The sequence below is a fragment of the Burkholderia sp. MSMB2157WGS genome (assembly GCF_001532755.1).
In the GTDB taxonomy this organism is placed as follows: Bacteria; Pseudomonadota; Gammaproteobacteria; order Burkholderiales; family Burkholderiaceae; genus Burkholderia.
Map to the genome: position 1 here is coordinate 1 of NZ_LPJG01000053.1, position 57671 is coordinate 57671.

Here is a 57671-nt window from a genome sequence, read left to right on the forward strand (position 1 = left end):
GGCGGCTGGGGCGCGACGCAGCGCAACGGCGCGCCGTTGCAGCGCGCGGCGGCCGCCGCGATGTGCGGCTGCGCGAACGCATGCACCGTTCACCAGCATGCGCACGCGAGCGCATGGGCAAGCGCGTTGCCGACGTCGGACGCGAAGGGCTTCTGGGGCGCGTTCGGCTGTTCGTGCTGGGCGGTCTGACATGGCGACGCATACCGCGTGCGGCTCCGCGGCACGGGTCCGCACGCGGGTGTCACAACCGTGGGTGCGGCCGAGTTCTAGAACATGACACGCATCGCGCGCTTCATGGCCCTTGACGCATTTTTCGACCATCCGGGACCGATCGGTGGGTTCATCCTCGTCACCGTGCCCGACGATGGACGAGACCCCGCTCGCAGCGGTCCCGCCATGCGGTGATGTTGAGACGACCGTGCCGAAGCGATGCGTCTGCTCCGTCTGCCGCCGCGCGCGTCCGCTTGCGGTGCACGTTGCCGCGCGCGATGCGCGTGTTTCCCGCCTGTCGTCCGGGCCGCTCGAGCGAGTAGCCCGCATCCCGCTGAATCCGAATCCGCGCGCGGCGCCAGGCCGCGCGCGTCACCATCAAGGAGAAAACCGATGAGTTCACTGAATCTGCGCAACCTGCTGCGCATGACCGCCGCGTCGTCGGCCGTGCTCGCCGCGCTGCTGGCCGGTGCGCCGGCGCTCGCCGACGAAACCCACCTCGACGACATCGCGTCGCCGGCCGCCGCGGCGCGCTTCCTCGCAGTCGCGGTCGGCCCGCAGTACGACACGACGCACGTGTGCGTCGCACCCGAAGACTTCGACCGCTTCACGGACAGCTTCGTCGCGACGTTCGGCGGCAAGAAGTCGAAGCAGGGCGTGTTCCAGGTCACGCCGACGCCGAGCCAGACGATGTCGCAGCTCGTGCTGACGCCGGTCGGCACGATCTCGGTGTTCGGCTTCAAGACGCCGATTCCGTATCCGTTCTGCGAGGAACGCACCGGCTATCTCGTCACCGACATGGACGTCGCGGTGAAGTCGGCGCGCGCGCATGGTGCGGACATCGTCGTGACGACGTTCCCCGATCCGATCGGCCGCGATGCGATCGTCCGCTGGCCGGGCGGCGTGAACATGCAGCTGTACTGGCACACGCAGGCGCCGAACTACGACCCGCTGCAGACGGTGCCGGAGAACCGCGTGTACGTATCGCCGGAAAGCGCGAGCAAGCTCGCACGCAACTTCGCCGCGTTCTCGCATGGCAAGATCGTGTCGGACGTGCGCCATGCGCCGGGCATCGAGATCGGCCGGCCGAACGATACCTACCGCCGCATTCGCATCGAATCGGGCTTCGGCAAGATGACCGTGCTCGCGACCGACGGTCACCTGCCGTATCCGTTCGGGCGCGAGATGACGGGCTATGAAGTCGCCGATCTCGCCGCGACGCTGAAGCAGGCCGAAGCCGCGGGCGTGACGGTGCTCGTGCCGCCGTTCAAGTCGGACGGCCGCGACGCGGCGCTCGTGCAGTTCCCGGGCGGCTACGTCGCCGAAATCCACGCGCGGTCGAAATGACGGTGCGCCGGCCGATGAAGCGATCGTGGCGCGGCGCGCTGCCGTGCGTCATGCTGGCGGGCAGCGCCGCGTTGCACGCGGGGTCGGCCGTCGGCGCCGATGCCGACGCCAATGGAGCGGCGGCCGGCGCGGCCGCGTCGCCGGCCGCTGCCGCGGCGTCGTGCAACGCGAAACGTCCGACGGTGTCGTTCAACCGCTGGCAGGAGGACTGGTCGGCGCTCGCGAATCCGTGCGTGCCGCGCAAGCCGTTCGACGCGCTGAAATACATGCGGCTCGGCGACGACCCGTCGACCTACCTGTCGCTCGGCGCGAACCTGCGCGAGCGCTTCGAACTGAACGACGCGCCGCTGTTCGGCCTCGGCGCCGCGCACGACGACAACTACGTGATCCAGCGCGCGAACGTGCATGCGGACCTGCGCTATCGCGGGCATCTGCAGGCGTTCGTGCAGTTCGTCGATGCGCGGCCGTTCGGCAAGGACACGGTCGGCCCGGTCGACAAGGATCAGCTCGACCTCGAGCAGGCATTCGTCGCGTACGTCGATCAGCTGGGGCCCGGTACGTTCAAGACGCGGATCGGCCGGCAGGAGATGGCGTTCGACTTGCAGCGTTTCGTGTCGGTGCGCGACGGCCCGAACGTGCGGCAGGCATACGACGGACTGTGGACCGATTACGAAATCGGCAAATGGCGCTTGATCGGCTATGTGACGCGCCCGGTGCAGTATCGCAATGCGGCCGTGTTCGACGACGTGTCGAACCGGCACCTGCGATTCGACGGCGTGCGCGTCGAGCGCAACGGAACCGGGCCCGGCGATCTGTCCGCGTACTGGTCGCGCTATACGCGCGACAGCGCGCGCTATCCGGATGCATCCGGCACCGAGCGGCGCGACGTGTTCGACATGCGCTACGCGGGCAAGACCGGCGGGGTCGACTGGGACGTCGAGGCGATGCTGCAGACCGGCCACGTCGGGCAGGACACGGTCGGCGCATGGGCGTTCGGCGCGCTGGGCGGCTACACGTTCGCGAAGACGGCCGGCACGCCGCGCATCGGCATCCAGGTCGACGGCGCATCGGGCGACGCGCATCCGGGCGACCGGCGGGTCGGCACGTTCAACCCGCTGTTTCCGAACGGCTATTACTTCACGCTCGCCGGCTACACCGGATACAGCAACTTGATCCACGTGAAGCCGTCGCTGACGTTCAAGCCGGCCAGCTCGGTGACGGTGCTCACCGCCGTCGGCTTCCAGTGGCGGCAGACGACCGCCGACGCGATCTACGGGCAGGGGATGTCGGCGGTGCCGGGCACGGCCGGCAAGGGCGGCGCGTGGACCGGGATGTACGCGCAGGCGCGGGTCGACTGGCTCGTGAACGCGAACGTCGCGCTCGCGCTCGAAGCCGTGCACTTCCAGCTCGGCTCGTCGATTCGTGCGCTCGGCGCGCGCAACGCCGACTATCTCGGGATGGAAGCGAAGTTCGGCTGGTGACGCGTCACGCGGCGCGGCGCGTGTCAGGGCTGCGCGCGGGCGAGCGATGCGACGAAATCGACGAACGCGGTCACGCGCTTCGAGCCGCGCTGGTTCGGCAGGTACAGCGCGGTGATCACCGCGCGTGCCGAGCCGGGCGTCACGTCGTACCGATCGAACAGCCGCTGCGGGCGGCCTGCTTCGACATCCGCACCGACCAGCCGGTCGGGCAGCAGCGCGACGCCGGCGCCGTCGAGCGCGGCTGCGCTCGCGCGCCGTGTCTTCAGGACAATTCAGGCGCCGCTCAGGATTTTCGCCGCGGCGCCCGATAAGCTGCGCGGCATCGCGTGTCGTGCGGGTCGTTCGGTTCATGGCCGGGCGCGCGCACGGTTCGTCGCGGAGATCGCATGAAGACCCTGTTCCGGCACGCGTGCGTTGCGCATGCGGCCCGTTTGCTGATCGTGGCCGGATGCGCGGGCCTGTCGACGCCGGCGGCGTTTGCGCAGGCCGGCGTGCAGTCCGACGCCCACGCCGACGCGCAACCCGAAGCGCAATCCACGCCGGCCCCCGCCGCCGGCCCACAGCCTCCCGGCTTCTATCGGCAGAAGATCGGCGACTTCACGGTGATCGCGCTGTCCGACGGCACGCATCCGTTTCCGGTCGACACGGTGTTTCGCGACGTCTCGAAGGACGAGATCCGGCGCGACCTCGACCGCGCCTTCCTGGAGCCGCCCGTGCAGGGATCGATCAATGCGTTCCTGGTCGATACCGGATCGAAGCGGATCCTCGTCGATGCGGGCGCCGGCACGCTGTACGGCGACTGCTGCGGCAAGCTGCTCGACGATCTGCGCGCGGCCGGCTATGCCCCCGAACGGATCGACGAAGTGCTGCTCACGCATCTGCACAAGGACCATGTCGGCGGCATTGCGTCGAACGGTGCGATGACGTTTCCCAATGCCGTCGTGCGAGTCAATGCCGTCGAAGCCGCGTATTGGCTCGATCCCGCCAACAAGGCGCAGGCGCCGGCGTTCCTCGCGTCGTTCTTCGATGCGGCCGCCGCGGCGGTCGCGCCTTACGTCGCGGCCGGCCGCTTCAGGACGTTTCGCGGCGAAGCGACGCTCGCGCCCGGCATTCGCGCGGTGCCGATGCCCGGCCATACGCCGGGCCACACGGCTTATCTGATCGAGAGCGGCCACGCGGGCCTGCTCGCGTGGGGCGACATCGTGCACGTGGCGGCGATCCAGTTGCGCGACGTCGACGCGACGGTCCAGTACGACAGCGATGCCGGCGCCGCCCGCCGCACGCGGCGGGCCACGCTGAAGCGCGTCGCCGATCGACGCTATCTCGTCGGTGCCGCGCATATCGCGTTTCCCGGGCTCGGGCACTTGCGCCGGGACGGCGCGCAATACGACTGGGTGCCGGTCAACTACGACGCGACGCCGGTGCGGTGACGGCCCGGCGTGCGTGCATGCCGGTCAGCGCGACCGGGCGCGCCGCCACGCGCCGGGCGGATGGCCGACGATCCGCGCGAATACCCGGTTCAGATGGCTCTGGTCGGCGAAGCCGCACGCGACCGCGATGTCGGCCAGCGTCATGTCGGACGTCTCGATCAGCTCGCGCGCGCGCGTCACGCGTTGCTCCAGCAGCCACTGGTGCGGCGTGCGGCCCGTGGTGCGCGAGAACGCGCGGATGAAATAGCCGCGCGACAGGTCGCATTCGTTCGCCACTTCCTCGATCGACACGCCGAGGTCCGCCTTTTCCATCAACAGCTCCTGGGCGCGCGCCACCTTCGCGGGGGACAGCACGCCCTTGCGCTCGAGCTCGTGCGTGCGCGCGTTGCCGTAGCGCCGCACGAGATGCGTGCCCATCGCGAGCCCGACCTGTTCGATGAACAGCGCGTTCAACGGGCCGGGCGCGTCGAGGCTGTCGGCTACCGCGTGCGCGAGATGGCCGAGTACCGGGTCGCGTACGTCGGGGCGGCACGCGAGGCCGCCGACCGGTTGGCCGCCGTGCTCGGGGCCGACGCGTTCGAGATACGCATGCGGCAGCTCGACCAGCACGAAGTCGAAGTTGCCGTACAGGTCCGCGTGGAAATGCCGGGAAAAATCGCGAATGTAGATCGAGTGATGCTGGAACCGGCGTTCGCTCGCGCCGGCGCGCCCATAGAGCGTGCGGCGGTGGCCGCCGCCCAGCGACACGCCGACCAGGAAGCCGCGGTCGCACGGCGGCATCTCGATGCGCTCGACGTGCGCTTCGCGCATGCATTTGCGGTGGAGCTTCAGGCCGCCGGACGTCGTTTCGACATCCTTTGCCAGCAGGCTCGACACGCAGCCGAGCGTATCTTTCGGCCGCCGCGGAGACGATGCCACCGGCGCGGCGATGACGGAGTCTGACATGGAATTCCCCAGCAAGGGACTCGGAGCGTGAAATGACGAGTCCAGTTTAGATGCGCACGCGAACGTTCAAAATGAATTTGCATAAACGTCCGCTGGCAATCGTTACAAATTGCTTTCAACGCGTGTGCGCGTCGCGTGCGCAGCCCGGCTCGACGCCTGCGCGGGCGGCCCGGCAGAGTATAGCGCCCCACTTTTACACGCAAGCGATCGTGCCGGTCGCGCCCGCCCGGCATCCGCGGACAGAGCGCATTTTCTTTCAAGATTTTCAGCGGCCACCCGTCTACACTCGGTCCGGAATTCGACATTTTCCGTCCGGCGCAAGGGTGCGCCGGACGCGGACTTCCCGCCGGGTGAACTGCCGCGTTCATCGGGCGGTCATCCCGAGGGACCGGAGGCGGCCATGATTCAGATCGGAACTTTGTCGGTGGATTTCGAGCAACGCGACATTCGTCGTCACGGCGCGTCGCTGCGCATCGGCGGGCGCGCGCTCGACATTCTCGAAGTCCTGCACCGCGCGAGCGGTTCGGTCGTGTCGAAGGACGACATCATGGACGCGGTCTGGCCGGGCCTGATCGTCGAGGAAAACCGGCTCCAGGTGCATGTGGCGACGCTGCGCAAGGCGCTCGGCGCGAGCCGCGATCTGATCAAGACGGTGCCCGGGCGCGGCTACCTGCTGGTGGCGAGCGCGTCGCCCGGCCCGGACCCCGTGTCGGCCGCCGAAGCGCCGGCCATCGACGTCCCGCCCGATGCCGCGGTGTCGTCGCCGATCGCGCCGCTCGTCGGGCGCGACGCCGAACTCGCGCAGATCGTCGACATGCTCGAATGCACGCCGGTCGTCACGCTCGTCGGCGCGGGCGGGATCGGCAAGACGAGTCTTGCCGTGCGCGTCGCGCACCGCGTGCGCAGCCGCTCGCGCGAGCGCGTGCTGTTCGTGGAGCTGGCGCGCGCGTCGACGCGCGACGACATGCTGATCGCGCTCGCCGCCGAGCTCGGCCTCGATATGCCGGGCGTGCCCGCCATCGACCGTATCGTCGACGCGTTCGCGACGTCGCGCTGCCTGCTCGTGCTCGACAACGCGGAGCACATCGTCGATCTGGTGGCGAGCCTCGTCGAAACGCTGACGTCGAGCGCCGGCTCGCTGCGCGTGCTCGTGACGAGTCGCGAGCCGCTGCACATCTCGGCCGAAGCGGTGCTGCGCATGAGCCCGCTCGCGGTGCCCGACGGCGACGCGTCCGCCGACGAAATCGTCCGCTGTTCGGCCGTCGAGCTGTTCCTGGAGCGCGTGCGCGCGGCCGCGCCGGATTGCACGGTCGACGAAGCCGGCATGCGGCTGATCGGCGACATCTGCCGGCGCCTCGACGGGCTGCCGCTTGCCATCGAACTGGCCGCGGCGCGCGTGGCGACGCTCGGGCTCGCGGTCGTCGCGTCGCGTCTCGACGACCGGCTGAACCTGCTGACGGGCGGGCTGCGCTCGGCGCTGCCGCGTCATCAGACGCTGCGCGCGACGTTCGACTGGAGCTACGTGCTGCTCGATCGGGCCGCGCGGGCGCTGTTTCGCCGGATGGGGTGCTTCATCGGGCCGTTTTCGTTCGATGCCGCGCACGCGGTCGCCGCCGAGCCCGGCACGTCGGCCGCGGACATGATCGCGGTGCTCGGCGAGCTGGTGGCGAAATCGCTCGTGACCGTCGAGTTCCATGGTGCCTATGCGCGCTACCGGCTGACCGAATCGACGCGCGCGTACGCGGTCGAAAAACTGCACGACGAAGGCGAATTCGAGCGCATCGCCGCGCGCCATGCGGAGTATGAGCGCGAGCGCGCGCCCGTGCGGCTCGTGGCGCCCTTGATGCCCGTGATGCCCGCCGACGTGCCGCCTGCCGATGCGCCCGCGTTGGCCGTGGACGAGCCGGCGGACGCCGCCGAGGCTGCCGCAGCCGTGCCCGAGCCCGACCGGCTGGCGCGCGCGCTGCTGGAGCCGTCGCGGATGCGCGCGTGCACGGCGCGCGCGAGAGCGGTGCTCGACGCACTCGACACGGACGCGGCAGACCCGGTCGACGCCGCGCGCGAGATGCGGCTGCGGGCGGCCTGCGCGTCGGCGCTGCTGCATACCGACGGCGACGCGCTGGCCGCGGCCGCGATGTGGGATCGCACGCTCGGTCTCGCCGCGCACATCGGCGACGACGCGTTCGACGCACGCGCGCTGGTCGGGCTGTGGAACACGATGCTGACGCTGTCGGACATTCACGAATCGCTGCGCTATGCGACGCGCTTCGAGCGGGCGGCCGAGCGGCGCGGCGATCGGTCGCAGCGGTTGCTGGCCAACACGATGGTCGCGACGTCGCTGCATTACTTCGGCGAGCATGCGCAGGCGCGCGAGCGGCTGGAAGCGGCGACGGCCGAGCTCGCCGACGCAGGCGAATCGCCGTGCGCGCAGGCCGCGCTGGGCGTCGACATGGCGACGCTGGGCCGCACGATGCTGATCCGTCTTCTGTGGATGCAAGGCGAGCCCGAGCACGCGATGCGCGTCGCCGCGCAAGCGGTCGAGCATGGGCGCCGCAGCCCGTCGCCGCTCACGCTGTGCATCGTGCTCGGCGCGGCCGCCGTGCCGATCGCGCTGCGCTACGGCGATCACGACATCACCTCCGACTATCTCGCGACGCTGCGCGCGACCGCCGACGCGCACGGTTTCGACATCTGGCGCAGTCACGCGGAATGCCTGACCGGCCAGTTCGACATCCAGGCCGGCCATCCCGGCGCCGGCCTCGCCCGGCTCGAACCCGCGCTGCGGCGCATCGAGGCGAGCGGATTCCGGCGCGTGCTCGCGCCATTGACCGTCGCGTATGCGGAGGGCCTCGTGCGGACCGGCCGCGCGGATGAGGCGCGCCTCCGGCTCGATGCGACGCTCGCGCGCTGCCGCGCGCACGGCGAGCACCTGTTCGTCCCCGAGCTGCTGCGCGTGCGGGGCGTCGCGATGCTCGAGCAGGCGCGTACCGTCGGCGCGAATCTCGCGGTGGCGTACGAGGCCGACGGGCATCGTCATCTGCAGATGGCGATCCAGACCGCGAACGCGCAGGGCGCCGCGATGTGGGCGCTGCGCGGCTCGCTCGATCTCGCCGATCATCTGATCGAGCGCGGGCACACCGCGCAGGCGTCGGCGCTGGTCGCCGGGGTCGCGCGGCACTTCGATCCGCATTCGCGCGCACACGACGTGCGTCGCTTGCTGCGCGTGCAGAACTTCGTCCGTCAGGATGCGCCGCCCGCGCCATGCCTGACCCGCGCGCGGCGCGATGCCGCCGACGCGGCCCAGCAGGCGGCATGACGATGCGCGAATCCGGTGCAACCGCGCGGTCGCGTGATCGCAGCCTGCGTGCCGACGTGCGCGGTGCGGCCGCGTTCCCGGCCGCGGCGAGAAGCAGGGCGTGCCGCGCGGCGTCGCGTGCCGGCGTGCACGGGAGGCCCGACGGTGCTTAGAGCGACGGAACCCGCGCGTTCGGCGGACCTCGTCGTCTTCAACGGCAAGATCGCGACCCAGGACGAACAGCGCTCGTTCGTCCGCGCGCTCGCCGTGAAGGACGGGGCCATCGTCGCGACCGGCGACGATCGCGACGTGCTGCGCCATGCGCACGACGGCACGACCCGGATCGATCTGCACGGCCGTACCGTGATTCCGGGCCTGATCGACGCGCATCTGCAGGCGATTCGCGGCGGCATGAACTTCAACCTCGAGGTGCGCTGGGACGGCGTGTCGTCGCTGGCCGACGCGCTCGACCTGCTGAGCCGGCAGGTACGACGCACACCCGCGCCGCAATGGGCGCGCGTGGCGGGCGGCTGGACCGCACTGCAGTTCGCGGAGAAGCGCGGCCCGACCGCGGCCGAGCTCAATGCGATCGCGCCCGACACGCCGGTATTCATCCAGCATCTGGGCGACTGCGCGTGGCTGAATGCGGCCGCGCTGCGCGCGCTCGGCTACGGACGCGACACGCCCGATCCGCCCGGCGGCGAACTGCGGCGCGACCGCCATGGGCGGCCGACCGGGCTGCTGCTCGCGCATGCGGACCCGGCGGTGCTGTTCGCGGCGCTCGCTCGCGCACCCACGCTCGATGCGGCCGACCGGGTCAACTCGACGCGGCAGTTCATGCGCGCGCTGAACCGCGTCGGCGTGACGAGCGCGATCGACGCCGGCGGCGACGGCCTCGCGTACCCGGACGACTACGCGGCGGTCGCGACGCTCGCGCGGCGCGGCGAATTGACGACACGCATCGCCTATGCGCTGGGCGCGCGGCATGCCGGCCGGGAACTCGACGACTTCGCGAAATGGATCGCGCTGACGGCGCCCGGCGACGGCGACGCGTTCCTGCGCGCGAACGGCGCGGGCGAGCGGCTGCTGTTCTCGGCGGTCGATCTCGGGAATTTTCTCGAGCCGCGCGTCGACCTGCCCGCGTCGATCGAGATGGAACTGGCGGCCGTCGTCCGGCTGCTCGTGCACCACCGCTGGCCGTTCCGGCTGCATGCGACCTACGACGAATCGATCGGCCGCTTCCTCGACGTGTTCGAAGCGGTGGATCGCGACACGCCGTTCGACGGGCTGCGCTGGTGCTTCGATCGCTGCGAGACGATTTCGGATGCCAATATCGCGCGGGTCGCGGCGCTCGGCGGCGGCATCACCGTGCAGCCGCGCATGGCGTTCCTGGGCGAAGCGTTCATCGCGCGCCACGGTGCGGCGGCGGCCACGCGCGCGCCGCCGATCCGCGCGATGCTCGCGGCCGGGCTGCCGGTCGGCGCCGGCTCGGGCGCGACGGTCGCAGCGAGCTACAACCCGTTCGTCGCGCTGTACTGGATGGTGTCGGGGCGCTCCGTCGGCGGCACCGCGCTGTATCCGGCGCGCAACCGGCTCGGCCGGATGGAGGCGCTGCGCCGCTACACGGTCGGCAGCGCGTGGTTCTCCGCCGACGAGCATCGCAAGGGCGCGCTGGTGCCCGGCCGGTACGCCGACTTCGCGGTGCTGAGCGACGACTACTTCACGATCGACGCGCGGCGTATCCCGGCGTTGTCGTCGGTGCTGACGGTCGTCGACGGCAAGGTCGTGCACGCGGAGCAGGAATTTTCGCCGCTCGCGCCGCCGCCGCCGCCCGTCAGCCCCGCATGGTCGCCGGTCGCCGCAGGCGGCGTCGCCGATGCGGCGGGCGACGCGTGCGCGGATGCCGGCATCGACGCGTGCCGGGCGCACGGTCACGGACGCCGCTTCGCGCGGCCGCGCTATCCGACGGCAAGTGCGGCCGCCGAACGCTGCGAAGCCTTCGGCCGCTGCTGCGTCGCGTTTTGAGCGGCGCGTGCCGGTGCGCGCCGCACGCCGCCGTGCATTGAACGATTTTCCGCCCCGGGCACGGGGCATGAAGGAGACAGGATGAATGCTGCGCACCCGCGCGCATCGGCCACCGGCGACGAAGTGGCCGGCGTTCGCATTCCGCGCACGCCCGTTGCGGTCGAGGCAGCCGACGCGGCCCGCGCGTCGTTGCCCGCCGCGCTCGTCGATCACGCGGCGCGCGTGTTCGTGTTCGCGTCGCTCGCCGCGCGGCGTGCCGGCGACGCGTGCGACGCCGACGCACTGTACGTCGCCGCGATGTACGCGAACATGGGGCTGAGCCCCGCGTACGGCCGTTCGACCGGACGCTACGAGCTCGACGGCGCGGACGCCGCGCACGCGCTGCTGTTGCGGCATCGCCGGTCGCGGCGCATGCGCGACGACGTGTGGCAAGCGATCGCGCTGCATACGACGCCGGGCGTGGCCGTCCGCGCGTCGCCGCTCGCGCGTGCGTTGGCGTGCGCGGTGTCGACGGACCTGATGGCGACCGACTTCGACGCCTATACGCCGGACGAGCGCACGGCGCTGCTCGCGACTTACCCGCGCGGCAGCGGCTTTTGCGAAGCGTATCTCGACATGGTCGCGCGCGGCGTCGAGCACCGGCCGCAGACGACCTTCGGCACGTGGAGCGCCGACGTGCTCGAACGCGCGGATCCGGATTTCCATCGGCCGAATTTCTGCGGGCGCGTGCTGGGCGCGCGGTGGAACGACGCCTGACCGCGCCGGTCCGGCGTGCGGCGCCCGCGCGTTCGACCGGCTGCGGCGCGCGGCCGCGCCCGGCGTGCCGCGCCGTGCGGTTCAGCCGCGTTTGCCCTGCAGCGTCGGAATCTGCTCGAACAGGCCCGCGAGCCAGTCGACGAACACCTTCAGCTTGACCGGGATGTGGCGATTGGGCGGATACAGCACCGAGATCGGCTTGGGCGGCGCGTTGAAATCGGTCAGGACTTCGCGCAGCCGGCCCGACTTCAGGTAGGGCTCGACGAGGTACAGCGACGTCTTGATCAGGCCTATGCCGGCGACGCCGCACTCGATGTAGTTGTCCGCGTCGTTCACGGCCACCGTGCCGCACATCTGCACGATGCGCGGCTCGCCGTCGACCACGTAATCCCACACGCGCGGCCGCCCGGTGTCGGCCGAGATGTGGCTGACCGCCACGTGCTGCGCGAGATCGTCGACGGTCTCGGGCTCGCCGCATCGCGCGAAATACGCGGGCGACCCGCAGGTGCAGGTGGTCAGGCTGCCGATGCGCCGCGCGATCATCCCCGAATCGTCGAGCGCGCCGATGCGCACCACGCAGTCGACCCCTTCGCCGACGAGGTCGATCTGCCGGTCGGTCACGCCGAGTTCGATCATGATGCCCGGATGGGCGTCGAGAAACGCCGGCAGCGCGGGCACCACGACCTGCTTGGCCATCGCGGGCGGCAGGTTCACCTTCAGCCGGCCGCGCGGCACGTTGCGCGCCTGCGAGACCGACGCCTCCATGTCGTCGATCTCGCGCAGCACCGCGACGGAGCGTTCGTAATAAGCCTGACCGTCCTCGGTCAGCGAGATGCGGCGCGTGGTGCGGTTCAGCAGCCGGCAGCCGAGATGCTGCTCGAGTGCGCTCAGCAGCGCGGACACGCGCGGCGTGGTGAGGCCGGTCGTGTCGGACGCGCGCGTGAAGCTGCCGGTTTCGACGATGCGCGTGAACACGCGCATCGAAAGCAAGGTATCCATCGTCGGAAGTTCTCCAGCCTGTCGGCATGCGGCGCCGGTGCGTGCCGGCGCCCGTCTGGTCGGGTATCGGGTATCGCGTCGCGCGTAGCGGGTGCGGCCAGGCCGCTATGCGTCGATGCGCTTTCTCAGTGCGTCGCCGGCGAACGGCATTTCGCGCATGCGCTGGCCGGTCGCGTCGAAGATCGCGTTGGCGAGCGCGCCGGCGGTCGGCCCCATCGACGCCTCGGCTGCCCCGAGAAACGGCGCGCCGGGGCGATCGATCAGATGGACCGTCACGTTCCGCGGCACGGCCGAAAAGCGCAGGATCGGGTAGCTGCTCCAGTCGAAGCTGCGGATCCGCTCGGTGTCGTACTGCAGTGCCTCGTACAGCGTCCAGCTCGCGGCCTGCACGATGCCGCCCTCGATCTGGTTGCGGATCCCGTCCGGCGACACGATCTGGCCCGCGTCGACGGCGGCTTCCGCGTGTTCGAGCGTCACCTGGCCGGTTTCCGGCACGACCGATACCTCGACCGCGATCGCGACGTAGGCCATCAGGTTCTTGTACTTGCCGAACGCGAAGCCGACGCCGCGGTTGCGTGCGCGCGGCGGTCTCGGCCAGCCGAAGTGCTTCGCGGCGAGCCGGATCACCTGGCTCGCGCGATGGTCTGCCATGTGACGCAGCCGGAATTCGACCGGATCGACGCCGGCCGCGTGCGCGAGTTCGTCCATGAAGCTTTCGATCGCCCAGATGTTCGTGTGCGCGCCGAGCGAGCGCATCGCGGACGTCTGCAGCGGCATCGTCGGCGAGAAGTGGTTGACGATGTGCTGGTTCGGCAGCGCATACAGCGGAATCGCGTTGCGGTCGGCGCCGCCCTCGGGCTGCAGCATCGGCGTGGACGGCGCGGGCACGAACGGCGGCTCCAGCATGCGCGCGGGCAGCAGCCGGCCGGCGTTGACGATCCGCTCGTTGTGCGAGCTGCTCCACAGCGCGTAGTTCCAGTCGACGATGCGGCCGCTCGCGTCGAGCGATGCGCTGACCTCGGTCACCATCGCCGGCGTGAAGTGATCCCACGTGTGTTCCTGTTCGCGCATCCATTGCACGCGGATCGGTTTGCCGGGCATCGCGGCGGCGATCAGCGCGGCATGCGCGGCCGCGTCGTCCGCCCCGTTGTGTCCGTAACAGCCCGACCCTTCGGTGTGAATGCAGCGGATGCTCGCCTTCGGCATCGACAGCATCTCCGCGAGCGCGTCGCGCAGCGGGTAGACGCCCTGCGAGTGGGTCCAGACCGTCATCGTCCCGTTCTCGAGATGCGCGACCGAACACGACGGCCCGATCGACCCGTGCAGCAGGTAGTTCTTCAGGAACGTCGCGTTCAGCGTCTTCACGGACGGCGCGGCGGCCGCGTGCGTGTTCGCGATCTCGATGCGCTGCGTCGCGATCCGCTTCAGATCCGCGTGCACGGTGCCGCGCTCGGGCAGCTTGCGGCCCGGCGACCACTGGCAGCCGGCGGCGAGCGCGCGCTGCGCGACCACCGCCTGCCATTCGCCCTGCGCGACCACCGCGAGCATGCTGCCGTTGCGCACGATCCGCACGACGCCCGGCAGCTTCAGGATCGCGGCTTCGTCGAACGACAGCAGCTTCGCGTCGTACACCGGCGGCATCACGACGCGCGCGTGCAGCATGCCGGGCAACTGCATGTCCTGCACGTAGCTGACGCCGCCCGTGACCTTGTTCGGGATGTCGACGCGCGGCAGCGACGTGCCGATCACGGCGAACGTCGCCGGGTTCTTCAGCGGCGACGTGGGCGCGGCATTGCGGTGCAGGTCGACGGTGCGGATCGCGTCGCCGTAGGTCATCGTGCGGCCGTCCGGCGCCTTGATCACCGCGTCGGCGGTCGTCAGCGTGCGCGGATCGACGCCGAAGCGTTTCGCCGCGCCTTCCACCAGCAGCGCGCGCACCTGCGCGGCCGCGTTCAGCAGCGCGGAGCCGCTGTCCGCCATCGTATGGCTGCCGGCGGTCAAGCCTTCGTCGGGCGACGCGCCGGTGTCGGCGGTCAGGAACGTGATCAGCGACGGCTTCATGTCGAGTTCCTCGGCGGCCACCTGCAGCAGCGCGGTGCGCACGCCGGTGCCGAGCTCGACCTTGCCGGTGAACACGGTGACCTTGCCGTCGGGCGCGATCTTGATCCACGCGTCGAGCAGCGGATTGGTCTTCAGGCTGCCGGCGAGCGTCTGGGTGGCTTTCGCCACATGCACGGCCGCGCCTTCGTCGGCGATCACCAGTTGCGCGGCCGCACGCGAGGCAGGCGCGAGACTGAACGCGACGAACAGCGCCCCGGAGACGATGAAGTGCCGGCGGCCTTCGTCGATGTCGTCGTGGGAATTCATCACAGCCCCTTGCTGATCGTGACGGGAGCGGAGGCGGGCTCGGGAGCCGGCAGCCCCGCGACCGAGCGCACCGCCGCGAGAATCCGCATGTGCGTGCCGCAGCGGCACAGGTTCGGTTCCATGTGCGTGCGCAGTTCCTGCTCGCTCGGCTTCGGATTGCGTTCGAGCAGCGCCTGCGCGCGCATGATCATCCCGGCGATGCAGTAACCGCACTGCGCGGCCTGGTGCTCGATGAACGCGCGTTGCAGCGGGCCGGGATGCTCGGCGGTGCCGAGGCTCTCGATGGTGCGCACGCTGCGCGCACCGAGCGCGGCCACCGGCATCAGGCACGAGAAGGTCGGCTTGCCGTCGACGATCACGGTGCAGGCACCGCATTGTCCGAGGCCGCAGCCGAACTTCGCGCCGTGCAGGTGCAGGTCGTTGCGCAGCGCGTACAGCAGCGGCGTGGATGGATCGATGTCCAGCGTGTGCCGCACGCCGTTGACGGTGAGGGTGATCATCGTGCGGTGTCCTCTTTTCTGAGCTTCGCGGCCAGCGCGTCGACGCCCGACCAGGCGGGACGATCGGTATAGGTCTCGCGCACGTATGCGGCGAGATCGGCGATCTGCGCGTCGTCGTACTGGTCGATGAACGACGGCATGTAGTTCAGCGTGTCCGCGCCGTGCCAGCCGATGCCGTTGAACATCATCTGGATCGCGTTGCGCGGCGTATCGGCGTTGACCGCCGTACTGAACGCGAGCGTCGGCCGCTCGCCGATCGACTGCATCGGCGCGGCCGGCCCGTGGCACTGCGCGCACGACGCCTGGAACAGCGTCGCGCCGCGCTGCGCGGCCGGCGTCGTCGCGGCGCGCTCGACCGGATTCGCGGCCGCGGCGGCACGCGCGCCCGCTGGCTTCTGGATCGACAGGATGTACGCGGCGATCGCCTCGACGTCCTCCACCGGCACCGTCGCGAGGTCGCGCGTGACGGGCAGCATCGGCCCGGCCGCCGCACCGTGCTCGCTCGCGCGGCCGGTGCGCAGGTAGGCGACGAGCTGCGCCTGCGTCCACGGGCGGGCCGCATGGCCCAGCGTATTGAGCGGCGGCGCTTCCCAGCCGTCGACGATGCCGCCGTCGAACGCGCGGCCGCGCTGCTCGCCACCGATCGCGTTCAGCGGCGAATGGCACGACGCGCAGTGGCCGAGCCCGTCGACGAGCATCCGGCCGCGGTTCCATTGCTCGGACTGTGCGGGGTCCGGTCGATGCGCGCCTTCGCGCAGGAACAGCACGTTCCAGAACGCGACCAGCGGCCGGAAGTTCAGCGGGAATATCAGGTCGTTGGCGGGCGCCGTCGCGTGTACCGGCTCGCGCGTCATCAGGTACGCGTACGCGGCGGCGATGTCGTCGTCCGACATCCGCGTGAAATGAATGTACGGAAACGCCGGGTAAAGCGGCTGGCCGTTGCGTCCGATGCCGGTGCGCAGCGCGCGGGCGAATGCGTCGCGCGACCAGCGGCCGATCCCCGTTTCGGCGTCCGGTGTGATGTTGGTCGCGTAGATCGTGCCGAACGGCGTCGCGAGCGGCAGCCCGCCCGCGAACGGCTTGCCGTCCTTCGCGGTGTGGCACACGACGCAGTCGCCGAGCGCGACGACGCGCGCGCCGGCACGTACCAACTGCGGATCGAACGAAGCAGGGGCGGGCGGATCGATCGGCGCGATCGACGGCCGCACCATGATGCCGATCGCGACCGCGACGCCCACGATCGCGATGCCGGCCGCGCCGAACCAGAGTCGTTTGTGCTTCATGTGCGCTCCAGGCGACGCGGTGCGCCGCAAGCGATGCGATGCGCGGCAACACCGGACGATGCGGGCCGGGCGTGCGCGGCCGTCCGATGCGGCCGCGACCGTCTTGCCGCGCGGCGGTGATTGGCGACGGGGATCATGTTGTCACTCCAGGTCGATAACGGGCGCAAGCGCCGTCCTGCGCGGCAGCTCATGAACGCAGTCTACGCAGAGGCCGCGATCATTGCCTGAAGCGACGCTGAAACGTTCTGAAAGGTGTCCGGCCCTCGACCGGCCCGGTTCGGCCGGGGGGCGCCGGCGGCGTCCACCCGCCGCCCAGCGCACGCACGAGGCTCACCGTCGCGACGGCCAGCGCCTGCCGGCTGTGAATCAGCTGGCGCCGCGCGTTCAGCGCATCGCGATCGGCGTCGATCACTTCCAGGTAGCTGACGTAACCGTGCGCGTAACGGCTCAGCGACAGCCGCGCCGCGGCGTCGGTCGCGTGCGCCGCGTGGTCGTAGCGCGCGATCCGCTCCTTTTGCGCGGCGATGTCGTTGAGCGCATCCTGCACGTCGCGCAATGCGCCGATCGCGGTCGCGCGATAGTTTGCGTCGGCGATCTCGGTGCCGGCCCGTGCGGCGGCCACCGCGGCGTCGCGCTTGCCGCCGTCGAACAGCGTCAGCGCGACGTTCGCGCCGAGACCCCACAGCGAGCTGTTGCGGTCGAGAAACGACCGCAGGTCGCGGGTGGCGAAACCGCCGTCGGCGGTCAGCGTCAGCGTCGGCAGCCAGGCGGTGCGCGCGATGCCCAGTTCGAGCGATGCGGCGTCGGCGCGCCGTGCCGCCGCGAATACGTCCGGGCGTTGCGCGAGCAGCGCGGACGGCAGCCCGGCCGGCACATCCGGCACCTGCACGGGCACGGCGCCCGTGTCGACGTCGAACGCGGTCGGCGACACGCCGGTCAGCACCGCGATCGCGTCGACGAGGTTCTCGCGCAGCCGGCGGCTCTCCGCGAGATCGGCCTGCGCGGTATCGAGATCGGCCGACGCGCGCAGCCCGTCGAGATCGCTCGCCGCGCCGGCCCGCACGCGTGCGGCGATCACGTCGAGCGCGGTACGCCGCAGCCCGATCGCGCGCGTGAGGGTCACGAGATCGTCGTCGACGTAGCGCAGCGTCAGGTAATCGACGGCCACGTCGGTTGCGATCCGCAGACGCATCGCGTCGCGGTCGGCCGCCGCCTGCAGCACGTTCTGTTCGCCGACGTCGGCGTCGCCGCGCAAGCGCCCCCATAGATCGACTTCATAGCTCGCGGCCACCGGAACCGACCAGTTGTGCATCGTGCGCTTCGGCAGCGCGTTGTCGACCGTGCCGGAGACGCGCGTGCGGCTGAACGACGGATCGACGCGCACGGTCGGCGCCAGCGCGGCATCGCGCACGCCGAGCAGCGCTTGCGCCTGGTCGACCCGCGCGGCCGCCGCGCGCAGATCGAGGTTGTGCGCGAGCGCGGCGTCGACGAGGCGGCCGAGCTGCAGGTCGCCGAACCAGGCCGGCCATGCCGTGAGCGACGGCGTACGCGCATCGGTCGACGGATCGGCATGACGGAACCGGTCGGATCCGACCGGGACGGGCGCGAGCGGCTGCGGCGCGATCGAGCATGCGGCCAGCAGGCTCGCGGCGAGCACGGCGAAGGCGCGCTTCATCGCGCTGCGCCGCCGGCTTGCAGCGTGACGACGACCGACAGCCCGGGGCGGATGCGAGGCTCCGTCGCGGCCGGGCCGTCGAGCAGGATCTTCACGGGGACGCGCTGCGTGACCTTCGTGAAATTGCCGGTCGCGTTGTCGGGCGGCAGCAGCGCGAACTGCGCGCCCGTCGCGGGCGACAGGCTGTCGATGCGGCCGGTGAACGCGCGCTGCGGCAGCGCATCGAAGCGCAATTGAACGACGTCGCCGGCGCGCACGTGCCGCAGTTGCGTCTCGCGGAAATTGGCGACGATCCACGGATGCGGCTCGACCAGCGTGAGCAGCGCCTGGCCGGGCGCGACATGTTCGCCGGTCTCGACGGTCTTCTTGCCGACGTAGCCGTCCGACGGCGCGACGACCGCCGTGTAGCCGAGTTGCAGCAGCGCGTCGTGCAATTCGGCATCGTTCTGGCTCGACGCGGCGTCGGCGGCCCGGGCGGCGGCGATCGCGCTGCGCCGTTGCGCGTCGGCCGCCGCGACGCGTGCGCGGGCGGACTTGCGGGCGGCATCGGCCGCATCGAACTCCTGCTTCGACAGGCCGCGCGGCGTCTCGCGGGTCAGTTCGCGTGCACGCGCGTAATCGAGTTCGGCCTTTTCGGCATCGGCGTGCGCCGACACGAGCGCCGCGTCCGCCTGTTCGATCAGCGCGCGGGCGCGGCTCGCGTCGGCATGCGCCTGCGCGACGCGTGCGCGCTGCGCCGCGACGCGCACGTCGAAGTCGCGCCGGTCGATCTGCACGAGTGCGTCGCCCGCGTGCACGAACTGGTTGTCGTCGACGAGCACGCGCTCGACCGTGCCCGCGACGCGCGGCGAGATCACGTGCAGGTGGCCGGTCACGTAGGCATCGTCGGTACCGCGATCGCGTGCGTCGAACGCGTACACGAGCAGCGCGACGAGCAGCAGCGCGATCGCGGCGATCGCGACGATGGCCGGCTTGCGGGAACGCACGGGCACGGCGGGCGACGGCGCGGGGGTGGGTGGGGTCATGATCGGCAAACTCCATCGTACGGGCAGGATTCGATGCACCGCGTTATGCTTGCGCCAGCTTGACAGGCGGGAGCCGCTCGACGATGAACACGACGTTCGCCACCGGCAGTGCCGTGCCGGCGCCGGCCGCAGGCCCGGCCTCCGACATCCCGACGTTTCGGTCGATCGCCGCGATCGCGGCCGTGCTGCTCGGCGCGATCGTCGCGACGCTGACGTCGCGCATCACGTCGCTCGGGCTGGCCGACGTGCGCGGCGCGCTCGGCGTCGGTGTCGACGAAGGCGCGTGGATCAACACCGCGTTTACCGCGTCGCAGATGTTCGTCGGGCCGCTCGCGATCGCGGCGGCCTTCATGTTCGGCACGCGCCGCGTGTTGGTGGCGGGCGCCGTGGTGTTTCTCGGCGCGGAAAGCGTGCTGCCGCTCTGCACGCAATTCGGCGCGTTCATCGTGTGCCAGGCGATCGCGGGGCTCGCCTCCGGCGTGTTCGTGCCGTTGACGGTCGGCTTCGTCGTGCGCACGCTGCCGCCGCGGCTGATTCCGTTCGGCATCGCCGCGTATGCGATGAATCTGGAGATGTCGCTGAACCTGTCGGCGACGCTCGAAGGCTGGTACAGCGAACACCTGAGCTGGCGCTGGCTGTTCTGGCAGAACGCGGTGCTGACCGTGCCGTTCATCGCGTGCCTGATGCTGTCGCTCGCCGACGAGCCGGTCAAGCGCTTCGCGTCCGGCATCGACGCGCGCGGGATGCTGCTCGGCGCGGGCGGGTTCGCGTGCCTGTGCATCGCGCTCGACCAGGGCGAGCGGCTGTTCTGGCTGCAGTCGCCGCTGATCGTCGCGTTGCTGGCCGCCGGCATCCTGATGATCGCCGCGTTCCTGATCCACGAACTCGCGTCGCCGCGCGCGGGCCTCGATCTCGGCTACCTCGCGCGGCCCAACGTCGCGCTGCTGATCGTGCTCGTCGGCCTCGTGCGCTTCACCGTGCTCAACACGAGCTTCATCCCGTCGCTGTTTCTCGCCAGCACGTACGGCCTTCGGCCGTTGCAGATCGGCGATACGCTGCGCTGGATCGCGATGCCGCAACTGCTGTTCGCGCCGTGCGTCGCGTTGCTGCTGCAGCGTGTCGACCCGCGCCGGCTGATCGTCGCCGGCTTCGCGATGGTGGCGATCGCGTTCGCGCTCGGCGCGCGGCTCACGCCGGTCTGGGCCGAGCCCGACTTCATCCCGTCGCAGCTGCTGCAGGCGCTCGGTCAGACGATGGCGCTCACGTCGGTCGTATTCTTCTTCGGCAAGCACGTGACGGCCGAGCATGCGTTGACGTTCGGCGCGGTCGTGCAGACGACGCGCCTGCTGAGCGGGCAACTCGGCACGACGTCGATCGCGGTGATTCAGCGTATCAGGGAAGCTACCCATTCGAATCTCGTCGGTCTGCATGTGTCGCTGTCGGATCCAGAAACGCTCGAACGGCTGAGGGCGGGCGCGGCGTCGCTGGTCGCGCATGGCGCCACGTTCGCGACGGGCAACCAGGCGGCCTATGCGCTCGTCGATCGCGCGGTGCGCGTGCAGGCGACCACGCTCGCGCTGGCCGACAACTACCGCGTGGCGATGGCGTTCGCGCTCGCCGGCGCGCTGCTCGGCATCCTGCTGCGCCCGGTGCGGGCGCCGTAAGCGCCGTATCGAGCGGCTGAAATAATCTGAAAAGTCCTGAACGGCGGGTCCGCCGCGGCGGCATGCGCGCCGCCGCGGCAGGCGGCGCGCTTACGCCTGCAGGAACGCGAGCAGTTCGGCGTTGATGCGATCGGCGTTCACGACGCACATCCCGTGCGAGCCGCCCTCGATCACCTTCAGCACCGCATGCTTCACGATCTTCGACGACAGCCGGGCCGAATCGTCGATCGGCACGATCTGGTCGTCGTCGCCGTGCAGCACGAGCGTCGGCACGTCGATCTTCTTCAGGTCGTCGGTGTAGTCGACTTCGGAGAATTCCTTCACGCACAGGTACTGACCGTGAATGCCGCCCATCATCCCCTGCGACCAGAAGGCGTCGATCGTGCCCTGCGACGGCTTCGCGTTCGGGCGATTGAAGCCGAAGAACGGCACGGCGAGATCCTTGTAGAACTGCGAACGGTTCTCCGCGACGTTCTTGCGGATGCCGTCGAATACGTCCATCGGCAAGCCGCCCGGATTGGTCGGCGACTTCACCATCTGCGGCGGCACCGCGCCGATCAGCACGGCCTTCGACACGCGTTTCGTGCCATGGCGGCCGATGTAGCGCGCGACTTCGCCGCCGCCGGTGGAGTGGCCGACGAGGGTCGCGTCGCGCACGTCGAGCGCGTCGAGCAGCGCGGCGAGATCGTCCGCGTACGTGTTCATGTCGTTGCCGTGCGACGGCTGGCTCGACCGGCCGTGGCCGCGACGGTCGTGCGCGATCACGCGATAGCCGTGCTGCACGAGGAACAGCATCTGCGCATCCCACGCGTCCGCGCACAGCGGCCAGCCGTGCGAGAACACGACCGGTCGGCCGCTGCCCCAGTCCTTGAAGTAGATCTGCGTGCCGTCCTTGGTGGTGATCGTGTTCATCGTGTGCGCTCCTGGGTGGGCTGAAGAGGTGCTGCGGGAAGGCGTGCCGGCCGCGGCCGCCATCGCGGGCAGGGCGGCTGCGGCGACGGCCGTCGCGCCGGCGAGCAGCATGTCGCGGCGGCGGGCCGACGCGACGGCATCGGTCTGTTCGGAATGCATCTGGACTCCTGAGGTATGCGGCGGCGAGGCCGCACGGGATGGTGGATCGGTGGCGGCCGGCCGCGGCCATCCCGCCCGGCAGCCGTTCGGCATGCGCCGCCGCGCGGCGAGGGGTGCGCGCGGACGAACGAATGCCGTCGGGAGCGTATCCCGGCGCGGGGCGCGGCGTACTGAAATCCGGCTGAATTTTCTTGAACGCCGCGGCGCCGCGAGCGGATTTCGTCGCGCTGCAGAAAAATTAAGCGCGCGACCGGGACTCTTCAGCGAACGGCGATTATCGTCAGCATCGGGTCATCGGCACACGTCGCGCACCATGCGAACGGCGCCGCCCGGCCCGCGCCGCCCGTCACCTGCCTGGATATGCCGCCATGGACGCCTTCAATCGTTGGGAGCACATGATCACGTCGCTCAGGCCGTCGCCCGCCGCGAGCGTCCGGATGATGCCGATGCCGCGCGAGCGGGCGGCCGACGGCTCGCGTCGCCTGCATCGGGACGACGCGCCGACACCGTCGAGCGGCGACGTCCGGCGCCGCTGCGCGATCGTCGCGGTCGAGCGGCAGACCGATTCGTCGATGCTGGTGTCGTGGAGCGACCCGACGCGCTGCCGCTACGACGAGCAACGCTGGATCAGCGCGAAGGCGCGCGGCCGCGGGCTCGGCCGTTGCGCGCTCACCGGGCAGCCGATCCGGGCCGGCGACGCGATCTACAAACCTCAGTGGCGCGGCGAGAAACGCCCCGCGAACTGCCGCGAAATGATTCTCGCGGCGGCGCTCGAGCAATTCGTCGCCCGGCAGTCCCGCGCATGACGTGCGGCGCCACACGCTTCGGCCGCGTCCGCGCACGCGGCTTCCCGACTCGAAAGGAACCCTCATGAGCACGTTCACCACCCGCGACGGCGTATCGATCCACTACAAGGACTGGGGCAGCGGCCGCCCGGTCGTGTTCATTCACGGCTGGCCGCTGAATGCCGACATGTGGGACGTGCAGATGCATCATCTCGCGTCGCACGGCCTGCGCTGCATCGCGTACGACCGGCGTGGCTTCGGGCGATCCGGTCAACCCTGGAGCGGATACGACTACGACACGCTGGCCGACGATCTCGCGACGCTGCTCGAGACGCTCGACCTGCACGACGCGACGCTCGTCGGCTTTTCGATGGGCGGCGGCGAGGTGGCGCGCTACATCGGCCGGCACGGGACGCGTCGCATCGCGAAGGCGGTGCTGATCGGCTCGGTGACGCCGCTCGTGACGCGGCGCGACGATCATCCGGACGGCGTGGACGTCGCGGTGTTCGACGGCATTCGCGCCGGCATCGTGGCCGATCGCGCGGCATTTTTCGACGCCTTCTGGCCGCTGTTTACCGGATCGAACCGCGACGGCTCGACGGTTTCGCGCGCGGCGCTCGACTGGACGTCGTTCATGGCGCTGCAGGGCGGGATGAAGGGCACGCTCGATTGCGTCCGCGCGTTTTCCGAGACCGATTTCCGTGCCGACCTGCAACGCTTCGACGTACCGACGCTCGTGATTCACGGCGACGACGACCAGACGGCGCCGCTCGCGCTGACGGGCGCCGCCACGGCGAAACGCGTCCCGCATGCGACGCTGAGCGTCTACGAAGGCGGCCCGCACGCGCTCTACCTGACGCATGCGGCCAGGCTGAACGACGAGTTGCTGGCATTCGCGCAAGCCTGATCGCTTAAGGCATGCCGGCGGCGGGGGCGGGCGCGCGCTCGCTGCGCGCGGCGAATCGCGCCGCCAATGCAGGCAAACGAGCCGACGGATATTCGGCCGTCGCAATAGCGGGGCCGTAAATAAACCGATCGGTCGAATCAAAACGAAAATGCGCCGCATTGCTCCGGGCGAAAATGTTTCGTCTGATATATCTGAATCGTATTCATGGGCGCATGCGCGATTTGCACGTGAAACGTGCGCGGCCCCGCCGCATTTCGGTGCATGCGCAAAACCGCGCCGCGCCCCGCCGCGCGTCGCGGCGGCGTTTTGCGTCATTTCAAAAAATTCGAGCCGTTCATTCTGATAATTTGAATCATTCGACCATGCAAATACCGTAGCATTGAGACCGAATCGGCACCCTATTTCAGCCGGGCGCCGTTGAATGTCACTCACAAGAAATTCCCATGATCCGGATTGGAACACTTCACGTTTTTCTCGACAGACGTGAAATTCGTTCGAACGGCAAGCTGCTGCGCATCGGCAGCCGCGCATTCGAAATTCTCGAGCTGTTGATTCGGGCGAACGGTGCGCTGGTATCGAAAGACGACATCATGCAGCGCGTATGGCCGCACACCGTGGTGGAGGAAAACAACCTGCAGGTGCACATCGCTTCGCTGCGCAAGGCGCTGGCCGGCGACCGGAACCTGATCGTGACGGTGCCCGGCCGCGGCTATCGGCTGGTCGTCGGGCAGGACGACGGCGACGCGCCCGTGCGGGCCTCGACGTGGCGGCCGTCCGCCGCGCCGAGCGCGTTGTTCGGCCGCGAACAGACGGTCGCCGACGTGCTGGCCGCCCTGCAGGGCGCGCGCGTCGTCACGCTGGTCGGCGCGGGCGGCATCGGCAAGACGCGGGTCGCGATCGAAGCGGCGGCGCGCGCCGCCGCGCACTTCCCGGAAGGCACCGTATTCGTTTCGCTCGCCACCGTCGCGTGTCCGCGCTTCGTGCCGGACGCGCTCGCCGGTGCGTTCGGCATCACGCAGCCGACCGGGTCGCTGACGCTCGAAGCGGTGCTCGCCAGCGTCGCGCGTCGCCGGATGCTGCTCGTGCTCGACAATTGCGAGCACCTGCTCGACGCGGCCGCGCAGATCGCGAGCGCGCTCACCGACGCGGACGACGGGCTGTGCGTGCTCGCGACGAGCCGGGAATCGTTGCGCATCCACGGCGAGCGCGTGTGTCCGGTGCCGCCGCTCGACGTACTCGACGAAGGCGCCGACGATCGCGACGCGATGCGCGCGAGCGCGGTGCAATTGTTCGCGGCGCGTGCACGCGCGGCCGATCCGCGTTTTCCGCTCGATGCGCGCAGCCTGTCGCTGATGGCGTCGGTCTGCCGTCGCCTCGACGGCCTGCCGCTCGCGATCGAACTGGCCGCGGCCCGTGCCGCCGTGCTCGGCATCGACGTGCTGGCCGCCCATCTCGACGATCACTTTCGGCTATTGACCGGCGGTTTTCGCACGGCGTTGCCGCGCCATCAGACATTGCAGGCGATGTACGACTGGAGCTACCGGTTGCTCGGCGACGCCGAGCGCCTGCTGCTGCGATGGCTCGGCGTGTTTCGCGACGGCTTCTCGATCGAGGCCGTGCGCGAGGTTGTCGGCGCCAACGGGCCGGCCGGCGCCGACCTGCTCGATACGATCGCCGGCCTCGTGTCGAAGTCGCTGCTGATCCTCGAGACCGCGCACGGCGCGCCGCGCTACCGGCTGTTGACGACCACGCGGGCCTACGCGCAACAGCAGCTCGACAGTCACGGCGAGGGGCCGGCTGCCGCGCGCGCGCATGCGACCTACTTTCTCGCGTTGTTCCGGCGCGCGACCCACGGCGGCAACGAGCCGGGCGGCGAGCCGGGCGGCACGGCCCGGCTCGATGTGGTCCGGCGCGAGCTCGGCAATCTGCGCGCCGCGCTCGATTGGGCGTTTTCGGCGCAGGGCGACGCGGCGCTCGGCATCGCGCTCGCGGCCGTCGCGGTGCCTTGCCTGTTCGATCTGTCGCTCGTCGACGAATGTCGCGAACGGGCGCGCGTCGCGCTCGATGCGATGCGCGACGCGGACGCGAACGCGATGTCCGGCGATGCGCGCGTGCGATTGCTGGCCGCGTATGCGGCTGCGCTCGCGCATACGGCAGGGTCGACCGAGGTCGCGCACGATGCGTGGTCGGAAGTGCACGCACTCGGACTCGACGCGGCCGAGTCCGAGCTGCCGTCGCGCGAGTCGTGACGCCGGGTCCGTGCGCGTCGGTCACGTTTCAGAACGATTCAGCCCGGTTACAGGACAGCGGCAGGCGGCACGCGTAGATTGCCTGAACGGAGGGCGCCGGCACCTCGTCGGCACGCGTGCGCGCCGGCGCCGAGCGCCCGTCGACCTCGCGCGACCCCACTGAACGCCGGCGCAATGCCCGGCGTGCGCGTCGCCGCGCCTCCCGCTCAACCGACGAACCGCCGCATGAAACCTGACCGATCCGATCTTTCCCGTCACGCGACCGACCTCGGCCTGCTGTTCCTGCGCGTCGCCGCCAGCGTGCTGCTGCTCGTGGTGCACGGCTTGCCGAAGGTCGTCCACTACACGGCCGAAGCCGCGGCCATCGAAGACCCGTTCCATCTCGGCCGCACGTTGTCGATCCTGTTCGCGATCTTCGCGGAGGTCGTGTGCCCGATCTTCATGATCACCGGTCTGTACGCGAGGCTGGCGGCGCTGCCGGTGATGATCGTCACGCTCGTCGCGCTGGTGTTCGTCCACCCGGACTGGCCGCTGCGCGATGCGCAGTTCGCGTGGATGCTGCTGATCCTGTTCGGCACGATCGCGATCGCGGGCGCCGGCCGCTATGTGTTGCGACTGCCGCTGCCGGGCGTCGTGCAGCGGCGCGGCTGATCGCAGCCGGCGCATCGGCGGCCCGCACGCGATGTGCCCGACGATGCCGTCCGCGCGGCGACCTGCGTGCCGCCGCCACCACTCTTTCGCGCGCCGCGCGTGCGTTCCGCCATGTTGAATTTTTCCGATACGGCGCTCTACGGCGCGCCGATCGTGCTGGCCGACCTCGCCGCGTGGCGGCTGCTCGGACACGATCGTCCCGTGGCTCGCGCCATCCGGCGCTGTGCGGCGTTCGCCGCGCTGAGCGCCGTGCTGTTCGCGACCGGCGTCAGCCCGCTTGCCGTTCCCGCGTCGCTCGGCGGGCTCGACCGGATCGTGGTGCAGGCCGTCTGCATCGCATGGTGGCTCCAGTGCGCGATCGTGTTCAGCCTGCTGCTCAATCATCTGCTGCTGCCGCGGGCGTGGCGCAGCCAGCGGCTCTTTCACGACATCGCCGAAGGCATCGTGTTCGGCGCGGCCGCGGTGGCCGCGCTGGGCTACGTGCTCGGCCTGCCGCTGAGCGGCCTGGTCGCGACGTCCGGCGCCGTCGCGGTGATCCTCGGGCTCGCGCTCCAGAACACGCTGAACGACGTGTTCTCCGGGCTCGTGCTGAATACCACGCAACCGTTCCGGCTCGACGATACGGTCTCGATCGGCGAGCTCGAAGGGCGGATCGTCGAGAGCAACTGGCGTGCGACGAAGCTGATCGACAGCCTGGGCAACCTGGTCGTCGTGCCGAACAGCGCGGCGGCGCGCGCCACCATCGTGAACCTCAGCGAGCCGGCCGGCCTGCACGGCGTCACGCTCGCGCTCGACCTCGATCCCGCGGTGCGGCCGGCCGTCGCCGTCGGCGCGCTGGAGCGGGCCGCGGCGAGTTCGCTCGACGTGCTCGCACGCCCCGCGCCGATCGCCGTCGTGAAGGCGATCCGCGCGAACGCGATCCAGTACGAACTCGTCTGTTACGTCGACGCGCTGCAGAAGAAGACGACCGTGCGCAACGCGCTCTACGATCTCGCGCATCGGCATCTGGCCGCGGCAGGCGTCGCGTGGCGACCGCTCGCGGGGCCGGCGCCGGCGTGCGCTTCGTCATCGGCATCGCCGGTGCATCCGGTGTCGCGTCGGCTGCTGCTGTTGCGCGCGGTCGAACTGTTCGCACGCGTCGACGACGACGATCTGGCCGTGCTGGCCGACGCGCTGATATCGCGTTCGTTCGGCAAGGGCGACGTGATCTATGCGTCGAATTCGGAGTCGCGTGTGCTGACCATCGTCGAATCGGGCGTCGCGGCGGTGTTCGTGCCGGGCGCGTCGGGCGACGTCGAAGTCCGGCGGATGGCGCCGGGCGATGCGATCGGGCAGTCGGTCGTGCTCGCCGGCACGCGGCTTCACGCGACCGTCCATGCGGTGACCGCGATGACCGTGCATCAGCTTCGCAGCGAGGATCTGTCGGCGCTGATCGGCAGGAAGCCGGCGCTCGGCAGGCTGATGTGCGAGTCGCTCACCGACCATATCGCGACCGAGGAACGGATGATGATTCCGCCGGTCGAGAAGGCGCACGCGGGGTTCAGCCTGATCGGCTGGCTCGAGAAGGAAATGAAGCGGCTGCACGATTCGCTCGGCTGACGCCGGGCCGGATCGCGAGCGGCCGCCGGCGGCCCGGCGGCCCGTGAACGGGCGCGTCAGTCCGGCGTCGTGAAGCGCTCGACGAGATCGGGCTGGTCGAGCTGCTCGACCCACCAGTGCAGCGCGCGGCCCGCTTCGTCGCCGCGCCACGCGAGATAGCAGTGCGTGGTGTCGCGCATGCCCGTCACCTGGCGCGCGACGAGCTTGCCGTCGGCGATCGCGCGCGCCGCGATGCATTCCGGCAGCGTGCCGACCGCGAGCCCTTCGCATTGCGCTTCCAGTTTCGCGGCCAGCGTCGGGACCGCGAGGGTCGGCTGGCCCGCATCGATCGCGACCGACTGCGGCTGCAATTCGCGCGACGTATCGCTGATCACCGCACCGCGATACTGGACGACCGACGTCATCGCCAGCGGTTCGGGCAGCGACGCGAGCGGATGGGACGGCGCGACCGCGAACACGTGTTTCAGCGAACCGATCGGCCGCGCGACGATGCCCGGCAATTCCGGCGGTTCGCCCGCCGCGCCGACGACGAGATCCGCCCGACGCGAAATCAGCGCATCCCACGCGCCGCCGAGCACTTCGGTGGACAGTCGCAGCCGCGTGTCCATCCCGAGCGCGTAGAACCGGTGCACGTACGGCCACAGCGCGTCGAACGGCAGGATTTCGTCGATGCAGACGCGGACTTCCGTTTCCCAGCCCTGTTGCGCCCGCAGCGCCTTCATTTCGAGTTGCTCGGCCGCGCGCAGCAGGCGCCGGCCTTCCTCGACGACGATGCGCCCTGCATGCGTGAGCTTCGCGCGCCGTCCGCTGCGGTCGAACAGCGCCACGCCGAGATCGCTTTCGAGTTTCTGCACCAGGTAGGTCAGCGCCGAGGGCACGCGATGCAGCAGTTCCGCTGCTTCGGCGAAGGTTCCGGTGCGGTCGATCGCGTCCAGGGCTTCGAGCGCTTCGAATGACAGCTTCATCGCGAATTCCGGTAGAGGTGGCTGGCGCATCATACCAGTGCCGGTACGGCGCGAGCAGCGTGCGTTGCCGCGATTTGCTAGAGTGGCGGGTATCGTCGTTCGCCACCCCGCATCGCCCCATGACCGCCTCCCAGCCGGATACCGCATCGTCCGATTTCATCCCGGCCGACGTCAGGCAGACCGTCGTCACGCAGGCGTTGCCGCATGGGCAGATCGGTATCGTCCGACTCAAGACCTTGCGGAGAAACATGGGGCTGACCGCGCCCTATGAACTCGAGAATACGGATCTCATCGTCTTGCAGTTGCGTGCGTTCGGCGAACAGGCGCTGTGGCGCGATGGCCGCCCCGCACCGTTCGTTCCGTATGACGCGGGCACCGTGTCGATCTACGATCTCGACCGTCGCTGGGTGGCCGACCTCAAGGGCGCGTTCGATTGTCTGCATTTCCACCTGCCGCGCCACACGCTCGAAGAAACGGTCGACGACCTCGGCGGCCGGCAGCGGCCGCAGCTTTATCTGCCGCCGCATCTGAGCACCCGCGATTCGGTCGTCCATGCGCTCGGCCAGTCGCTCCTGCCGGCGCTGGCCCGGCCGGGCGAAGCGTCGCAGATCTTCGTCGACCATGTGGGGTTGGCGTTTCAGGCGCACGTCGCGCACCGTTACGGCGGCGTCGGCGAACGACGGGAAAGGTCGGACGGCAAGCTCACGCCGTCGCAGGCGCGCCGCGCGCAGGAGCTGTTGCTCGCGCACCTCGACGGCAACATCGGGCTGGCCGACGTCGCGCGCGCGTGCGGGCTGTCCCGCGGTTATTTCGTCAAGGCGTTTCATCGCACGACCGGGATGCCGCCGCATCGCTGGCTCATCGTGCAGCGCGTCGAGCGGGCGAAGGAATGGATGCGCAACCCGAACGTGCCGCTGAGCACGATCGCCGTTGCATGCGGCTTTGCCGATCAGAGCCATTTCTCGCGGACCTTCACGCGGTTGACCGGTGTCACGCCTCGCCGGTGGCGTGCCAACCCTACGTGAGCGCCGCGATGCTCCGGACGCGGAGGCGCGGCATGGCAAACGCGGCGACGTGCAGGCATGCAACTTGCGCACGAGCACGGGCCGCATCACTTCGGAGGTTTTCATGAAACGACGCTGGCCGCGACGCCCGATGCTCGCGATAGGTGTGTTCGCAACGTTCGGCTTTCATGCCGCCATCGCGTCGGCGGCATCCGACGTGTCGATCAGCCGCGCCGATTACGGGACGACCGCGAACGGGCAGGCGGTGAGCCAGTACACGCTCGCGAACCGGCACGGCGTGACGCTGAAAGTCATCACGTATGGCGGCATCGTGACCGCCCTCGACGTGCCGGACCGCACCGGCCGCGTGGCCGACATCGTGCTCGGCTTCGATTCGCTGCGCGACTACGAAGCGCACAACGGCAACATCCATTTCGGCGCGCTGATCGGCCGGTATGCGAATCGCATCGCGGGCGGGCGTTTCACGCTCGACGGCCAAACCTGGAAGCTGCCGGTCAACGACGGGCCGAACACGCTGCACGGCGGCCCCGACAGTTTCGACGCGAAGGTATGGACGGTCACCGGCACGCACGGCGACGCGACGGGCGCGAGCGTCACGCTGCGCTACGTGAGCCCCGACGGCGAGAACGGCTTCCCCGGCACGTTGACGACGGACGTGACCTACACGCTGACCCGCGACGACCAGGTCCGCATCGACTACCGTGCAACGACCGACAAGGACACGGTCGTCAACCTGACGAACCACAGCTACTTCAACCTGGCGGGGCAGGCAGGCGGCAGCGTCGAGCGGCAATTGATCGAGATCGCCGCATCGCGCTTCACGCCGACCGACGCCACGTCGATTCCGACCGGGCAACTGGCGAGCGTCGCGGGCACGCCGATGGATCTGCGCCAGTTGACGCCGATCGGCGCGCATCTGCGCGATGCGTATCCGCAGCTCGTGCTCGCGCATGGCTACGACCAGAACTGGGTGCTGGACCAGGGCGGCCAGTCGGCGCCGGCGTTTGCCGCGCGCGCTTACGACCCGGAGTCGGGGCGTTTTCTCGAGTTGTACACGACGCAGCCGGGGCTGCAGTTCTACACGGCCAACGGGTTGAACGGCAGCGTCGCGGGCAAGGGTGGAACGGTCTACCGGCAAACCGATGCGTTCGCGCTGGAAGCCGAGCATTTTCCCGATTCGCCGAATCGTCCGGCCTTTCCGTCGACGACGCTCAAGCCGGGCGAGACGCTGCACGAAGTGACGGTGTGGCGGGTGGGCGCGCGATGAGCGCGCGGGTCGTGTGGGTCGCGGCCGCGTTCCGGCGCGTCAATGCGACGACACGAACACCGCATCGTCGAACGCTTCGGGAATCGCGAAGCTCGCGCGCATGCGCTGCGTCTCCTTCGCCGGCGTCAGGCCGAACAGGCGCTTGAATTCGCGGCTGAACTGCGACGGGCTCGTGTAGCCGACCGCGTAGCCGGCCGCCTCCGCCGTCAGGTCCTGGCGCACCATCAATAGCCGCGCCTGATGCAGGCGCGTCGACTTCAGGTACTGCATCGGCGACACCTGCGTGATCGCCTTGAAATGGCTGTGAAAGCTCGGCACGCTCATGCCGGCCGCGTCGGCCAGTTGCGACACGTCGAGCGGCCGCGCGTAGTCGGTGTGGATCACGCGCAAGGCGCGCCCGATCCGGCCGAACTGCCCGCGCATCGCCAGTGCGCTGCGCATCGCATCGCCCTGCGCGCCGGTCAGCACGCGGAAATACAGCTCGCGAAGCAGCGCCGGGCCGAGCACCGCGGCGTCGAGCGGCCGCTGCATCGCCTCGACGAAACGCAGCACCGACGCGTGCATCGCGTCGTCCATCGGCGACGACATCATGCTCTTCGGCGCCTGCACGGGTCGTGCGTGTCCGGCGCGATCGATCTGCGCGGCGAGTTCGGCCGCCAGCGTGAAATCGAGGTGCAGGTACAGCGCGAGCAGCGGGCGCGCGGGCGTGGCGTCGGTTTCCATGCTGAACGGGACGGGCACGGAGACGGCCAGGTAATGGTGCTCGTCGTACAGATAGCGCTCGCCGCCGAAGTAGCCGCGCTTCGATCCCTGGCACACGATCACGATGCCTGGGTCGTACAGCACTGGCGTGCGCGACAGCGCGCGGTTCGAGCGCAGGATGCGCACGCTCGGCAGCGCCGTCAGGTTGTAGCCTTCGTCGGGAGCGAGCGCGCGCAGCAGCGTCACCAGGCGTTTCCGGTCGCGCGGGGACAGCGCTGGAGATCGGGCGGAGACGGGCGAGGGGATCATAGTTTTGTGCAAGAAAATCAGCGGAATCGGGCTTATTCGACGCAGTGCGCCAGACTAGTATGCATGCTTCGATCGACATTCGGGAGAAGCTCACATGGCATCCGGCAACATCATGCTCATTACCGGCGTCAGCAGCGGTTTCGGTCGCGCGCTTGCCCGGGAGGCGCTGGCCGCCGGCCACACGGTGGTCGGTACGGTGCGCAGCGCGCAGGCGGCGCGCGACTTCGAGGCGCTGTCCGCGCAGGCGGCCGTCGCGCGCGTGCTCGACGTGACCGACTTCGACCGCATCGACGGCGTCGTCGCGGACATCGAGGCGAACGTCGGGCCCATCGACGCGCTGGTGAACAACGCGGGTTACGGGCACGAAGGGATCATGGAGGAGGCGCCGCTCGACGAGATGCGCCGGCAGTTCGACGTGAACGTGTTCGGCGCGGTCGCGATGATGAAGGCCGTCGTGCCGTTCATGCGCGAGCGCCGGCGCGGCCGCATCCTGAACATCACGTCGATGGGCGGTCACATCACGATGCCGGGCATCGCGTACTACTGCGGCAGCAAGTTCGCGCTGGAAGGCATTTCCGAAACCCTCGGCAAGGAGCTCGAGCCGTTCGGCATCGCGGTGACGGCCGTGGCGCCGGGTTCGTTCCGCACGGACTGGGCCGGCCGCTCGATGGTGCGCACGCCGCGCTCGATTGCCGACTACGATGCGCTGTTCGATCCGATCCGCCGCGCGCGCGAGGAGAAAAGCGGCAAGCAGCCGGGCGACCCCGCGAAGGCCGCGCGGGCGATGCTCGCCGTGATGGCGGCGGATCGTCCGCCCGCGCATCTGCTGCTCGGCAGCGACGCGCTGCGGCTCGTGCGGGACAAACTGTCGGCGCTGGACGACGAAATCCGCGCGTGGGAAGCCGTGACGATGTCGACGGACGGCTGACGCGCGCGGCATCGTTCGTTTCCTGCCGGTGGATGATCGGGCCTCGCTGCGCGCGATGGCATCGAGGTTTCACAATAATGGCCGATAATGGCAACCGGCCCGCTCGCCACGTTCATCCACCTTACCGGAGCATCGCGATGCCATACGTCACCACGAAGGACAACGTCGATATTTTCTACAAGGATTGGGGTCCGAAAGATGCGCAGCCCGTCATGTTCCACCACGGCTGGCCGCTGTCCAGCGACGACTGGGATGCGCAACTGCTGTTCTTCGTCCAGAACGGCTATCGCGTGATCGCGCACGACCGGCGCGGCCATGGCCGCTCGGCGCAGGTCTGGGACGGCCACGACATGGATCATTACGCGGCGGATGCGTTCGCGGTGGTCGAAGCGCTCGACCTGCGCAATGCGGTGCACATCGGGCACTCGACGGGCGGCGGCGAAGTGGCGCGCTACGTCGCGAAGCACGGCGAGCCGGCCGGCCGCGTCGCGAAGGCGGTGCTGGTCAGCGCGGTGCCGCCGCTGATGCTCAAGACCGACTCGAACCCCGAGGGCTTGCCGCTCGCGGTGTTCGACGGCTTCCGGAAAGCGCTCGCCGACAATCGCGCGCAGTTCTTCCTCGACGTGCCGAGCGGCCCGTTCTACGGGTTCAACCGCGACGGCGCGACCGTGCACCAGGGCGTGATCCGCAACTGGTGGCGGCAGGGGATGGCAGGCAGCGCGAAGGCGCATTACGACGGCATCAAGGCGTTTTCGGAAACGGACCAGACCGACGACCTGAAGTCGATCTCCGTCCCGACGCTCGTGCTGCATGGCGAAGACGACCAGATCGTGCCGATCGCGGATTCCGCGCTGAAGTCGATCAAGCTGCTGAAGAACGGCACGCTGAAAACCTATCCGGGCTATTCGCACGGGATGCTGACGGTCAACGCGGACGTGCTCAACGCCGACCTGCTCGCGTTCGTGCGGGCATGACGGTGTCGGCGCCGGCCCGCTGCGGCGGGCGGCGCCGCGATCGTAGGGAAAGTGGTCCGGCCGCGCGTGGAAAGGGGCGCATCGTCCATTGGGTGCTTCACCCCAAATCGACGAAGCTCACGCCTGGATGCGCGAGGCGCGGCATCCGGCTGGCCACGATCGCATGCAGTTCGCGTACCTGCGCGGCTTCGTCGTCGGCATCGCGAATCCGAAGGATCTGCTGTTCTTCGTTGCGTTCTTTCCGCGGTTCGTCGGCATCACGCCCGATTCGCGCGTGAGCCTCGCGATCCTCGCCGCGCTGTGGATCGCCGTCGATTTCACGATCCTGACCGGGTACATGGCCGCGATCAACCATCCGGCGATTCATCGGAAGCGGCGATGGATCGTGACATCGTCGGCGCTTGCGCTGCTCGCGATCGCGCTCGTCGGGCTCGGCAGCACGCTCGCGCACGCCGCGTAGCGCATCGTCGATCGGCGTCACGCTTCGCTTGCGTCGCGCCGGCGCCCGCTAGCCATTGCGCAGGAACACGACGTAGCCGCGGAACCATGGACTCGATGCGAGATACGGCGGCGCGTCCCACTCGCCGCCCTGGATCACGCCGATGCGAAACGGCAGTTGCAGCCGCGCGACGCGCGGCAGATAGGCTGCATAATCGGGGATCGTGCTGCGGCCCTGGTAGGTCTGCACGACCACCTCGTCGACGATCCCCTTGAGCCGGTTGACCTGGTCGGTATCGATGCGGCTGCTCCAGTCGAGCAGCCCCGTGATGCTCAGCCGGCAATCGGCGGGCAAGGTCTCGCGCAGCGTGCGCAGAAACCCGAGGTAATCCTGCAGGTGGCGCGTACCGGCATCGAAGTCGATCTGGATGCCGGCGATCGTGCGGCCCGACGCGCGCCAGCGTGCGAGCTGCGCGAGCATGATCTGCGTGACGCGCGGCGTCCAGCGCAGCGTATGCGCGCGATAGACGAGCCACACGTGCGCGTCGGGCGCGGGCGGCAGCGCGACGCCCTGCGCGATCACGCGCACCTGCGACTCGTCCCGCGGCGACGCCTCGATCTGACCTTGCAGCACGTAGACGGCGCGCGCGCCGCGCACGACCGCCTGCGGCTTCACGCCCGCCCACAGCCAGAACGCATCGTACCGTGCGGCGTCGACGGTGCCGGCCAGCGCGCCGCGCGCGGCCAGCAGCAGCGCGATGCACGCGATGCGCTTCATGCGACGCTCACCAGTAGTAGCGAAGCTTCCGCGCCCACGGGCTGTCCGGATAGGCGGTCTTCAGCGTGTCGAACCAGCGCTTGCGCGTGCTCTTCGAGACCTCCTTGCCGCCGCATTCGTTGGAGCCGCCCGGCGCGTAGCACCTGATCGCGCGATAGAACGCGTACGCGCGGTCGTTCGGGTTCGCCTGCGTATCGGCCATCACCGTCACGTAGCTCGACATCCGCTCGTACGGTTTGCCTGCGAACTGCGACGGCGCCGCGCCGAGCGTCGGCGGCACGCGCGTGGCGGCCGTGCTCGACGCGTTGCGGACCCACGACGGCACCGGATCGGTCTCGAGGCCGGGCACCGGCGGATGAAGTCGCACGAAATCGGCGAGGCAGTTCAGCCCTTTCGGATCGGCGGGATTCTGCTGCAGCGTCGCGGCGATGTCGCGCGCCGACGGGCACGTGTAGCCGTCTTCGTTTTTCGTGCCGGCTGCGATGAACGGCTTCAACGGATCGGCGGGCGTGCCGGACATCAGCGCCATGTCGGCGATGAAGTCTGCGTAGTGCGAACGCGTGAGCTCCTTGTACAGCAGCGTGTACAGCGCGGTGTCGCGTAGCGCGCCGCCGGTTGCCTGATTCCGCGCCTGCGCGCGCAGCAGGTCGGCATTGGCCGCGCGCTGCAGCAGCACCGCGCGGATCGCGGCGTTCTGCACGGGCGAATCGTCGGCGAACGCATCGTTGACGAGCCCGGCCTGCTCCAGGTTGATCGCGAGCGCGAGTTCGAGCATTTCGCGCTGGAAGCGGAACGTCGCGCGCGGGATCAGGTCGCGCCACAGCTGGCGGGCCTGGTCGTTCCGGCCGCTGTCCTCCAGCGCGAACCCGCGCAGCGCCTGCTGGCTCAGACCGAAGTAGTCGAGCGGTGCAGCGGGCGTTTGCGGCAGCAGCTCGAGCGCGGCATCCGGCTTGTGCCCGATCTGCACGTACCACGTGGCGAGCAGGTAGTCGTAGAGCGCGGGCGCGTTCGCGAAGCGCGGCTTCTGCGCCTGCAGCTCGTCGAGCGTCATCGGCTTGCGGCTCGGATCGTTGCTGTCCGACGCACGCATGCGCAGCAGGTCGACGGTGGCGAGCACGGTCGGCGACTGGATCTGGCTCGCGTCGAATGCCGAGCCGAACAGCAGCTTGCTGTCGAGTTCGTTCGCCAGCTGCATCAGCGGCACGTTCGACGTCGCCGGCGACCAGTGCGCGAGCGCATGCCCGTACAGGTCGGCCTGCTGCGTGACGTTGCCGTCGAGCCACGCGACACGCCGCAACAGCCCGCTCGCGGACACCGCGTAGCGCCCCTTCGGATACACCTTCAGGTAGGTCCGGAATACCGTGTTCGCCGCGTCGAGCGACACCTTCGTCACGCGCGCGCGCGTCGGCGTCGGGCTGTCGTGGTCGAATGCGTTGGCCTGCGCGGCATTCAACTGCGCGCGCCCGGCCATGTAGAGGCCGGTTTCCTTCAGCCACGGGTCCGCGCTGTGCGATGCGTTCGCGAAGGCGCGGGTCGCGGTGAGGAAGTCGGCGCGGTAGAACGCGTTCGCGCCGTCGAGGTACGCGGCGAACTGCTGGCCGAGCGGCGACTTGACCGGCGGCTTCGTCCACGCGGCGCTCGCGCCGCCCGCGGCACAGTTCTGCTGCGCGATGTCGGCGCGCGCCGCGCGCAGGCGCGCAGCCTCGTCGGCGGGCAGACCGGCGGCGCTGCCCAGTGCGTCGTTGAATGCGTCCGTGCCCGCGCTCATGCCGCGGCAGATGCTGCCTTCGCCGTCCGCGTACCGGTTCGACGACGCATCGGCGTCCGCTGCGCCGCCGGTCTGGTCGGCCTCCTTCTGGCCGATATAGATCCATCCGGAGAAATCCATCGGGAACGGCACGACGATCCGCTCGACCCGCTCTTTCGCCGGGATGGTCTTCGGGTCCGGAAACACCTGCGCGACCTTGCCGCTGTCGGCCATCATCAGCATCGCGTTGACGCGCGTGTCGTTGGCGGGCATCAGCATCGGCACGTTGCCGCAGGAGTATGACGTTTGCCGGAGCGTGTTCGGCACGTAGCAGCCGTCGTCTCCGCTGGCATGGGCGGCCGGCATCCACAGCAGGCCGATCGCCAGCGCGGCGAACAGGGTTCGGTGCAGCATCGGGTTTCTTCGCATTTTTCTTGTGTCGGGTAGGGGGGCCGCGACGGCCGGTTCTCTCAGGGGGCGCTTTGCCCCGGCGCGTATCGTACCTCACCGGCCGGCGCCGTCACGGCCGGCGTGGCTGGCATGGTGCCGGCCGGCCAGCGATGCGGAGGGCAGCCCCGTGAAATGGACATCCACCCGGTGTGGACACAACGCGACCTTGAATCCGGATCGCTTGAACCGAGATGCAGCCGGCAGTAGCGGACGCCGACGATAGTTCGGTTTGCTTACAAATCGGGCGAGCAGCACGCGGGCGTCGCGCGTCCGTCACGACTGCGCATCACGCGCACACGCTGCTGGCGATGCCTCCGTCGTCCATCTCGTCGAGCGCGGCCCGCAAATCGTCGATGGCCACCATCAGTTCGCGGACCTGCCGCAACGACGGGTACTGATGCAGCACGGCGTGCCATTGCGGCAGGGTCAGCAGCGCGTGCCAGACGACGCCGAGGCCGTCCGGATCGGCATCCGGCTGCCGTGCGAGCGCGCTCGCGTATTCGAGGCTGGCCTGTGCCGACAGCAACTGCATCCGGCTCGCGGCGCCCAGCAGGCGCGGCGACGCGTCCGCGGACGCGTCGCAGCAATACAGCACCTCGCGTCGCAGCGCCGCTTCGTCGGTCGTCAACGCGTGCAGCGATGCGCCCTGCACGCGCACCGTGCCCTGGTGCGTCTCGAATGCATAGACCGTGTCGGGCGCGGCCTGCGCGAGCAGGTTCAGGCCGCGCAGCAGTCGCGGCAGGTCGGTCGTCGCGGCATCTGCGGAGGCTTTCGCTTCGACGAGAAAGCGCACGTTCCACGCGAGCGCCGGGTCGCCGCCCCGCGCGCGTTCGAGCAGGATCGCGTCCCATTCGGTTTTCGCGCGGTCGTGTCGGCCCGGGATCGACGAAGGCACACGCATCGACGTGACCACGCGGTAGGTGCGGTGCTCGTCCACCGCGTCGAGCCGGCGCGCCAGTGCGTCGAGCGCCTGCGCGGCCAGTGCTTCGACGGCCGCGCCGCGCTGCTGGGACGCCGCGCCTTGCGCGACGGCGGCCGTGCTGCCGACGAGCGGGCCCTGACGGACCCACAGCGCGCGGTAGCGACGCACGTCGTCGTCCGCGGCCAGCGCATCGAGTCGCAGCGTGCGTTCGAGCGCGGGGCTGTCCTTGAGCTTGACGATGTCCTGCTCGAACGCCGCGTCGGTCGCCATCTCGGGCAGCGCGAGCAGTTGCGCGAGCGCGGCATGCAGCTCGGCCCACGCTGCCGACGTCGCGGCCGCATGCAGGCGCGCGAGGCCGTCGCGTTGCCAGGCCTGTGCGCTGCGCTCGAGCTTGGCCGGGTGTGCGATCGCATTGACAGCCGCGTGGAGCGCGCGCCGGTCCTGCTCGGCGTGCGCGGACAACGACGCGTATTCGCGCACGTTCGGCGCATCGTGGCGCAGCACCGATGCCTGAAACGACGGGTCGCCGGATGACGGATCCATCGCGTCGCGGATCATCCGTGCGAGCGCATCGACGAAGCGCCGTCGCAGGTCCGCGCCGGGCGTGTGGCCGTCCGCCTGCATCCTGCGCGCTTCCTCGATCACGACCGCCAGCGCGGTGGCCGGATGCGTCGCGTCGGTCAGCGACGACGCGCGGTCGAGCGGCGGCAGCCGATAACGGCGCGCGACGGTGCGCAGGACGGCGTCGAGCAGGGCGGGCAGCGGTGTCAGCGACATGGCGGATGGGGCGTGAAAGCGACGTGACCCGTCACGCGGTCAACGTCACCGACAGGCTGCCGAGCTCGCCGAAGCGGACCGTCAGCGCATCGCCGAGCGGCACCTCGATCGCACCCGCGTACGAGCCGGTCGTCACGATCTGGCCGGCGCGCACCGCGTCGCCGCGCGACGCGAGGAAGTTGACGAGCCATACCAGCGGCTTCAGCGGATCGCCGTCCGGATGGCGGCCGTCGATCGTCCGGTTCAGCGCGCCTTCGAACGACAGCGCCAGCGTCGCGAGCGGCGCGTTCAAGCCGTCGGGCACGACCGGGCCGACGCACAGCCCCTGGTTGAATTGCCCGTCGGCCAGCAGCTCGAACTTCGACGCGCGCGCCGGCTCCGCATAGCGGCAGCCCAGTATCTCGAGCACGACGCGCACTTCCCGGATCGCCGCCCGCACGTCGCGTTCGTCGTACGGCTGCTCGCGCGCGGGCAGGTCGCGATCGAGCACGAACGCGATTTCCGGTTCGATCCGCACGATCGGCCCGCCGACGACGCGGTACGGCGCATCGGCTTCGCCGATCGTCGACGCGAAGATCGGCGCGAGGATCACGCGATCGGGCGGCGGCAGCGCGCATTTCCATCCGCCGACGGGTTCGCCGAGCAGGTCGGCCACGCGCTGCTGGATCGCGAGCGCGGTGTCGATGTCGTCGGGGCGCAGTGCATCGGGCAACAGCGGGCCGGGCGAGCCGGCATGGCGGGCGGCGACGAGATGCTGGGCGGCGCCGTCCACGCGTTCGATAGTCGTTGTCATGTCGGTTGAGCGAGTTGAAAGTGGGGCCGGAAAAAAGGGCCGGACGAAAGTCGCACGTTCGATGATAGCGCCTTCGGCGCGATGGCCGCTCGAAAGCGCGTCGGCGCGCGCATGGCCGGCCCGGCTCGCGGCCTGGCCGACAACGCGAGCCCCCTTGCCGTCGTGCCGTTTTGCCGCATGTGCGGCCGCTGCCGCGCTTGACCGCCGTCAAGATTCGGCCCCGCCGTCGGCCGATGATGGAGACATGGCCGGGCGCGACGGCGCGCGCGGCAACTCACCCCAGCGAGGTTCGCATGTACGAGAAGATCATGGTGGCCGTCGACGGCAGCGCTTCGTCGAAACAGGCACTGGCCGAGGCCGTGAAGGTGGCGCTGGCGGGCGATACGCACGTCAGCGTCGTGTACGTGGTCGACAAGTCGGCGCTGTTCACGTATGCCGGCCGTCTCGATCCGCACGCGCTCGTCGAGGAGATTCGCGACGACGGGCGCAAGGTGCTGCGCGAAGCCGAACGGATCGTCGCGCTGGCCGGCGCGAAAGGCGAAGCCGAACTCGTCGAGACCGAGAGCATCGGCGAGGACGTCGCGGAACGCCTGCAACGTTACGTGAAGGAGCGCGGGATCGATCTCGCGGTGGTCGGCACGCACGGGCGGCGCGGCATCCGGCGCGTGCTGCTCGGCAGCGTCGCCGAGCGTTTCGTGCGCCGCGCGACGTGCCCGGTGCTGCTGATTCGTGGCGACGACGCCGACGAGCCGGCCGCCGCGGCCGCGGCATGACGTGGCGCGCACGATGATACGCCGCCAGTACCGGATCGTCGTCGCGGCGATCGCCGTGTTCGTGTCGCTCGCCGGCATGATGGCCGTCGTGACGGGCCTGCTGTTCGATGCGGCGACGGCGCTGCGCGGCGGCGCCGTTGCGTTGATCGTCGGCGTGGCCGGCTTCGTCGTGATGCTGAACCCGGGGCCGAAAGACGACGCGTGACCCGCACGGAAGCGGGGGCGGCGCGCGTCCGGCCTCGGTGTCGCGACGATCGACCCGATGCGCTTGCGCGATGCCCGGCGGGTGCGGGGCCGCGCATGCGCATCGTCCCGTTCGGGAGGGGCGGACGGCGTATCCGGCCGCGCGCGCTTCTGTCAAACTGGCGCCCATGAAACCGCGCCTCGCCTCACCGCTTTCCCCCGATTCCGCGCCTGCGCCCGCAGGTTTTCCCGACGCCGACGAACTGGCCGCGCTGCGCGCGTGGTACGCGGGCATGACCGTGCGCCAGGCCGTCGAGCGCTACCTGCCCGACCGGCTCGGCGACGGACGGTCGGCGCGCGGCGTGATCGGCGCCATTCGCCGGCGCCTCGTGCGCATCGCGCGGCAGGTGGGCCGCGCCGATCTCGCGGAACGGCTCGGCCATCCGGACGGCGAGCGTTTGCGGGAGGCGAAAGCGGCAACCGACGCGATCGGCCTGCTGCGTCATGCGCGCGCGCCGGTTCCGCAGATCGGCGACGACGTCGGCCTGTGGCTGCCGGCGCGCGCGGTCGCGGCATTGCGTGCACACGGGATCGCGACGCTCGCCGACCTGACCGTGCGGATTCCGCGCCGGCGCCAGTGGTGGCGTGCGATCGAGGGCCTCGGCATGGCCGGCGCGCGGCGCATCGAGGCGTTCTTCGCCGCGCATCCGGAGCTGACCGAACGCGCGCGTGCGCTGATCGCCGCGACGCCGCGCGGCGGCATCGTGCCGTGGGAGCAACTGAAGCTGCCGCACGAAGTCGACGGCTCGGCCGGCACGTTCCGCGCGCCGCGCGCGACCAGCACGCTCGATGCGGACAACGATTACGCGGCCGTGCACGCGTGGCTGTCGCTGCACGAATCGGCCGCGACGCGGCGTGCGTACCGGAAGGAAGCCGAGCGGTTGATCCTGTGGGCGATCGTCGAGCGCGGCCGCGCGCTGTCGTCGCTGACGACCGAGGATGCGCTCGCGTATCGCGCGTTCATCCGGCGGCCGACGCCGCACGAACGCTGGGTCGGCCCCGTGCGGCCGCGCGGCGCGCCCGACTGGCGGCCGTTCTCGGGTGCGTTGTCCGCGCGGTCCGCGGCGTACACGCTGTCGGTGCTCGGCGCGCTGTTCCGCTGGCTGATCGAGCAGCGCTACCTGCTCGCGAATCCGTTCGCCGGCGTGAAGGTGCGCGACACGCGCGGCGCGACCGCCCTCGATACGTCGCATGCGTTCACCGAAGGCGAGTGGCTGCTGGTTCGCACGATCGCCGACGGGCTCGAGTTCCGCAAGCGCACGGGCGACGCCGCGCCGCAGTCGGGCTGGACGCCGGCCGCCGCGCAACGGCTGCGCTTCATTCTCGATTTCGGCTATGCGACCGGGCTGCGCGCGAGCGAACTGGTCGGCGCGACGCTCGGCGACATCGAGACGGACGCGCACGGCGACGCGTGGCTGAAGGTGATCGGCAAGGGCAGCAAGGCCGCCCGCGTCGCGCTGCCGCCGCTCGCGCGCACGGCGCTCGATCGCTATCTGGTCGCGCGCCGGTTGCCGGTCACGCCGGCGCGCTGGCGGCCCGCTACGCCGCTGATTCCGAGCCTCGCGGAAGACGACGCGGCCGCGATCACGAGCGTGCGGCTGTGGAAGGTGATGCAGCGTTTCTTCGCGCAGACGGCCGATAGCGTCGAGGCCGACCATCCGGCGCTCGCGCACAAGCTGCGCCAGGCGAGCCCGCACTGGATGCGGCATACGCATGCGACGCACGCGCTGGCGCGCGGCGCGGAGCTGACGACGGTGCGCGACAACCTGCGGCATGCGTCGATCTCGACGACGTCGATCTATCTGCATGGCGACGACGTGAAGCGGGCGCGGCAGATGTCGAGTGCATTCGGCGCGGACAAGTAGGCGAGTCGGACGCTGCCGGCCGGCGCCGCGCACACGACGGCAGCGGTCGATGCTTGGGCGCGTTACGCGTGCGCGAATGCATGACGCACCGCAGCGTATCGGCAGACAAGACGGAACGGTCCGGCGCGCACGACGGTCATAAACTTTTTCATCGGGAGCGGCGGATGGCATCGAGCCAGAGCACGGTCGATTTCATCGTCGAGCAGATCGCGGCGGCCGGTACGGTATCGGCGCGCAAGATGTTCGGCGAATACGGCATCTATTGCGACGGCAGGATGGTCGCGCTCGTCTGCGACGACCGGCTGTTCGTCAAGCCGACGCCCGAAGGCCGCGCGTATCTCGGCGCGTGCGACGAAGCCCCGCCGTATCCGAGCGCGAAGCCGCATCTCGTCATCGCCGGCGATCGCTGGGACGAGCGCGAATGGCTGTCGACGCTGATCCGGATCACCGCCGCGCAACTGCCGCTGCCGGTGAAGCGCGGCCGATGACGATCGAGTCGGATGCCGCGCCGCGCAGCCGGCAGGCGTATTCTGTGACACATACGCGCGACCATCGTGCGCCAGGGAGTACCAACATGGAGACATCCGCAGCTTCGCGCGGCACGCGGCGTGCGCGCCGCGCCTGGCACGCGCTCGTCGCAGCCCTGTGTGTCGGCTGGAGCGCGCTGTCGTTCGGCGCGGAGGGCGTGAACGGCGCGGCCGCGCTGCTCGACCGCTACCGCAGCCTCGGCGCGCAACTGAAGGACAACGCGTTTCACCGGCCCCTGGTGCTCGAATCGTCGGAAGCGTCGTCGTCGCTGAAGGGCGACATCTATGCGGTCGTCGATTATCCGTTCGCGGTGGTGAACGGCCAGCTCGACGATCCCGCACGAGGCCCCGCGAACTGGTGCGCGGTGCTGATCCTGCACCTGAACACGAAGTACTGCCACGCAGCGAGCGGCGCCAACGGCGCGGTGCTCGACGTGAACCTCGGCCGCAAGATCGAGCAAAAGCTGTCGGACACCTATCGCGTGCAGTTCCGCTACCGCGTGGCGGCCGCGACGCCCGATTATTTCCAGGTCGACCTGACCGCCGACAGCGGCCCGATGGGCACGAAGGATTACCGGATCGCGCTCGAGGCCGTGCCGGTCGGCGCGTCGCGCACGTTCCTGCACCTCACGTATTCGTATGGCTTCGGCACGGTCGGCCGGATGGCGATGAAGACCTATCTCGCGACCGTCGGCAGCGACAAGGTCGGGTTCACGACCGTCGGTGCCGCGTCGGCCGCGCAGCCGCAGTACGTCGGCGGCGTGCGCGGGCTGCTCGAGCGCAACACGATGCGCTACTACCTCGCGATCGACACGTATCTCGCGACGCTCGACAAGCCGCTCGATGTGCGCCTCGCGCGCTGGTTCGACGCGACCGAGCAGTACCCGCAGCAACTGCACGAAGTGGAGCGCGGCGCGTATCTGCAGATGAAAACGCAGGAGGTGCAGCGGCAGCAGACGGCGCGATGACGGTGCAGCCCGCTCGCGCTCCCGGCATCAGTTCGACGCGCCGCCCACCGTGCGGATGCTGCGCCACTGCCCCTGGTCGACGCGGAACAACGTGTACGGCGGCTTGATCAGGTCGCCGCGCTCGTCGAACGAGATCTTGCCGGTCACGCCGGTTACCGACACGCCCGGCAGGCTCGTGACGATCTTGCCTCGATCGAGCGAATCGGCCTTGTGGACCGCCGCGATCATCGCGAGCGCCGCGTCGTACGCGAACGGCGCGTACAGCTCGACGTCCTGGTTGAAGCGCGCCTTGTAGCGCTGGGCGAATGCGACGGCGGACGGCAGCTTGTCGAGCGCGGGGCCGGGCTCCAGATCCTGCGTGCCTTCGCCCGCGTTGCCGGCGATCTTCAGGAATGCATTGCTTTTCAGTGCGCCGGCGCCGAACAGTTGTGCACGGATGCCGAGCGAGCGCATCTGCTTGACGAGCATCGCGCCCTGTTCGTCGAGCCCGCCGAAGAACAGCAGGTCGATGTTGTTGCTCTTCATCGTGGTCAGGATGCCGCGGAAGTCGACGGCCTTGTCGTTCGTGTATTCGCGGCCGACGATGGTGCCGTGCGCGTCCTTCACGCCTTTCTCGAACGCATCGGCGAGGCCCTGGCCGAACGCGGTGCGATCGTCGATGATCCCGATCCGCTTCGCCTTCAACTGCTCGACCGCGAAGCGGCCGGCCACCACGCCGCCGACGCCGTCGTGCCCCATCGTGCGGAACACGTTTTTGACGCCTTGCATCGTCAGTTGCGGATTGGTCGAGCCGGGCGTGATCATCGCGACGTTCGCCTGCTTGTAGACGGCCGACGCCGGAATGCTGCAGCCCGAGTTGTAGTGGCCGATCACGCCGACCACACCGTCGTCGACGAGTTTCTGCGCAACCTGGATCGCGATGCGCGGATCGGCCTGGTCGTCCTGCACGTCGAGCACGAAGCGCACCGGCTTGCCGCCGATGGTCGGATGCTTCGCGTTTTCCTCGTCGAGTGCGAGCTGCGCGCCGTATTGCAGATCCTTGCCGACGCGCGCGACCGGCCCCGTCAGCGGACCGGCGAAGCCGATCCTGACGGTTTCCGGGTCTGCGGCGTGCGCGGCCCCCGCGACCGTGCCGATCGAGCAGACGGCCAGCCATGCCAGCCAGTGACGACGATTCATGATGCCTCTCCTTGCGTGGGTGGAAGTCGCGGCGCGCGTCGGAATCGCGCGGCCCGGTACGGTGTGAGGTCCAGCGGCGGTGCGCGCCGGGCGACGAGGTCGGCGACGAGCTGCCCGGTGACGCCGGCGAGCGTCACGCCGAGATGCTGATGACCGAATGCGTGGATCACGCGCGCACTGTCGCGTGCGCGGCCGATGACGGGCACGCCGTCGGGCAGCGTCGGCCGGAAGCCGAGCCAGCTGCGCGTCGGCGTGCCCAGCGACGGCACGGCTTCGCGCGCGGAACGCGTGAGCAGCGCGACGAGCGACGGGTTCATCGGTGCGTCGAAGCCGCCGAGTTCGACGGTGCCGGCCGCGCGCAGCCCTTCGTCGAGCGGCGTCATGTAGAAGCCGCGTTCGGCCCAGCCGACCGGCCGCGTGACGATCGGTTCGTGCGCGCCGAACTGCACGTGATAGCCGCGCTCGGTGTCGAGCGGCACCGCATCGCCGCACGCGGCCGCGAATTCGCGCGAGCGGGCGCCCGCGGCGACGACGACGTGATCGAACCCACGCACCGTGCCGGCCGCCTGCACGTTCACGCTGTCGCCGGCGGGCACGATCCGCTCGACGCGGACGCGTTCGAGCGTCGCGCCGGCGGCGGCGAGTTGCGCGAAGAGCTCGCCGAGAAAGCCGTGCGGATCGGAGAAGTGCCAACTGCCGACGAACAGCACGCCGCGCGTGAAGATCGGTGCGAGCGCGGGTTCGAGTGTGCGGATCGCGCTCGCGTCGAGCGTCTCGAACGGCACGCCGAGCCGGCGCCGCAGCGCGAGCGACGGTTGCGCGGCATCGAACGACGCCTGCCGGGCGTACAGGTACAGGCATTCGCGCGGCCGCACGAATGCCGCGAGCCGCGCCGACGCGAGCAGCGGCGCATAGCCGTCGGCTGCGCGCGACAACAGGGCGGCCAGTGCGCTCGCGCTGCGTGCGTGGCGCACGGGCGTCGATGCGAGCAGGAAACGCGCGAGCCACGGCGCGCCGTGCAGCAGATAGGGCCAGCGGATGCGCAGCGGGCTGTCGGCGCCGAACAGGAAGTGCGGCAGGTTGCGGAACACGGACGGGCCGTTCACCGGCACGCAGCCGTACGGTGCGAACGTCGCGGCATTGCCGAACGACGCGCCTTCGCCGATGCCGGCCGGATCGAACAGCGTCACGCGATGCCCGTCGCGTTGCAGCCATGCCGCCGCGCCGAGCCCGATGAAGCCTGCACCCACGATGGCGATCTTCGCCATGACGCTTCCCCTTGGGTCCACATGATTCACACAAAGATGCGATCAAGAATCACACAGTAATTTTTTGTGTGCAATCAAAAAGAAATTGTGTGGTGTTGGCGTTTACCCGGTTTCAATGCATTGATTCTGCAGACTTTTCCGTAAGCGTTTGACGGGGTGGGGATGTCATATACAATCGCTGGGCAAGTCAAAACGGCAGACAAACGTTTTTTGTGTGGTCACGGGCGACAAATGGCATCGGACAAACTTTCCGGCGAGCGCGACGGCGGCCTGCCGACGCAGGCGAAGCGGCCGACTTATGTCGAGGTCTCGAGCTCGATCGAGGCGGAAATCCGCAACGGCACGTATCCGCCGGGCAGCCGCCTGCCGCCGCAGCGCCAGCTCGCGACCGAGCTCGGCATCAACGTGTCGACGGTGTCGCGTGCGTACAAGGAGCTGCAGCTGCGCGGCCTCGTGATCGGCAGCAAGCGGCGCGGCTCGCTCGTCACCGGCGGTGCGATGCCGAGCATCGAGCCGGCCCGCGCGTCGCTCGCGGCCGGCAACGGCGCGATCGACCTGACCGTCAACCGGCCGGCCACCGGCGAATTTCTCGCGAGCCTCGCGCAGACGTTCGGCACGCTGCCGAATGACCCGCGTTTCGCCGCGTTGCAGGAATACCAGCCGCCGCAGGGGCCCGACTGGGCGCGCGCGGCCGGCGCGCAGTGGCTTGCCGCGCCCGGTTTCACGCCGTCGCGCGACCAGGTGGTCGTCACGAGCGGCGCGCAGCACGGGTTGTATGCGGTGCTGAACAGCCTGATCGGCACCGATGGCGTGATCGTTGCCGATCGCCTCACGTACTACGGCCTGAAGGCGCTTGCGCCGGTGTTCCAGTTCGAGATCGTCAGCGCGGCGGCGGACGACGACGGCCTGCTGCCCGACGAGATCGAGCGGATCTGCCAGCGCATGCCGGTCAAGGCGATCTTCGTCGTGCCGAACCTGCAGAACCCGACCGTGACGACGATGAGCCTCGCGCGCCGGATGGCGCTCGTGGACATCGCGCGGCGCCATCACGTGACGATCATCGAGGACGACGTGTACGGCCCGCTCGTGCGCGACCGGCTGCCGGCGATCGCGGGGCTGTGCCCGGAGCTGACGTTCCATCTCGGCGCGACGTCGAAGATCCTTGCGCCGGGGCTGCGCCTCGGTTACCTGAGCTGTCCGCGCGACAGCGTCGCCCTGTGCGCGGAAGCCGTGCGCACCACCGCATGGATGCCGGCGCCCGCGTCGATGCTGATCGCGACGCTGTGGATCGAGGACGGCACGGCCGCGCGGATCATGGCCGCGCAACTCGCGGAGATTCGTGCGCGCGTCGATCTGGCGCGGGAACTGCTGCCGGCTGGGCAGTTGAAGTCCGACCCCGCCTGCATGTTCGTGTGGCTGCGGCTGCCGCCCCCGTGGCGCGCGGACGATTTCGCCGCGAATGCGAAGGCGCGCGGCGTGATCGTGATGCCGTCGTCGACCTTCGCGGTCGACCGCGCGGAGATCGAGCACGGCGTGCGCATCAACCTCGCATGCCCGGCCACGCGCGACGAACTCGTCAACGGGCTGCGGATCCTGTCCGGCACGCTGAAGGACCGGCCGCGCGCGCTGTTCGGGTCGATCTGACGGCGCCGCTCAATCGAGCAACCCCGCGACGACGTCGACGATCCGTTGCAGCAGCGCTTCGTCGTAAGGCAGCCACGGCACCGCGCGCAGCGGCGACGGCGGCGGCGCGGTCGTCGCATCGACGGGTTCGCCGTCGCGCGTCACGCGGCCGGTCGCGCAATGCACCGACCATGCGCCCACGCGCACGTGGCGTTCGTCGATCGTCATTCTTCCTTGCGCGATCGCGTCGGCGAACACGAGCGACAGCACGTGCTTGCGATGCCGCGCCATCACGCCGAGCGGCAGATCGGACAACCGGTTCAGGCGCTGCTGGCGCTCGGATTCGAGATCGCGCAGGCGGACGGGGTCCGCCGCGAGCGTAGCGGTGGCCGCACGTGTCGCATCGTCGTCGAGCGCGAACGCGGACACGCTGACGAGCAGGTCGACCGCACGCGCCACTTCGGAGAACACCACACGATCGATTTCGCCGATCGGCAGCGGCAGCCAGCGTGCGCCGTGTCGGCGTTCGAAGTGCAGCCGGCGCGACGTACCGTGGCTTTCCGAACCCGGATAGAGCCGCGCATCGACGACGAAGGTCGCGCGCACGTCGCCGAATTCGCGGACGAGCGCATCGTCGTACGCGCGGATCGACCAGCCTTCGCGGCGCGCAACGCCGAGCAGCGGCCGGCTCGACAGCACGTGACCTTCGAACATCGCGGAATCGCTGGCCGACGCGTCGCCGTCGCTCGGCACGTAGTACTCGCGGAACGCCTGCCTGACCGGTTGTCGCAGCGTGCGGCCGACGATCGCGCGCTGCCACGCGAGCCGTTCGTCCGCGTCGACCAGCAGCGGGTGCCATAGCCGGATCTCGCAGTCGTCGGCGATCTCGCACGCTTGGCCGGCCGCATCGCGCAGCACGACCTTGCCTTTGGCGATATCGGGGATGAACGATTGCGTCGAACCGTCGCCGTTTTGTGCCAGCCAGATCATCCGCGCCGAGAACGCGGCGCCGGCCGGCGCGTCGACGAGCCGCTCGCGCCATTCGGCGTGGCCGAGCGTCATCGGCTGCCAGAAGCCGGCCTCCATGCACGTGGCGAGCATCGCGAGCTGCTTCTTGTCGGGCTTCGCATCGAGCGTCATCCGCAGCGCGGTGCGCGGCCGTTCGCCGAGTGCGCGTTCGGCCGGCTTCAGGTTGCGCGCGAGTTTCTTCTGCACGCCCGCGTGACGGACGACGGCCAGCGCGTCGCGCAGCGCGCGCACGCCCTCGGGCGTCGGGATCGTCTCGATCGCATGGCCGAGCGCGATGGCGAGCGATTGCGACGGCGCGGTTTTCGCGGCCGTCGGCGCAACGCATACGCCCGTCAGCAGCGGCCCGATCAGCGGGCGCAGCCATGCTTCGTCGCGATACGCGGCCACGCGCGCGGCGCGTGACAGAACTTGCGCGTCGTCGGTCGTGAACGCGCGATCGGCTTCGTAGGGCACGGTGCCGGCATGCAGCGCGGCGATCTGTTGCGCGGCTTCGGCCAGCGCGTCGCGCGCGAACGCGACGTACGCGGCCTCTTGCGCGAGCGTCACGGCCGGATCGCTGAGGTCGAGCCACAGCCGCTTCGGCGCGAAATAGCCGTCGTTCGTCGCAGCCAGTGCGAGCAGCGCGGCCGCGCCGAGTTCGGGCAACACGTCGAGTTCGCGCACGCGAAACGGCGAATCGGCCAGCGCCTGCGCATAGGCGTCGCGCCGCGCCGAGAAGTCGCGGCGGCCCGCGAACCAGTCGAGCGCATACGCGGCATAGGCGGAGGCCGCGCGCAACCCGCCTTCTTCCGGTTCGCCGGCGATCCGCGCGAGTTCGGCCTGCAGCGCAGCCGACGGCAGCGCGTCGAGGCACGGCAGATCCTCGAGCGCGCGTTTCCAACCGCCGGCCGGAATGGCGCCAAACAGTTCGAGCGCCGCATCGGCGTCGATGAGCGGCACGAGGCCGAGCGCATCGATCTGCCGGTGCAACGTGCGCGCGAATTCGGCGCGCGGATCGCCGAACGCCTGGTCGCGCACCAGGATTTCGTGCTCGACACGCCGCAACGCCGGCCAGATGGCACCGAGCGTGGGCGCGTCGAGCGCCGACAGGTCGATGGGCGCGTCGATGGCGCTTGCGTGGGCGGTGGCGTCGGTCAGCCGCGCGATGAGTCGCGCAACGAGGGCGCGATCAGTCATGTGTGCGCTCCCGGTCCGCTGCGGCGTTCCGGCGCGACTTCTTCCGTGCCGGTCCGGCGACGCGTATCGCGCCGCCGAGGCCGGCTGCCGATTCGATCGTGTACTGCATGGTCTGCTCTCATCGTGAAAAACCTGCGGGGCGCACAGTATTGCACTCCGCTTGATCCGATCGCGCGGTGGCCCGTGCGGCGGGCCTCCCGGGCGCGTCCGGCGCCGTCGCGCCAGCTGGCCAACCGGCCGTCCGCCATTTCATAAGACGTACAGTTTTCCCGTGATACGCGATTTGCGCCGAACTGTACTCTTGTTCGCGTGCTCGATGTGTGTACTCGCCGCCAACTGTTCTTCTCTTAAGATCCAATCATCAAGTGCACAGTGCCGCAGATCCAGTTGGTCCGGACCCCTGCCGGCGCATCTTCAAGAGAGAGCCAGTGCGATGGAAAAGGCAAAACCGGAGGGAAAGATCAGGAATCACGACGGCCCGGTCGGCGGGCGAAACACGTGCGACACGTGCGTATCGGACGCACACGGCGGCGCGGCGCGGCTGCGCATGCCGGCGGGAGACGCACGATGAAACTCTATGAAAAGCTCGCGGACGACATCGAGCGCCTGATCCGCCAGGGCGTGTATCGGCACGGCGACCGGATTCCATCGGTGCGGCAGGCGAGCCAGCAGCACCGGATCAGCATCACGACCGTGCTGCACGCGTATCTGCTGCTGGAGAGCCGCGGGCTGCTCGAAAGCCGGCCGCAGTCGGGCTATTTCGTGAACCTGCGGCGCGACGACAGCCATGCGCCGGTTCGCGAACTGCGACCGTCGAAGCCGATCGCGATCTCGTCGTCGGTCGACGTGAGCCGGCTCGTGCTGTCGACGCTGCGCTCGATCGGCACGGACGACGCGGTGCCGCTCGGCTCGCCGTATCCGGACCCGAGCCTGTTTCCGTTCGAGAAGCTGAATCGCTACGCGTACGCGGCCGGCCGCGACAAATCGCTGTGGGGCGTGACCGACGGATTGCCGCCGGGCCACCCGCGGCTGATCCGGCAGATCGCGCGCCGCTACCTGGAAAACGGGATGTCGGTGGATCCGAACGAGATCATCGTGACGGTCGGCGCGACGGAGGCGATCAACCTGTGCCTGCAGGCGGTCGCGAAGCCGGGCGACACGATCGCGGTGGAGTCGCCGACGTTCTACGCGATGCTGCACGCGATCGAGCGGATGGGGATGAAGGCGATCGAAGTGGCCACGCATCCGGAATACGGGATCGACATCGCGGCGCTGGCCGCGATCGCGAAGTCGCAGCCGATCGCCGCGTGCATGGTGATGCCGAACTTCCAGAACCCGCTGGGCTTCCAGATGCCGGACGAGCGCAAGCGCGAACTGGTTGAGTTCGCAACCAAAGCCGGGATGCCGATCATCGAGAACGGCGTGTACAACGAACTGTATTTCGGCGACACGCATCCGAGTTCGCTGAAGTCGTACGACCGTAGCGGGATCGTGCTGCATTGCTCGTCGTTCTCGAAGAGCCTGACGGCCGCGTACCGGATCGGCTGGGCGCTGCCGGGGCGCTATCGCGAACAGGTCGAAAAACTCAAATTCCTGAATACGCTCGCGACGCCGTCGTTGCCGCAGCTCGCGATCGCGGAGTTTCTCGAGCGCGACGGCTACGAGCATCACCTGCGGCGCTTGCGCAAGGCGTATGCGCAGCAGGCGAACCTGATGCGTGCGATGGTGTCGCGGTTCTTTCCGGAGGGCACGCGCATGTCGAGCCCGGCGGGCGGCTACGTGCTGTGGGTCGAACTGCCCGCGCAGGTCGATGCGATGCGGCTGTACCAGCTCGCGCTGGAGCAGGGGATCACGATCGGGCCGGGCTACATGTTCTCGATCACCGACAACTACCGGAACTTCATCCGGCTGAACTACAGCAGCCCGTGGTCGCAGGAAATCGAGCAGGCGGTGATCGCGGTCGGGAAGCTGGCTGCGGCGTGCATGCGGTGAACGGGCGAGCGACGTGGATCGCGGGCGGCGGGCCCTGCCGCGTGCGATTCATGTCGTTCAACCCCAACCGGCTGCCGAAAACGACCGTGCGGCCGATCGCAACCAACTGCAGAAGGCGTCGATTTGGGGCCGCGCGGTGGCCGCACGTGTCGTCAGCAGGTGGTAGCTGTAGGGCCCCCGCACCGGGTTGCCCGGCGCAATGGCCAACAGCCCCTGCCTGACCGCATCGGCGGCGAGGACGTCCGACGCCACGGCCACGCCCTGGCCCGCGATCGCGGCATCGAGCGTCAGATAGGTGTGCGAAAAGCTCGGCCCCTGTCGCAAACGCGCCGTGCTCGCGTGCACGTCCTGCATCCGGCACCAGCGTACCCAGTCCACCTGCTCCGGAATGCGGGCCTCGTATTCGTCGTGCAGCAGGGTTGCACGCAGCACGTCGTCCACGGTGCGCAACGGCTTGCATAGCGACGGTTGGCCGACCGCGAGGAACGTCTCCGACATCAGCGTTTGCGCGACGAGCCCCGGATAGGGGCCCGGACCCAGGCGGATCGCCACGTCCACGCGCTCGCGGCTGAAGTCGACGGCGGGTACCGAAGCCAGCAGGCGCACCTCGATATCGGGATGCAGCCGCCGGAACTCGCCCAGGCGCGGCATCAGCCAACGCGTGACGAACGACGGCATCGCGGTGACCGTGACCTCCGGCGAATCCGCGGCTTGCCGGATGCCGAGCGACGCGCGCTCGAGCTCGTCCATCAAGCGCTCGATTTCGACGAAGTAGCGCCGTCCGATTTCCGTCAACTGGACGGACCGCGCGCCCCGCATGAACAACGGCGTGCCCAGCCACTCCTCCAGCAGCCGCACCTGATGTCCCACTGCACCGGAAGTGACGCATAGCTCGTCCCCCGCACGGGCGAAGCCGCCATGGCGCGCAGCGGCCTCGAATGCGCGCACGGAGAGCAGGGGCGGAAGTTGTCGTGGCATGACTCAATTAAATTGCGGCTCAGTGTGGAAACGTTTGATTTGTTGCGCGGGAAATGCGTGCTTAATCTGGAAGCCTTCTGTCACGAGGCTCAGAAATAGTGGGCCATGCCATTTCCGGAGTCAACATGGATCTCAGCATTCACGGCGAGCCGAATCCCGCGCTCGCGCCGTCGTTTCGAAAGGTGCTCGTGCCCTGGGCGGTCCAGGGCGGGCTCAATCCGCCGGTCATCACGCATGCGCACGGATGCTACTTCTACGATACGAACGGCAAGCGTTACCTGGACCTCACCAGCGGCTATGTCGCGGTGTCGTTGGGTCATGGCCATCCGAAGGTGGTGCAGGCGATCCAGGCGCAGGCCGCGCGCATGTGCTCGGTCGCGCCCAGCTACTTCAACGACGTGCGCGCCGAATACGCGGAGCTGCTGAACCGCGTTTCGCCGTGGCCGGAGGGGCTGCGCGTGCATTTCACCAGCGGCGGTGCCGAAGCGAACGACGACGCGGTGAAGATCGCGCGGCTGGTGACACGCCGGCCCAAGGTGCTGACCGCGTATCGGTCGTATCACGGCGGCACTCTCGGCGCGAGCGCGATGACGGGTGTGGACCGCTGGCGCGATCCGTTCCCGGCGCTGCCGGGTATGGTGAAGTTCTTCGCGCCGTACCCGTACCGCAGCCCGTTCCATACGTCGGAGCCGGCCGAGGAGACCCGCCGCGCGCTCGATCACCTGGCGCGTATCCTTTCGCATGAAGGCGCACAAAACGTGGCCGCGATCCTGATGGAGCCGATGACCGGATCCAGCGGTGTCGTCGTCTACCCGCCGGGCTATCTCGAAGGCGTTCGCGACCTGTGCGACCGGCACGGCATCCTGCTGATCTTCGACGAGATCATGACGGGTTTCGGGCGCACGGGCGCATCGTTCTGCGCCGAGCGCGTCGGCGTATTGCCGGACCTGATTTCGTTCGCGAAGGGGGCCAGCGCGTCGTACACGCCGCTCGGCGGTGTCCTGGTGCGCGAAGGCGTGGCCCGCTACTTCGATACGGAGCTCTTCGATGTGGGCCATACGCATGCGGGCCACGTGCTGGCGGTCGCCGGCGGCCTCGCGGCGCTGAAGGTCTATCTGGAAGAGGGCCTGTTCGAGCGGGCGCGCGAGATCGAGGGCTGGCTGCGCGACGGTCTCGGCGAGTTGGCGGAGCGTCATCCGTCGATCGGCGACGTGCGGGGCATGGGCGCCCAGTTCGGCATCGAGCTGGTGCGCGATCGCGACACCCGGGAGCCGCTCGTCGAGTGGCACCACCCGGCGGGAGCGGCGCCGATGCGCGTGTTCTATGGTGAGCTGCTGAAGCGTGGCGTCCATGCGTACGGGCGCTACAACGTGGTGATCGTGACGCCGCCGCTCGTCATCTCGCGCACGGAGCTGGACGAGGGGCTCGACGCGCTTGATGCGGCGTTGACGGTGTTGGAGGCTGGGCGATGACCTGCGTGGACTTTTCGTATCGCGAAGCGGGTGGCGTGGCAACGCATGGTGCGCAACGTGCCGCGCAGTTTGCCGTCGGGCGACGTGAGCGCGCTCGAGAATCCGGCGGCGCCTGTCGCATGGCAGGCGCGGCCGATCAGGGCGCGGCATCACGGATCGACGTCGAGACCGGCGTTGCGCGGGGTGACGTCATCCACCCGTCACCGGCGGAAAGAACGCGACCTCGCTATCCTCCCGCACGACGAATTCCCCGGTCACCATTTCGAGGTTTACGGCCGCGCGCACGGGGCGGTCCATCCGCAGCGCGTCGGCGCTGCGCGCGTCGCGGGCGGCCAGCGTGCCGCGCAGTGCGTCGACGGTGAGTTCGTGCGCATCGATCTCGACGGTTTCCTCGTCGAGCGCCAGTTGTTCGCGAATGCTCGCGAAGTATTTGATCGTCAGTTTCATCGAGTTGTCTCGGGCAGGAGCGGCGGAATCGGAAAACGCGAAGCGAACGCGGTCAGCCCCAGCGCCGCATCGCCTGGTCGTCGTGCGCCTTCGCCTCGACCCAGCCGGATTCGCCGTCGTGCCGGATCTCCTTCTTCCAGAACGGCGCATGGGTCTTCAGGAAATCCATCAGGAATTCGCACGCATCGAACGCGGACGCACGATGCGCGGCGGCGACCACGACGAGCACGACGGGCTGGCCGAGCGGAATGCGGCCGACGCGGTGCACGATCCTGATCGCTTCGAGCCGCCAGCGCGCAGTCGCTTCCTCGACGATGCTCCACAGCGCCTGTTCGGTCATCGTCGGGTAGTGCTCGACTTCCAGTGCGACGACGTCGTCGACGTCGCCTTCCTTGCGCACGACCCCCAGAAAATTCACGACCGCGCCGACATTCGGATTGCGAACGATCGGCGCAAGCTCCGCGCCCGCGTCGATCGGCGCATGCTGCACGCGCACTTCGAATCCGGCGGCAATCGCGGGCGCCGATTCGGGATGCGGGGCGGTTGCATCGACGGGCGGCGTGCTGCCGGCACGCAGCGGATCGTCCGGTAGCCCGGCGCGGGATTCGGTGAAGGTCGTCATGACAGGTTCTCCAGTGGGCGGCGCATCCTGTGTCGCGCGGCGGCCCGTCAGCCGCCGACGAGCGACATGCGCACGGTCGGATAGGTCTTGCCCGGCGCGCGGGCCGGCCGTGCGGCCCGGCGCTCGGAATAGCGGTCGTCGCGCTGCGTCCAGCATGCGCGCACGGCGGCGGCGAGATCGCCGGTCGAGGCCGCATCGCCGAGCCACGGCCGCAGGTCGGTGCCTTGCATCGCGAACAGGCACGTATACAACCGGCCGTCGGCCGACACGCGGGCGCGCGAGCAGGTACCGCAAAACGGATGCGACACGCTCGCGATGAAGCCGACTTCACCCGCGCCGTCGATGTGCGCGCAACGGATCGCGGTGGCGTCGTGCCCCGGTTCGCCGACCGGCACGAGCGGGTAGTGTGCGTCGATCAGCTCGCGCATCCGCGCGGCCGGCACGACTTTGTCGCCGGACCAGAGGCTTGCGCCGCCGACATCCATGTATTCGATGAAACGCACGGCCACGCCCGTGTGCCGGAAGTGCCGCACGAGCGGCAGGATCTGGTCGTCGTTGACGCCGCGCTCGATCACCGCGTTGACCTTCATCGGCGCGAGCCCGGCCGCATGCGCGGCCTCGATGCCGGCCAGCACGCGCGATACCGGCACGTCGGCGTCGCTCATCCGGCGGAACACCGTGTCGTCGAGCGCATCGAGGCTCACGGTCACGCGCGACAGGCCCGCATCGCGCAACGCGCGCGCCTTCGCGGCGAGCAGCGAGCCGTTGGTCGTCAGCGCGATTTCGACGGGCTTGCCGTCGACGGTCGTCAGCGCGGCAAGCCGTTCGATCAGCGCTTCGAGATGGCGGCGCAGCAGCGGCTCGCCGCCCGTGATGCGGATCTTCTCGACGCCGAGCGACGTGAAGGCGCGCGCGATCTTTTCCAGTTGCGCGAACGACAAGCGTTCGGACGACGGCATGAACGCGTAGTCCGTGCCGAAACTTTCGCGCGGCATGCAGTAGCCGCAGCGGAAATTGCACTGGTCGATGACGGACAGGCGCAGGTCGCGCAACGGACGGCCGAGCGTGTCGGACGGCCGGGAGAAAGCGCCGGGCGATGCGTCGCCGGACGAAGCGGCGGCGGCCGGCGCGGCGGAAACGATGGCATTCACGATCGGGTCGTCGGCCTGC

Annotated in this window: 48 protein-coding genes and 1 pseudogene (1 of these 49 running past the window's edge); 27 read left to right on the plus strand and 22 right to left on the minus strand. The window is 69.6% G+C overall.

Going from position 1 to position 57671, the window contains the following annotated elements; all coding sequences use genetic code 11:
* The 4 genes from WT53_RS29570 to WT53_RS29580 form a co-directional block, all read left to right on the plus strand.
* Positions 1-189, plus strand: a 189-nt coding sequence (locus WT53_RS29570) for a hypothetical protein (RefSeq protein ID WP_156447850.1), incomplete at its 5' end; no start/stop codon positions are given.
* 84 nt (positions 190-273) lie between these two features.
* Complete coding sequence (locus WT53_RS34280; RefSeq protein ID WP_257127888.1) at positions 274-405, plus strand: hypothetical protein; 132 nt, start codon at positions 274-276, stop codon at positions 403-405.
* A gap of 198 nt (positions 406-603) precedes the next feature.
* Positions 604-1557 (plus strand): VOC family protein, encoded by a 954-nt coding sequence (locus WT53_RS29575; RefSeq protein WP_034209356.1) that lies wholly within the window; start codon positions 604-606, stop codon positions 1555-1557.
* Positions 1558-1571: 14 nt separating this feature from the next.
* Positions 1572-3038, plus strand: a complete 1467-nt coding sequence (locus tag WT53_RS29580; RefSeq protein WP_034209506.1) for an alginate export family protein — start codon at positions 1572-1574, stop codon at positions 3036-3038.
* Positions 3039-3061: 23 nt separating this feature from the next.
* Here the strand turns inward: WT53_RS29580 and WT53_RS34380 are convergent.
* Positions 3062-3280: pseudogene (locus WT53_RS34380) on the minus strand (LysR family transcriptional regulator); the annotation flags it as partial.
* Between the two features lie 144 nt (positions 3281-3424).
* On the opposite strand from WT53_RS34380, the gene WT53_RS29585 reads away from it, so the two are divergent.
* The gene (locus WT53_RS29585) at positions 3425-4468 is read left to right on the plus strand and encodes an MBL fold metallo-hydrolase (RefSeq protein WP_034209355.1); all 1044 of its coding nucleotides are present in this window, start codon (positions 3425-3427) and stop codon (positions 4466-4468) included.
* A gap of 24 nt (positions 4469-4492) precedes the next feature.
* Here WT53_RS29585 and WT53_RS29590 read toward each other — a convergent pair whose 3' ends face one another.
* Positions 4493-5413 carry a helix-turn-helix domain-containing protein gene (locus WT53_RS29590; protein ID WP_034209354.1) on the minus strand — a complete coding sequence of 307 codons (921 nt, stop codon included), beginning with the start codon at positions 5411-5413 and terminating at the stop codon, positions 4493-4495.
* A gap of 400 nt (positions 5414-5813) precedes the next feature.
* Between WT53_RS29590 and WT53_RS29595 the strand changes: the two genes are divergently transcribed.
* The 3 genes from WT53_RS29595 to WT53_RS29605 all read left to right on the plus strand — a co-directional run bounded on the left by WT53_RS29595 (position 5814) and on the right by WT53_RS29605 (position 11489).
* Positions 5814-8729 carry a winged helix-turn-helix domain-containing protein gene (locus tag WT53_RS29595; RefSeq protein WP_060262536.1) on the plus strand — a complete coding sequence of 972 codons (2916 nt, stop codon included), beginning with the start codon at positions 5814-5816 and terminating at the stop codon, positions 8727-8729.
* A 144-nt stretch (positions 8730-8873) separates the two neighbouring features.
* Entirely contained in the window at positions 8874-10733 is a 1860-nt protein-coding gene (locus WT53_RS29600; RefSeq protein WP_034209352.1) for an amidohydrolase, read from the plus strand.
* Between the two features lie 81 nt (positions 10734-10814).
* Complete coding sequence (locus WT53_RS29605) at positions 10815-11489, plus strand: hypothetical protein (RefSeq protein WP_034209351.1); 675 nt, start codon at positions 10815-10817, stop codon at positions 11487-11489.
* A gap of 81 nt (positions 11490-11570) precedes the next feature.
* On the opposite strand, the gene WT53_RS29610 is transcribed toward WT53_RS29605, so the two are convergent.
* The 6 genes from WT53_RS29610 to WT53_RS29635 all read right to left on the minus strand — a co-directional run bounded on the left by WT53_RS29610 (position 11571) and on the right by WT53_RS29635 (position 19338).
* Complete coding sequence (locus tag WT53_RS29610; RefSeq protein ID WP_034209350.1) at positions 11571-12488, minus strand: LysR family transcriptional regulator; 918 nt, start codon at positions 12486-12488, stop codon at positions 11571-11573.
* A gap of 105 nt (positions 12489-12593) precedes the next feature.
* Positions 12594-14855: a molybdopterin cofactor-binding domain-containing protein gene (locus tag WT53_RS29615; protein ID WP_034209349.1), complete on the minus strand. Its 2262-nt coding sequence runs from the start codon at positions 14853-14855 to the stop codon at positions 12594-12596.
* Positions 14855-15355 carry a (2Fe-2S)-binding protein gene (locus tag WT53_RS29620; RefSeq protein WP_034209348.1) on the minus strand — a complete coding sequence of 167 codons (501 nt, stop codon included), beginning with the start codon at positions 15353-15355 and terminating at the stop codon, positions 14855-14857. Before WT53_RS29620 ends, WT53_RS29615 begins: the two co-directional genes overlap by 1 nt.
* A complete protein-coding gene (locus WT53_RS29625) occupies positions 15352-16638 on the minus strand; it encodes a cytochrome c (protein WP_034209347.1) in 1287 nt (428 codons plus the stop codon). Before WT53_RS29625 ends, WT53_RS29620 begins: the two co-directional genes overlap by 4 nt.
* Positions 16639-16855: 217 nt before the next feature.
* Entirely contained in the window at positions 16856-18313 is a 1458-nt protein-coding gene (locus WT53_RS29630) for an efflux transporter outer membrane subunit (protein ID WP_052100425.1), read from the minus strand.
* Positions 18310-19338 carry an HlyD family secretion protein gene (locus WT53_RS29635; protein WP_034209346.1) on the minus strand — a complete coding sequence of 343 codons (1029 nt, stop codon included), beginning with the start codon at positions 19336-19338 and terminating at the stop codon, positions 18310-18312. Before WT53_RS29635 ends, WT53_RS29630 begins: the two co-directional genes overlap by 4 nt.
* 83 nt (positions 19339-19421) lie before the next feature.
* On the opposite strand from WT53_RS29635, the gene WT53_RS29640 reads away from it, so the two are divergent.
* Positions 19422-21002: an MFS transporter gene (locus WT53_RS29640; RefSeq protein WP_034209345.1), complete on the plus strand. Its 1581-nt coding sequence runs from the start codon at positions 19422-19424 to the stop codon at positions 21000-21002.
* A 90-nt stretch (positions 21003-21092) separates the two neighbouring features.
* On the opposite strand, the gene WT53_RS29645 is transcribed toward WT53_RS29640, so the two are convergent.
* Positions 21093-22073 carry an alpha/beta fold hydrolase gene (locus WT53_RS29645; protein WP_034209344.1) on the minus strand — a complete coding sequence of 327 codons (981 nt, stop codon included), beginning with the start codon at positions 22071-22073 and terminating at the stop codon, positions 21093-21095.
* A 368-nt stretch (positions 22074-22441) separates the two neighbouring features.
* Between WT53_RS29645 and WT53_RS29650 the strand changes: the two genes are divergently transcribed.
* The 5 genes from WT53_RS29650 (at position 22442) to WT53_RS29670 (ending at position 28264) form a co-directional block, all read left to right on the plus strand.
* The gene (locus tag WT53_RS29650; protein WP_034209343.1) at positions 22442-22879 is read left to right on the plus strand and encodes a DUF3331 domain-containing protein; all 438 of its coding nucleotides are present in this window, start codon (positions 22442-22444) and stop codon (positions 22877-22879) included.
* A gap of 64 nt (positions 22880-22943) precedes the next feature.
* Complete coding sequence (locus WT53_RS29655; RefSeq protein ID WP_034209342.1) at positions 22944-23765, plus strand: alpha/beta fold hydrolase; 822 nt, start codon at positions 22944-22946, stop codon at positions 23763-23765.
* Positions 23766-24208: 443 nt separating this feature from the next.
* Complete coding sequence (locus WT53_RS29660) at positions 24209-26014, plus strand: winged helix-turn-helix domain-containing protein (protein WP_034209341.1); 1806 nt, start codon at positions 24209-24211, stop codon at positions 26012-26014.
* A 225-nt stretch (positions 26015-26239) separates the two neighbouring features.
* Positions 26240-26665: a DoxX family protein gene (locus tag WT53_RS29665; protein ID WP_034209504.1), complete on the plus strand. Its 426-nt coding sequence runs from the start codon at positions 26240-26242 to the stop codon at positions 26663-26665.
* Positions 26666-26776: 111 nt separating this feature from the next.
* Positions 26777-28264, plus strand: a complete 1488-nt coding sequence (locus WT53_RS29670) for a mechanosensitive ion channel family protein (RefSeq protein ID WP_060262538.1) — start codon at positions 26777-26779, stop codon at positions 28262-28264.
* Positions 28265-28320: 56 nt separating this feature from the next.
* On the opposite strand, the gene WT53_RS29675 is transcribed toward WT53_RS29670, so the two are convergent.
* Complete coding sequence (locus WT53_RS29675) at positions 28321-29229, minus strand: LysR family transcriptional regulator (RefSeq protein ID WP_034209340.1); 909 nt, start codon at positions 29227-29229, stop codon at positions 28321-28323.
* A gap of 119 nt (positions 29230-29348) precedes the next feature.
* Between WT53_RS29675 and WT53_RS29680 the strand changes: the two genes are divergently transcribed.
* Together WT53_RS29680 and WT53_RS29685 are read left to right on the plus strand one after the other, a co-directional pair.
* On the plus strand, positions 29349-30254 hold the full coding sequence (locus WT53_RS29680) for an AraC family transcriptional regulator (protein ID WP_034209339.1): 906 nt from the start codon (positions 29349-29351) through the stop codon (positions 30252-30254).
* Between the two features lie 103 nt (positions 30255-30357).
* The gene (locus WT53_RS29685) at positions 30358-31521 is read left to right on the plus strand and encodes an aldose epimerase family protein (RefSeq protein WP_034209338.1); all 1164 of its coding nucleotides are present in this window, start codon (positions 30358-30360) and stop codon (positions 31519-31521) included.
* 39 nt (positions 31522-31560) lie between these two features.
* Here WT53_RS29685 and WT53_RS29690 read toward each other — a convergent pair whose 3' ends face one another.
* Complete coding sequence (locus WT53_RS29690; RefSeq protein WP_034209337.1) at positions 31561-32532, minus strand: AraC family transcriptional regulator; 972 nt, start codon at positions 32530-32532, stop codon at positions 31561-31563.
* A 94-nt stretch (positions 32533-32626) separates the two neighbouring features.
* On the opposite strand from WT53_RS29690, the gene WT53_RS29695 reads away from it, so the two are divergent.
* The 3 genes from WT53_RS29695 (at position 32627) to WT53_RS29705 (ending at position 34894) form a co-directional block, all read left to right on the plus strand.
* A complete protein-coding gene (locus WT53_RS29695; RefSeq protein ID WP_034209336.1) occupies positions 32627-33460 on the plus strand; it encodes an oxidoreductase in 834 nt (277 codons plus the stop codon).
* Positions 33461-33597: 137 nt separating this feature from the next.
* The gene (locus WT53_RS29700; protein WP_034209335.1) at positions 33598-34434 is read left to right on the plus strand and encodes an alpha/beta fold hydrolase; all 837 of its coding nucleotides are present in this window, start codon (positions 33598-33600) and stop codon (positions 34432-34434) included.
* Between the two features lie 163 nt (positions 34435-34597).
* Complete coding sequence (locus WT53_RS29705; protein WP_230624968.1) at positions 34598-34894, plus strand: LysE family transporter; 297 nt, start codon at positions 34598-34600, stop codon at positions 34892-34894.
* Between the two features lie 48 nt (positions 34895-34942).
* Here the strand turns inward: WT53_RS29705 and WT53_RS29710 are convergent, their stop codons facing one another.
* The 4 genes from WT53_RS29710 to WT53_RS29725 form a co-directional block, all read right to left on the minus strand.
* Positions 34943-35650 carry a DUF3142 domain-containing protein gene (locus WT53_RS29710; RefSeq protein ID WP_034209334.1) on the minus strand — a complete coding sequence of 236 codons (708 nt, stop codon included), beginning with the start codon at positions 35648-35650 and terminating at the stop codon, positions 34943-34945.
* 7 nt (positions 35651-35657) lie between these two features.
* Positions 35658-37826, minus strand: coding sequence for a hypothetical protein (locus WT53_RS29715; RefSeq protein WP_034209333.1), 2169 nt, complete (start codon positions 37824-37826; stop codon positions 35658-35660).
* Between the two features lie 307 nt (positions 37827-38133).
* Positions 38134-39546 carry a hypothetical protein gene (locus tag WT53_RS29720; protein ID WP_034209332.1) on the minus strand — a complete coding sequence of 471 codons (1413 nt, stop codon included), beginning with the start codon at positions 39544-39546 and terminating at the stop codon, positions 38134-38136.
* A gap of 31 nt (positions 39547-39577) precedes the next feature.
* Positions 39578-40339, minus strand: coding sequence for a 2-keto-4-pentenoate hydratase (locus WT53_RS29725; protein WP_034209331.1), 762 nt, complete (start codon positions 40337-40339; stop codon positions 39578-39580).
* Between the two features lie 293 nt (positions 40340-40632).
* Here WT53_RS29725 and WT53_RS29730 point away from each other — a divergent pair, with 293 nt between their 5' ends.
* From WT53_RS29730 to WT53_RS29750, 5 genes are all read left to right on the plus strand, one after another.
* Positions 40633-41112: a universal stress protein gene (locus tag WT53_RS29730; RefSeq protein WP_034209330.1), complete on the plus strand. Its 480-nt coding sequence runs from the start codon at positions 40633-40635 to the stop codon at positions 41110-41112.
* Between the two features lie 13 nt (positions 41113-41125).
* Complete coding sequence (locus WT53_RS29735) at positions 41126-41317, plus strand: DUF2964 family protein (RefSeq protein ID WP_034209501.1); 192 nt, start codon at positions 41126-41128, stop codon at positions 41315-41317.
* Between the two features lie 166 nt (positions 41318-41483).
* Positions 41484-43220, plus strand: coding sequence for a site-specific integrase (locus tag WT53_RS29740; RefSeq protein WP_034209329.1), 1737 nt, complete (start codon positions 41484-41486; stop codon positions 43218-43220).
* 164 nt (positions 43221-43384) lie between these two features.
* A complete protein-coding gene (locus WT53_RS29745; protein ID WP_034209328.1) occupies positions 43385-43708 on the plus strand; it encodes a TfoX/Sxy family protein in 324 nt (107 codons plus the stop codon).
* Positions 43709-43794: 86 nt separating this feature from the next.
* On the plus strand, positions 43795-44715 hold the full coding sequence (locus tag WT53_RS29750; protein ID WP_060262540.1) for a hypothetical protein: 921 nt from the start codon (positions 43795-43797) through the stop codon (positions 44713-44715).
* A 27-nt stretch (positions 44716-44742) separates the two neighbouring features.
* Here WT53_RS29750 and WT53_RS29755 read toward each other — a convergent pair whose 3' ends face one another.
* Both WT53_RS29755 and WT53_RS29760 read right to left on the minus strand, forming a co-directional pair.
* Positions 44743-45894, minus strand: a complete 1152-nt coding sequence (locus WT53_RS29755; RefSeq protein WP_060262543.1) for a branched-chain amino acid ABC transporter substrate-binding protein — start codon at positions 45892-45894, stop codon at positions 44743-44745.
* Positions 45891-47162 carry an FAD-binding oxidoreductase gene (locus WT53_RS29760; RefSeq protein WP_052100423.1) on the minus strand — a complete coding sequence of 424 codons (1272 nt, stop codon included), beginning with the start codon at positions 47160-47162 and terminating at the stop codon, positions 45891-45893. The genes WT53_RS29755 and WT53_RS29760 overlap by 4 nt, the downstream gene beginning before the upstream one ends.
* A gap of 231 nt (positions 47163-47393) precedes the next feature.
* Between WT53_RS29760 and WT53_RS29765 the strand changes: the two genes are divergently transcribed.
* Positions 47394-48806: a PLP-dependent aminotransferase family protein gene (locus WT53_RS29765; RefSeq protein WP_034209325.1), complete on the plus strand. Its 1413-nt coding sequence runs from the start codon at positions 47394-47396 to the stop codon at positions 48804-48806.
* A 9-nt stretch (positions 48807-48815) separates the two neighbouring features.
* Here the strand turns inward: WT53_RS29765 and WT53_RS29770 are convergent, their stop codons facing one another.
* A complete protein-coding gene (locus WT53_RS29770; protein WP_060262545.1) occupies positions 48816-50990 on the minus strand; it encodes a DUF4132 domain-containing protein in 2175 nt (724 codons plus the stop codon).
* 567 nt (positions 50991-51557) lie between these two features.
* Between WT53_RS29770 and WT53_RS29775 the strand changes: the two genes are divergently transcribed.
* Positions 51558-52982: a PLP-dependent aminotransferase family protein gene (locus WT53_RS29775; RefSeq protein ID WP_060262547.1), complete on the plus strand. Its 1425-nt coding sequence runs from the start codon at positions 51558-51560 to the stop codon at positions 52980-52982.
* 57 nt (positions 52983-53039) lie between these two features.
* Here the strand turns inward: WT53_RS29775 and gcvA are convergent, their stop codons facing one another.
* Positions 53040-53960 (minus strand): transcriptional regulator GcvA, encoded by a 921-nt coding sequence (gcvA, locus tag WT53_RS29780; RefSeq protein ID WP_034209322.1) that lies wholly within the window; start codon positions 53958-53960, stop codon positions 53040-53042.
* A 98-nt stretch (positions 53961-54058) separates the two neighbouring features.
* Between gcvA and WT53_RS29785 the strand changes: the two genes are divergently transcribed.
* Positions 54059-55432, plus strand: a complete 1374-nt coding sequence (locus WT53_RS29785) for an aminotransferase class III-fold pyridoxal phosphate-dependent enzyme (RefSeq protein WP_257127889.1) — start codon at positions 54059-54061, stop codon at positions 55430-55432.
* A gap of 189 nt (positions 55433-55621) precedes the next feature.
* Here WT53_RS29785 and moaD read toward each other — a convergent pair whose 3' ends face one another.
* The 3 genes in view from moaD to moaA are tightly spaced (at most 52 nt apart) and all read right to left on the minus strand, a layout consistent with a single transcriptional unit that may run on beyond the window.
* On the minus strand, positions 55622-55879 hold the full coding sequence (gene moaD / locus WT53_RS29790) for a molybdopterin converting factor subunit 1 (RefSeq protein ID WP_034209321.1): 258 nt from the start codon (positions 55877-55879) through the stop codon (positions 55622-55624).
* Positions 55880-55931: 52 nt separating this feature from the next.
* The gene (locus tag WT53_RS29795) at positions 55932-56501 is read right to left on the minus strand and encodes a molybdenum cofactor biosynthesis protein MoaE (RefSeq protein ID WP_034209320.1); all 570 of its coding nucleotides are present in this window, start codon (positions 56499-56501) and stop codon (positions 55932-55934) included.
* Between the two features lie 47 nt (positions 56502-56548).
* On the minus strand, positions 56549-57671 hold the 3' portion of the coding sequence (gene moaA, locus WT53_RS29800; RefSeq protein WP_034209319.1) for a GTP 3',8-cyclase MoaA. It continues 2 nt past the right edge of the window; only the last 1123 of its 1125 coding nucleotides appear in the window; the start codon is cut by the window's right edge — 1 of its three bases falls inside, at position 57671; it ends in the stop codon at positions 56549-56551.

Coding starts and splice junctions, on each gene's coding strand:
- WT53_RS29635 (WP_034209346.1), bottom strand. CDS start 19,338: ATGACCCCACCCACCCCCGCGCCGTCGCCCGCCGTGCCCGTGCGTTCC.
- WT53_RS34280 (WP_257127888.1), top strand. CDS start 274: ATGACACGCATCGCGCGCTTCATGGCCCTTGACGCATTTTTCGACCAT.
- WT53_RS29745 (WP_034209328.1), top strand. CDS start 43,385: ATGGCATCGAGCCAGAGCACGGTCGATTTCATCGTCGAGCAGATCGCG.
- WT53_RS29735 (WP_034209501.1), top strand. CDS start 41,126: ATGATACGCCGCCAGTACCGGATCGTCGTCGCGGCGATCGCCGTGTTC.
- WT53_RS29660 (WP_034209341.1), top strand. CDS start 24,209: ATGATCCGGATTGGAACACTTCACGTTTTTCTCGACAGACGTGAAATT.
- WT53_RS29775 (WP_060262547.1), top strand. CDS start 51,558: ATGAAACTCTATGAAAAGCTCGCGGACGACATCGAGCGCCTGATCCGC.
- WT53_RS29610 (WP_034209350.1), bottom strand. CDS start 12,488: ATGGATACCTTGCTTTCGATGCGCGTGTTCACGCGCATCGTCGAAACC.
- WT53_RS29680 (WP_034209339.1), top strand. CDS start 29,349: ATGACCGCCTCCCAGCCGGATACCGCATCGTCCGATTTCATCCCGGCC.
- WT53_RS29595 (WP_060262536.1), top strand. CDS start 5,814: ATGATTCAGATCGGAACTTTGTCGGTGGATTTCGAGCAACGCGACATT.
- WT53_RS29795 (WP_034209320.1), bottom strand. CDS start 56,501: ATGACGACCTTCACCGAATCCCGCGCCGGGCTACCGGACGATCCGCTG.
- WT53_RS29620 (WP_034209348.1), bottom strand. CDS start 15,355: ATGATCACCCTCACCGTCAACGGCGTGCGGCACACGCTGGACATCGAT.
- WT53_RS29730 (WP_034209330.1), top strand. CDS start 40,633: ATGTACGAGAAGATCATGGTGGCCGTCGACGGCAGCGCTTCGTCGAAA.
- WT53_RS29630 (WP_052100425.1), bottom strand. CDS start 18,313: ATGAAGCGCGCCTTCGCCGTGCTCGCCGCGAGCCTGCTGGCCGCATGC.
- WT53_RS29665 (WP_034209504.1), top strand. CDS start 26,240: ATGAAACCTGACCGATCCGATCTTTCCCGTCACGCGACCGACCTCGGC.
- WT53_RS29675 (WP_034209340.1), bottom strand. CDS start 29,229: ATGAAGCTGTCATTCGAAGCGCTCGAAGCCCTGGACGCGATCGACCGC.
- WT53_RS29585 (WP_034209355.1), top strand. CDS start 3,425: ATGAAGACCCTGTTCCGGCACGCGTGCGTTGCGCATGCGGCCCGTTTG.
- WT53_RS29740 (WP_034209329.1), top strand. CDS start 41,484: ATGAAACCGCGCCTCGCCTCACCGCTTTCCCCCGATTCCGCGCCTGCG.
- WT53_RS29765 (WP_034209325.1), top strand. CDS start 47,394: ATGGCATCGGACAAACTTTCCGGCGAGCGCGACGGCGGCCTGCCGACG.
- WT53_RS29670 (WP_060262538.1), top strand. CDS start 26,777: ATGTTGAATTTTTCCGATACGGCGCTCTACGGCGCGCCGATCGTGCTG.
- WT53_RS29710 (WP_034209334.1), bottom strand. CDS start 35,650: ATGAAGCGCATCGCGTGCATCGCGCTGCTGCTGGCCGCGCGCGGCGCG.
- moaD (WP_034209321.1), bottom strand. CDS start 55,879: ATGAAACTGACGATCAAATACTTCGCGAGCATTCGCGAACAACTGGCG.
- WT53_RS29695 (WP_034209336.1), top strand. CDS start 32,627: ATGGCATCCGGCAACATCATGCTCATTACCGGCGTCAGCAGCGGTTTC.
- WT53_RS29760 (WP_052100423.1), bottom strand. CDS start 47,162: ATGGCGAAGATCGCCATCGTGGGTGCAGGCTTCATCGGGCTCGGCGCG.
- WT53_RS29640 (WP_034209345.1), top strand. CDS start 19,422: ATGAACACGACGTTCGCCACCGGCAGTGCCGTGCCGGCGCCGGCCGCA.
- WT53_RS29725 (WP_034209331.1), bottom strand. CDS start 40,339: ATGACAACGACTATCGAACGCGTGGACGGCGCCGCCCAGCATCTCGTC.
- WT53_RS29650 (WP_034209343.1), top strand. CDS start 22,442: ATGGACGCCTTCAATCGTTGGGAGCACATGATCACGTCGCTCAGGCCG.
- WT53_RS29690 (WP_034209337.1), bottom strand. CDS start 32,532: ATGATCCCCTCGCCCGTCTCCGCCCGATCTCCAGCGCTGTCCCCGCGC.
- WT53_RS29590 (WP_034209354.1), bottom strand. CDS start 5,413: ATGTCAGACTCCGTCATCGCCGCGCCGGTGGCATCGTCTCCGCGGCGG.
- WT53_RS29580 (WP_034209506.1), top strand. CDS start 1,572: ATGAAGCGATCGTGGCGCGGCGCGCTGCCGTGCGTCATGCTGGCGGGC.
- WT53_RS29615 (WP_034209349.1), bottom strand. CDS start 14,855: ATGAATTCCCACGACGACATCGACGAAGGCCGCCGGCACTTCATCGTC.
- WT53_RS29705 (WP_230624968.1), top strand. CDS start 34,598: ATGCAGTTCGCGTACCTGCGCGGCTTCGTCGTCGGCATCGCGAATCCG.
- WT53_RS29770 (WP_060262545.1), bottom strand. CDS start 50,990: ATGACTGATCGCGCCCTCGTTGCGCGACTCATCGCGCGGCTGACCGAC.
- WT53_RS29685 (WP_034209338.1), top strand. CDS start 30,358: ATGAAACGACGCTGGCCGCGACGCCCGATGCTCGCGATAGGTGTGTTC.
- WT53_RS29605 (WP_034209351.1), top strand. CDS start 10,815: ATGAATGCTGCGCACCCGCGCGCATCGGCCACCGGCGACGAAGTGGCC.
- WT53_RS29645 (WP_034209344.1), bottom strand. CDS start 22,073: ATGCATTCCGAACAGACCGATGCCGTCGCGTCGGCCCGCCGCCGCGAC.
- WT53_RS29750 (WP_060262540.1), top strand. CDS start 43,795: ATGGAGACATCCGCAGCTTCGCGCGGCACGCGGCGTGCGCGCCGCGCC.
- gcvA (WP_034209322.1), bottom strand. CDS start 53,960: ATGCCACGACAACTTCCGCCCCTGCTCTCCGTGCGCGCATTCGAGGCC.
- WT53_RS29655 (WP_034209342.1), top strand. CDS start 22,944: ATGAGCACGTTCACCACCCGCGACGGCGTATCGATCCACTACAAGGAC.
- WT53_RS29720 (WP_034209332.1), bottom strand. CDS start 39,546: ATGTCGCTGACACCGCTGCCCGCCCTGCTCGACGCCGTCCTGCGCACC.
- WT53_RS29625 (WP_034209347.1), bottom strand. CDS start 16,638: ATGAAGCACAAACGACTCTGGTTCGGCGCGGCCGGCATCGCGATCGTG.
- WT53_RS29755 (WP_060262543.1), bottom strand. CDS start 45,894: ATGAATCGTCGTCACTGGCTGGCATGGCTGGCCGTCTGCTCGATCGGC.
- WT53_RS29700 (WP_034209335.1), top strand. CDS start 33,598: ATGCCATACGTCACCACGAAGGACAACGTCGATATTTTCTACAAGGAT.
- WT53_RS29575 (WP_034209356.1), top strand. CDS start 604: ATGAGTTCACTGAATCTGCGCAACCTGCTGCGCATGACCGCCGCGTCG.
- WT53_RS29715 (WP_034209333.1), bottom strand. CDS start 37,826: ATGCGAAGAAACCCGATGCTGCACCGAACCCTGTTCGCCGCGCTGGCG.